Source organism: Bremerella sp. JC817, assembly GCF_040718835.1.
Taxonomy (GTDB): domain Bacteria; phylum Planctomycetota; class Planctomycetia; order Pirellulales; family Pirellulaceae; genus Bremerella.
On record NZ_JBFEFG010000259.1, the window covers coordinates 224,193 to 281,863 of the forward strand.

The window sequence follows — 57,671 nt, forward strand, 5'->3', positions numbered from 1 at the left end:
TCGGCGCGGCCGTCCGCGATGTGCAGCGCGATACCAAGGCAACCTTGAATCGCATGTTCGGCATCGAACCGGTCCGCAGTGAAGAGGAGGGGGGGCGTATCGACCTGCCTGCTTCGATCGACGCCAACGAGATCCGCCTGGTCGGCAACGTGCAGAACGATAAGCCTGCCGGCGGCACCCTGGTGCATCGCGGCTGGAAAGCAACGAAGTGCGACCTGCCCAAGTTCAACGGTACGCTGGCCCAGGCCCAGGTTCTCAACCCGGCCGAAGTGGAGGTGTAATCGATGACCGCGAAATATGTCGTCGGGATCGACCTCGGCACCACCAATAGCGTCGTTGCGTACTCTGACCTGGAAGCGGAATCGCCAGTCGTCGAGTTGCTCGAGATTCCGCAACTAGTCGCCCCGAGCACGCTCGAAAACCGTAAGTCGCTTCCATCGTTTCTGTACCTCGCCACCGAGGCCGATCAGGAAGGTGGCAAGCTCGGACTCCCTTGGACCGATCAACAGAACTATGCCGCCGGCGAGTGGGCGCGACGTCAGTCGGCCGAAACGCCTGATCGAACGGTCGGCGGGGCGAAGAGCTGGCTTTCGCATCATAAGGTCGACCGACAAGGCCCAATCTTGCCTTGGAACGCCCCGGAAGAAGTCGGCAAGGTTTCGCCCGTCGAAGCCTCGCGGCGCTACTTACAACACCTTGTAGCGGCCTGGAACGATGCCCATCCAGAACATCCGTTGGCCCAACAAGCAGTCGTGCTAACGGTTCCGGCGTCGTTCGATGCCAGCGCCCGCGAACTGACGCGCGAAGCAGCCGTCGGCGCCGGTCTGCCTGACGCGTTCACGTTGCTCGAAGAACCGCAGGCCGCGGTCTACTCGTGGCTGGGTCACATGGGAGACCAGTGGCGTAAGGTGCTGAAGGTTGGCGACAAGCTGCTGGTCTGCGACGTCGGTGGTGGTACCACCGACCTGACGCTGATCACCGTCGAAGAAGAGCACGGCGAACTGGTCCTCAAACGGATGGCGGTCGGCAATCACTTGCTGGTCGGCGGCGACAACATGGACCTGACGCTGGCCTTCCACGTGTCGGAACTGTTCAAAGAGAAGAACGTCACGCTCGATCCGTGGCAGTCGGTCTCGCTGTGGCATTCCTGCCGAGCCGCCAAAGAACAACTGCTCAGCGACGAAGGTCCCGAGAAGCACCCGGTCAGCATCCTGGGCCGAGGAAGCAAGCTGATCGCCAAGACCGTTTCGGTCGATGTCGAACGAGAACCGATCAAGCAGATGCTGCTGGAAGGCTTCTTCCCGCAGTGCTCCGGAACCGATAAACCGCAGCGTGGGTTTGTCTCAGGCTTCCAGGAACTTGGCTTGCCGTTTGAATCGGATCCTGCCATCACACGGCATCTGGCCGAGTTTCTGGCCGTTCATGCCGAGAAAACCGGCAGCGCGATCCAGCCAACGCATGTGCTGTTCAACGGGGGCGTGTTCAAGAGCCAACCGTTCCAGGACCGCTTGATGGAAACGATCGGCTCGTGGCAGACCGACGGGCCGCCGAAGCGATTGGAAGGGACCCACGATCTCGACTACGCCGTCGCACGCGGTGCGACCTTCTATGGCTGGGCGAAAGAGAAGGGTGGCATCCGCATCCGTGGTGGCACCGCTCAGGCCTACTACGTCGGCATTCAAACTTCCGGCCTGGCAATCCCCGGCGCCCCACGTCCGCTCCACCTGCTGAACGTAGTGCCGATCGGCATGGAAGAAGGTACTGAAACGGACGTCCCCAGCGCGGAAGTCGGCCTGGTGGTGGGCGAGACGACCAAGTTCCGTTTCTTCTCGTCGCCGGTTCGCAAAGAGGACCAGCCCGGGCAGATGGTGACTCGCTGGGACGAAGCAGAGATCAGCGAAACCGACAGCATGGAAGCCGCACTGCCGCGTGACGACAAGATCAACGAGCCCTACGTGCCGGTAACGTTCCATTCCAAGGTGACCGAACTTGGAATGCTGGAACTGTGGTGCGTCAGTACCAAGACCGATGGTCGCTGGAAGCTGGAGTTCAACGTCCGCCAAGAAGACTAGTCCTTCTCCTCCGCGAGCCTTCGGAAATCGCCTCGCTTGCTGTCCCCTCTCCATCGCGGGAGAGGGGCGTTGAGAAACCAACCCATCATGTCTATCGTTCAAGCCACCTCCGCCGCCACAACAGGCGATCTGGAGGAACTCCCCAGTCGCTATCTCGTGGGCATCGACCTCGGCACGACCAATTCGGCCGTCACGTTTCTTGATACCCACAAGCCAGACGCCGCGATCGAGACCTTCCTCGTTCCCCAGGTCATCGCCCCTGGGCAGATCGAAGCGCGGACCACGCTGCCGTCGTTTCACTATCAGGCCGCCAGCGGCGAATTCGCGACCGATGCGTTGAAGCTGCCGTGGAGCAAATCGGACGAGTCGAACATGGTCGGCACGTTTGCCCGCGATCATGGAACGAGCGTCCCCGGACGCATGATCAACTCGGCGAAAAGCTGGCTTTCCCACTCCGGTGTCGATCGAACCGCGGCATTGCTCCCTTGGCATGGCACCGCCGATGTCGACAAGCTTTCGCCGGTCGAAGTGAGTAGCCGGTATCTGAAGCATGTTCGAGCGGCCTGGAATCATGCCCACAAGAGCGAACCGCTCGAAAAGCAAGACATCGTCCTGACGCTGCCTGCCTCGTTCGACGAGATCGCTCGCGAGCTGACGGTTGAAGCAGCGAAGCAGGCTGGCCTCAAGCGTGTGGTGCTGATCGAAGAACCACAAGCCGCGTTCTACGACTGGCTCGCCAAGCATTCCGATAGTTGGCAACAGCAAGTCGAGCCAGGCCAGACGATCCTGGTCTGCGACATCGGTGGCGGTACCAGCGACTTCACGCTGATCCGTGCCCGGGCCGGCGAAGAGAACCTGGTCCAGTTTCATCGCGTCGCCGTCGGCGAACATTTGATCCTGGGGGGCGACAACCTCGACCTCGCTCTGGCACACTACCTCGAACAAAAGCTCTCGCCGAACGAAAAGCTCCCGGCCGATCGCTGGTCGATTCTCGTCCGGCGTTGCCGCCAGATAAAAGAGACTTTCCTCGGTCCCGAGGCACCTGCTTCGCAAACGGTTAGCCTGCCGGCATTGGGATCGAAACTGATCGGTGGGGCTCTGCAGTGCGAAGTCACCCAGGCCGAAGTTCACCAGGTTCTAGCCGAAGGCTTTCTGCCGGAGTGTGGCCTCAACGAAACACCGCAGACGCGGACCTCAGGCTTTCAGGAGTTTGGCCTGCCGTATGCCCCTGATGCCGCGATCACGCGCTGGCTGGCCTACTTCCTGCGAACCCATCATGAGGTGATCGAACCAGAACATCGCCACGCCAGCGGAGCCGTTCGGCCTGACCTGGTGCTGCTCAATGGCGGGTTCTTCGAGTCCCCCGTTTTGAAGCAGCGTCTGCTAGACGTGCTGACCGGCTGGTTTGCTTCGCAAGATCCTGGCTGGAAACCGATCTTGCTCGAGAATCAACATCTCGACCTGGCGGTGGCCCGTGGGGCAGCCTATTACGGACAAGTCCGTCGTGGGACTGGCGTCAAAATCACAGCCAATCTCGCACGAACCTATTACATCGGTGTAGGTGGTGGCGAGTCGCCCGAAGCAATGTGCCTTCTGCCGGCGACGACGGAACCCGGTCAAGAAATCGATCTCAATCAGACGTTTCAGCTTCGCGTCTCCGAGCCAGTCGAGTTCCCGCTGTTTGTCTCAAGTACACGCTTGATCGACACGCCAGGGCAACTGGTGCCGATCGATCCGCAGCAAATCAAATCGCTCCCTCCCATTCGCACGGTGCTGCGTGCCCGTCGTCGCGCCGAGGCGGAAACCATTCCGGTTCATCTGCATGCCCGGCTGACCGAGATCGGCACGATCGAGCTTTGGTGTGCGGAAGTCGGAACCGATCGCAAGTGGCGACTTCAATTCGACATCCGTAGTGCCACGCAAACCGACATCGCGGCCCATCAATCGGCCAAAGAAGCGGAAGGGATGCTCGACGAATCGCAGTGGAACGGGGCCGAAACGCTGCTGGAAGAAACCTTCGCGGCCAGCGCCCCCCGCAAGCCCCAGCCGTTGATGAAAGATCTGGACGCGGCACTCGAAATGCCTCGCGACGCATGGCCGACTTCGCTGCTGCGGCGGATGTGGGAACAACTGATGGACCTGGAAACAGGTCGCACGAAGGGCCCCACGCACGAGTCGCGTTGGCTGAACCTTGCCGGATACTGCCTTCGACCTGGGTACGGCTTAGCACTGGACGACTGGCGTGTTTCCGAGACTTGGAAACTGCTGCAAGGCAAAGTGGTTCATAACGACGACAACTGCCGAAATCAGTCATTGATCTTGTGGCGAAGAATCGCCGGCGGATTGAATCGCGGGCAACAGCTTGCCTTGGCCGAGCCGCTGCTGGTAGCGACCCGGGCGATGCATAAACGCATGAATAGTGGCGGCGGAGGCGGCAACGCGTCGACCACCTTCACCCCGCAACAAGCGATCGAAGCCTGGCGACTTTTGGGCAGCCTTGAACTGCTGGGGGCACAAGAGAAGACCGAGATCGGGCGGATGCTGGTCGACCTACTCGGCAAGAAGAAGCTGGAACCGGCCCGAGGAGCGATGGCGTGGGCGATTGGCCGGTTGGGAACGCGGGTGCCGGTGTATGGCCCGCTCAATACGCTAGTCCCAAAAGAGATCGCCGGGCAATGGCTTGATGCGATCTACCGTCAGAAGACCAGCGATCGCGCCGACTTGTTGGCGGTCATGCAGTTGGCCCGCCGCACCGATGACCGCTACCGCGATCTTCCAGAGAAGGTCCGTACCGAAGCCGCTCAGTGGCTCCAGTCGAATCAGGCCCCAGAGCACTGGGTTCGCATCGTCCGCGAAGGAGGCCAACTCGACGAAGAAGAGCAATCACAAATCTTCGGCGAAAGCCTGCCAACCGGTTTGGTGCTGATGCGTTAAGAGGGATCTTGCGGATTTCTGAGCGCCTCGATGTCGATGAACATTTCGATTTGATCGTAAGGTATCTCGCGAACCTCGCCATCAATCTGCGTGATCAGCGGCGTCTTCGTCCGACGGCAAGTTTCGTACACATCGAGCATCGCTTCTCGAAATGCAGCCAATGCCTTTTCGGTGTTATCGCCTCGACTGTCAATCACAACGTTGCTCCTTGTCTTGTAGCCTTCGCAAACAGTTCCGGTTCTTTGACTGTGAGGAGGCCATTTACCGACTTAGCAATTAGCTCCGGTGGGTATTCTATTGAATTATAGATTCCAAAGCTGGAGACAATCGATCCATATTCCCGAAAGAAATTGCGGAGGCCTGCCTTGTATCTACGCCGGATATCTGGCTCTGGAATGTTGTGTCCTCCTTGGCGGACCCGATTCCTTACACGGCTGACGGCAATCTCTTCATCAGGAAGCCAAAGAAACGAAATTTCAATTGTATAACCACGATCCATCAGCTGCTTGAATCGTCGTAAATAGTTGCGTCCCGATAGCGTAGTCTCAATGCTAAAGGTCGCACTCTGAGCGACTAGCGAATCAAACTGCTGAAGCATAAGACGAGCAGCTTTATAATTCTGGGATTCGGGCTCTTCATGCGATAAGTCCAATGCGATCAAATCGGCATTCAGGAATATCTGACAGTCAGCGTACGTTGGCAAATATCTCGTAGCAAATGTCGTCTTTCCGGCACCGTTGGGCCCAGCGATAACGTACAGCGTTGGTTCCATAGCTCATGTCTCCGAGCGATCGATCCAGCGGGTTTTCTGGTGGGGATGGGCTTCGGTGAGCAGTCGCAGGACTTCAGCGGGATCGTGCGAGGTTAGCAGGAGCTGGCGGTTTTCTTCCGACATGAAGCCTTCGTCGGTCGCTTCGTCCAGCATGGTTAGCAGGGGATCGAAGAAGCCGTCGACATTCAGCAGGCCGCATGGTTTGGTGTGGAAGCCTAGCTGAGCCCAGGTGATCACCTCGAACAACTCTTCCAGCGTGCCATAGCCGCCTGGTAAGGCGAGAAAGCCATCGGCCAGGTCGGCCATCTTGGCTTTTCGCTGATGCATCGAGTCGACCACGATCAGGTTGGTCACGTCGTGATGGGCCAGCTCGCGATCGACCAGGGCCCCTGGGATCACACCAGTTACCTCGCCGCCAGCAGCCAAGGCCGCATCGGCGATCGCGCCCATGATTCCGACCTTGCCGCCACCATATACCAGGTGAATGTTCTGCTCGGCCAGCAGTCGCCCAAGTTGCTGCGCGACCTCAACGAAAACGGGTCGGCTACCAGAGGCCGACCCGCAAAATACACATAAGTTTTTCATGCTGGGTGCCATTCGTTCGTGGGCGCCCGGCGAGTTCTTACTTCGCTTCCAAAGCGAAGTCGCCTCGCATGTCACGCCACACGCAGTGGATATGGTTCGCCGGATTGCCAGAGACATCTGGTTGTGCGTTGACGAACTCAATTAAAAACGTTTTTCCCTGAACGCGATAGTAATGGGGAATCCCATCCTTGTAACCGCCAGCCCAGGCGAAGTGAATGTTGTTCCAACCGGCCGCTTCCAGATCGGCGTAACGCTTAGCTGCCACGTCGGCTGGCATCGCCGAAACATAGACATCGATCAGCTTCTTCAGCGTCGCTTGCTGATCGGCGGTCAACTTGCCATAGGCGATTCCTTCCGGAGCGGTCAGCGGAGGATGAGGTTCGCCGGCGTTACGAATTTCGGAAGGGCACTTGTCGGCGATCACGGCGACTTCTTTTTGTTCCGCGGAAAGCGAGTTGGCCAGCTCGAAACCGAGAGCTTCTTCGTCACGCAGAACGGCCATGCCCTTTGGGTAACCATCCAGCACGCTTTGCTTGACGACGGCTGGGTTGGTGGCGAAGAACTGCGGTGTCGATGAAACGACCTGGTCTCCTTCGACGACGAAGTTCAGCGAAAGGTGATGTCCTTCAAAGCTCAAGCCCCAACGGCTCCCTTCTTTGGGTTCGCCAAAGATGGTGACGTAGTAACGTTCGGTGTCGCGGATCGGTCCCGACTTCTGCACATGCTTCAGCAAGGCTTCCAGCGAGATGATTCCGGTCGTCTTGTCGTAACCAACCTGGCTCAAGGCCGACTTCAACAATGCATGCGTCATTTCGCGCTGCTGCGAAGTCATGAACTTCATCTGCAGGCCTTTGCGTTCATCTTTGGGGATGAAGTGCCACCCCAGACGCTGCTCGGCTTCGTAAGGATAGAGCATCGTCTTGCGCTGCTCGGCATCGAGAGATTCGACCAGGGCACCGGCCGACGCGGTCATCTTTTCGCCGGAGCTGGCCAGACGAAAATAGGTGTAAGCCGAGGTAACCGTTACCAGGGCAAGCATTAGCGAACAGACAGCAAGCAGACTTTTTCGCACGGTAAGTCCTTTGGCGGGGGTGGGCAAGCGGGTAGGATTTAGGGAAAGGGATTCTGCGATATTTTGGTTTTGCAGAGAATATAAATTACCATGAGCCCTGGCGAAATGCATCCCGCCAAGTCTCTTTTCCCACCAAACTGACTCCTTTCCCCCTTAAAGCTCGCTGGAGAACATCATGCTGAAACACCTGTCGCTGGGCTGCCTGGTCCTGCTGCTTTCTTCGCTGACTGCCTTTGCCGCCGACGGCAAGAAGGGTCCTCTGTGGCCGGAAGGTGCCCCAGGCGCCAAAGGTACCGCCGAGAACGACATCCCCACGCTGACGGCTTACCTGCCTGCTTCCGAAATCAACACTGGCTGCGCGATCGTTGTCTGCCCAGGGGGTGGCTACGGCGGCCTGGCGATCGGTCACGAAGGTTTCGAGATCGCTGAATTCTGGAACAATCTTGGCGTCGCCGCCTTCATCCTGGAATATCGTCACGCAGGACGTGGCTATCAGCATCCTGCTCCGCTGCAAGATGCACAGCGTGCCATCCGCACCGTCCGGGCACGTTGGGAAGAATATGGTATCGACCCGAACCGCGTCGGCATCATGGGCTTCTCGGCAGGTGGTCACCTCGCGTCATCGGCTGGTACCCACTTCGACGCCGGCAAGCCAGACGCTGCCGATCCTGTCGAACGCGTGAGCTGCCGACCTGACTTCCTGATCTTGTGCTACCCGGTGATCGCTTTCAACCAGCCATTCACCCATCGTGGTTCGCAGAAGAATCTGCTGGGCGCCGATGCCGACGAAGAGCTGACCAAGTCGATGTCGAGCGAACTTCAGGTCACTTCGGAAACCCCACCGACCTTCCTCTTCCACACCACCGAAGACACCGGCGTGCCACCACAAAACAGCATTGTGTTTTACCTGGCCTTGGTGAAGCACAAGGTGCCCGCGGAACTGCATGTGTTTGAAAAGGGCCGTCACGGCATCGGCCTGGGCAAGGCGGTCGCCGGTACGTCGGCCTGGCCTGAACTGGCCCACAACTGGCTGAAAGTTCGCGGCCTGCTTTCCGACAAGAAGTAATCGCAGCCTTCCAGAAGCAGCGTTAATCGCGCCGCTTCCCATGCGGTTACTACTGGAAATCACCATGGAGATCGACAGTGGCCAGCAGACTCTACATCTGCTGGCACCTGTCGATCTTTTTTTGTGCGCCGATACCAACGCGGTCCAACAGGTTTGGGTTTCCCGCAGCTTTGCGGACGATGGTGACGGCCGAAGCGACTCGTTCCCTGGAAACTGAATCGTGTACCTGACTGATTTGCCACCGCCGGCGGCTTGCCGCGCCCCGAATCGGACTTTAGTTAGCGACATGATCGTGAAGCTCGCTCCAAGCAGTTCCCGGGTGTCAGGTCCGCAGGCCGATTGATTGCTGCAATCGTTATCAGCAGCAGCCTGCCCCCCCGAAAACCTGGCATCGCAGTACCAGATTTTGTTGGGTGCGACGGCCTAAACCGTAAGCTTTCACAGACACGAGGCTACTGACAATCCTTGGACAGCAAAAAAGTGATGTTTGTGAATCAATCGTTTCTTAGCCACGGACTCGACTCGCTGGTCACCTTCAACCCGATCAGCATCCATAGCGATACGCAGCTAGGCGAACTACTGGAACGGCTTTATTGCACCGGCATTCATCATTGGCCGGTGGTCAATTGCCATCATCAAATCCTGGGGATGGTGACCGACCGCGATATTATTCGCTTCTTCAAGTCGCACCGGCTAAGAAACCATGCAAACCAGGGGGCTCGCGACGAATATCGGTTTCCAGTCACCGACTGCATGACCACGCAGGTCGAAACGATCGCCGCAGATGGCGACGCCTTAGAAGCGCTCGAACGAATACTCTCACACCACTTTCATGGCTTGCCGGTGTTGAATGGGGATTCGCTTTGCGGACTGGTCACCACCAGCGACTACATCCGCGAATTCGCATACAGCTCGCATCCGACGCGTGATGCTACCGTCGGGCAGGTCTACGACGATTCGCCGACAGTCGTCGACAGTCACATGCTGATTACCGATCTCTATGAAAAGCTCATCCGCGAACGTCTGGAATACGTTCTGGTGACCGAAGGTGAATGTGCCCTGGGCGTGGTGACCGTGCGGGATGTCAGCTTCCATCTTTGCCGACAATTGGCCCACTCGGCCTTCGATCCGAACCATGAAGATACCCGGCGCGCCGTCGACATGGTGAAGTCGACGAGCTGCGTGCGCGTGAGTGCCGACCTGGGACATGTGGCGACGATTTTGATGGAACAGAATATCCGCGCGACGATGGTCTGCCCACGTGGTTCCGAACCAGCCGGCGTGATCACCGAAGAACAAATTCTGGGCATGCTATGCCAACAGGAACGGATCTTGAACCTGGCTGCCAATTCGCCAGGTTCGGTCCGATCAATTCTCTAGCAGCGTCAAGCGTTCAACTTCCAGCGGGAAGTCGGCGTAAGTCCGGATACTGCTTGCTTTAGCATTGAGCACACGCACTTTTGCCGTGTTGCCGGTAGGTGCCCGGTTGTTTCGCCGGGACTCGAGCGTGAGCCGTTTCTCGGCACGTTCCAAGTCTTGCTTGCGGTCGGCATGCTGCTTGATCTCGGCTTCAAAACGCTGCTGCGTTTGCAAGCGTCGGGTTTGCAACACATCGCGGCTTGAAACCAGCCGGCGGCCTTCCGCTTGAACCTGGGCCAGGTCCCGTTCGTAATCGCCGACCAGGCGTTCCAGACGAAAGATTTCGCGGTCAAGTCGATCTTTACGGACCGGATCGTTGGTCTCTCGCTTTTCTTCGCTCAATCGGAAGATATCGTCGAACAAGATTGAAAGCTCGCGGCGAATCACACGCTGCTGGGCTTCCAACTGCGAGATCGAAACTTCCAGCGGCCCCAGCAGTTGACCCAGACGCTGATCTTCCTGCATCCATTGGCTGCGTAGTTGTTCGATCTGATCGGTTGCTTGCTGCTGATCGACTTCGATTTGCGTGCGGCGAATTTCGATCTGCTGCTGGTTCTGCATCTTCTCGAGCTGCTCTTTCTGCATCGCGTCGTCCTTCGCATCTTGCTGCTGCGTGGTCGACGTGGTGAACAGCGTGGCGACATCTTGATAGTTGTTCTCGAACTCGACGGCGCGCTCGCCAACGAGAACCGGCTTGATCATGTCACGCGATCGCTGCACCAGGGCGGCCGAGACATCGCCGGCTCGTGGTCCTTCGTAGAAAGCAAACAAGCGGCCCAGCAGTCGAATGGTTTCGCGAACGCGTTCTTCGTCGTCGCCGACCAGTTCTGCCGGCGGAAGCTCTTTACTGAGGCGTTGGGTCTGCACCAGGGCGGCATCGAATTTGTCTTGCAGCGTCCGAACCCAAATCAAAGCTCGCCAACTGCGATAGTCCTTCGAGTCGACTTCGATGGCGGCCTGAAAGGTCGCGGCGGCATCGTCGTATTGATGATGGCGAAGCAGCGCCAAGCCAGCCGCATATAGCGCCTCCGCGTCGCGAAGTCCTTTGGCTGTGTTCGTTGCCTGACGCACGGTCGCGATGCCGTCTGGGCCGACCTGCCAGCCATCGCGGAGCAATTCTTCGATGACCGCATGGGCATCATCCGCGGTCGCCATGCCTGGCATCACGCCCAGCATTACCAGCACCGCCCCAGTTGTCATCCAGCGGGAAAGCCACGCCATCCTATTGCTCCCGAGACCGCAAACGAGAAGAGTTTCAACGAAAAGGCCCTCCGAGAGAGGACCATTCGTATCGTAAGGACGATCTACAGGATTGACAAGAAACTTTTAGATTTCGCCGAGAGTTGTGCGTTATTAGGCGATTTTCGCCGGATCGAACAGCAGCGGAAAGAACTGTCCCTGCATCTTCTCTCCGGCAGCGATCGGCGGAACTCCGGTCAACAGTTCTTCGTTCTTATCGCTCATCACACCATCGCGGATGGCGTTGATCACCGTTGCCCGGCGTGGTCGATCGATTCGATTTTCAAATGAACCATGCACGGTCAGCGGATGGTGGAACGTCGCTTCGCCCGCTTTCAGTTCAGCAGGCACCGGATGCTGGAACTGTTCCCACTGCTCGTCAGTCAGCACTTCGCGGATTGCTTCCATGTTGCCGGCCAGCCCAGTGATCGGCAGCAAATTCCAGCGATGGCTGCCGGGAATATACTGCACGCAGCCGTTGTCGTTGGTCGCATCGTCCAAGCCAATCCAGCAGGTGAGGTGAGCGACCGGCTTCGTTCGCGTCCAATAGCTGTAATCTTGATGCCAGGCGACCACGCCACCATGGTGGGCCGGCTTGCAGAATAACTGGTCGTGCCAGAAACGGACCGGGCCTTCCAGCAACTGGCTGGCCGCCATCACAAACGCCGGCGACCACAACACATCGTGAAATGCCGGACGCAACCGCCACGCGCCCAGCGCATGAAACAGAACCGTTTCCGGGGTGGTCGATTCGTTGGTGTGATACTCGTACCACAGATTCTGGCCTTCATGTTCGGGCTCGAAGAACTCGGCTAGTTCGGTCCGCAGTGTTTCGGTCTGCGTGGCATTCAAAATCGGAATGCCGGCCAGGTAACCATCCTGTTGGTACGAAGCAATTTGCTGATCGGTCAGGCGGTATTGATCCCAGCCAGTAGCATCGGTCGGCCAGGCAAACAAATCGGTGGCAAGTTCGTGCAGTTCAGACCAGTCGCGGGCCATCGTGTAACACTCGCAGGAGAGAAGGATAAGGAAGGGAGGAGGCAAGACGCTTGGTTATCGCAGGCCCGCAGATAGAAATCAAGCATCGCTCGCCGCCCGATCAGTCACCGCACTTTAATGCGAATGATCATGATGATCGTGGTCGTGATCATGATCGTGTCCATGCGCGTGGTCGTGACCATGGTCATGATCGTGCGAATGATCGGCGCTGCTTCCTTCCGGATGCAAGTCGTTGAAGTGGATATGCAGTTGCGGCCGGGCTTTCACCAGCTTCGAAACACCTTCATCGGTCAGCTTGGTATCGTCCGCGTAGAACGACTGAAGCTGCTCGAGTTGGGCGATCGAATCGATCGAAGCGTCAGTGATCGGGCAGTGCAGCAGGTGCAAATACAAGATCGACTTGCTTTCGCCCACCTTCGCGATCGCCGCATCGGTAATGTTCGGCGAACCGATTCGCAGTAGTTCCAGATTCGGCAGGGCGGCAATCTTCGCAAGCCCTTCGTCCGTCAATTCACTGGCAGGCAGATTGACGATTTTCAGGCTTTCAATCGCGGCGATCTTTTCGGCTTCGGCATCGGTGATCGGCGTTTGATCAAGCCGCAGTTCGCGCAGCTTCAAGGTTGGTTCGAGATGCTGCAGTTGCTGCAGCGGTGCGACGGAATCTTTGACCTGAATGCTGTCCGTCGCGGCGGACGACACGTCGAGTAGCTGCCGTTCGAAGGTTGCCTCTGGCGGAGTATCGGGGTACGGCGGTACCTCTTCGCAACCAACGACGAACAACAAAATTCCAGCCAACAGCAAACGCAGCATCGAAATCAATCCAGGGAAGGGGAGTCAACTTGGCAGGCTAACCGCAACGGGGGCAACGGAGTCGATAGCGTGTCACGCCACCGCCGCGGGAAGTTCCCGATATCATAATCTCTCCGCAGCGAGGGCAGAAATCAGGCATCGTGTCGTCTTCGCCGTCGTCATCTTTCTGCTGGCAAGCCACGCAGATCTTGGTGTCAGGAAAGATCTCGAGACGTTCCGCCGGAATCGTGCGTTGGCATTGCTCGCAGACCCGGGCGTCCCCCCATTCTTCTTCCTCGTCGCGCGGGAGATCGATTCGCAGTCCGGTGCGACCACATTCGCCGCACACAAGCTTGCTGCCGCTGCGTTCGAACAGCTCTTCAATCAGGGACTGGTCTGGGTTTTCTTCCCGACGCAGCATCCCTTGCTGATGCAACAGCCGCAGCTTTTCGACAGTTCCAACCAATCGATGCCAATGACAATCAGGACAGCTTATTTCTTTCAGCATGGCAATTTGGGGGGCGATTTCGGCCGCTGCGACTAACCTATCGTTTTTGGCCTGCGGGGAAACTAGAATAGGGGATCACGTCTGCAGCCCCTTGGCAATCTAGTATTGTTGCAAAAATAACCCACCTCGGAGAGCACCATTCATGTCGTTGCGTATTTTTCTTTGCTTCGTTAGCTGCATGTCGCTGGCATCGATTGCCTGCGGTCAGGAATTCAAGAGCGGTATTGAGTGGCCTGAGCCTAAGGTCGTGACGCCTGGCGACAAGCCGACCGATCCACCGGCCGACGCGACGATTTTGATCGGTAACGATGGCATGTCGGCCTGGGTCGGCGGAGACAAATGGAAGTTTGAAGATGGTGTCGCAACCGCCGCCAAGGGTGGTATTCACACCAAGGAAAAGTTCGGTGATGTCCAACTGCACGTCGAATGGGCCGCTCCGGCAGAAGTGAAGAGCAGCGGTCAGGGACGCGGAAACAGTGGCGTCTTCTTGATGGGTAAGTACGAGATCCAGGTCCTCGATTCGTACAACAACGAAACCTACTTCGATGGCCAGGCCGGCGCCGTTTACAAGCAGTCGCCTCCGATGGTCAACGCCATGAAAAAGCCTGGCGAATGGAACACCTACGACATCATCTTCAATCGTCCGCAGCGGAACGAGAAGGGTGATGTCGTCGTTCCAGCCACCATCACCGTGATCCACAACGGTGTCGTACTGCATCACGCCTATCCGATCCGTGGCAGCACCAACTGGCACAAGCCACCGGCTTACGATAACCATGGCGACAAAGAGAGCATCGCCCTGCAATTCCACGGAAACCCCGTGAAATTCCGCAATATGTGGGTTCGCGAGTTCAAGCAAATCCAGCCAACCTTCGTGCCGGAAGATACCGAAATGGTTCGTTACCGTGCCGACTGGGCGACTGAAACCATCACGGCTGCTCCGCCAGAAGAAAGCGTTTCGGAAGAAGCGAAGCCGACCGAAGAGATGAAGCCGGAAACCAAGACCGAAGCAAAGCCTGAGGCCAAACCCGAAGCGAAGGAAGAGCAGAAGTCGGAAGAAAAGCCGGCCGCCAAGCCAGAAGAAAAGAAGGAAGCTGCCGCCGACGCTCCGAAAGAAGAAGCCAAGGCAGATCAACCTAAGTAAGCTGCTTCGCCAGCTCGAACCAATTCAAGACGCACCGCAATCCGGTGCGTCTTCTTTTTTAGAAGGACCGCTCTGATGACACGATGCCTGTTTGTGCTGCTCCTGCTTCTGCCAACGCTGGCCTATGCCGAGTCACCGGAAGCGGAACCATCGTTTCGTCCTTCGGCGCTAGGCATCACCCCGCCACTGCTGGAGCGTGGCACCGATCTCGACCAATACGTTGGACGCCTGATCGCGATCCGTGGCGAGCTTCACGACACCAAGATCCCGACGATCCTGGGGATCGATATCGCTGTGCCGGACGAAACGCTGCGGGGAAAAGAGTGTTACGCCATCTGAATTCTGGGCAAATGGACGCGTCCGCCCGCAGCGAAGGGGGACGCGAAGAATTCCAAACCCGAAATCGCTTACCGCAAGAAGGACACGATCTATACCCTCTACTTTGATCTCGACCGGAAGCTGGCACCGGCCCAAGCTTGGCCCCAGAAGTGATCAAACAATGTGAATTATTAGGGTAGGGATACTATCGCCAGCAGCCATCATCCCACCTTCCAGGGGTGATTTCTCGTAGTTTCTGGAGCCCTAAACCCGGAAACAGACGGCGTTTACATAACTATTACACAGCTTCGACAGGGCGTTTACCCTCAGCTCGACGATTGTCCTTACAATTCGACTCAATCAGTGACACTTCTGAAATGAGCAAGAAGTCCACTGATCTCGACCTCTCCCCCCGCAAAGATCGCAAATCTTAAGGACAGACCATGTCGATCGTAACTGAAAAAGACGACCCATCGCTCTTGGGCGAAAGTAATATTGCAAAGAAGCGTCCGACGAAGTCGCGGAAGAAAGATCCGAACCGTCCACGCCAGTCGAAGCCCTACAGCCAGCGTTTCCGCCATGGCAACGCCTGGCCTACGATCTTGTGGATCGGCCTGATTCACTTGGGTGCCTTGGCAGCTCCGTTCTGCTTCACTTGGGATGGCTTGATCGCCGCTGTCTTCTTGTACTATTTGACCGGCTGCGTCGGCGTTACGCTCGGTTTGCACCGCTACCTGACCCACGCTGGTTTCAAGACTTACAAGCCAGTCCGTTACGCGTTGGCCTTCATCGGTCAGCTTTCGGGCGAAGGCTCGGCCTTGGACTGGGTCGCCACGCACCGTAAGCATCACGCCCACAGCGATCAAGAAGACGATCCTCACTCGCCAGAAGATGGCGGTTGGTGGGCTCACATCATCTGGCTGGCTCCTCACCACACCCCTGCAGAAAAAGACGAACTGCACATGCGCTGGGGACCTGATCTTCGCAAAGATCGCGGCATGTGGTTCCTGCATCAGACCTTTATCCTGTGGCACCTGGTGCTTGGCGTTGCCCTGATGGGTCTGGGCTATTACCTGGGTGGCTGGTACACCGCTTGTTCGCTGGTGGTTTGGGGTATGTTCCTTCGCTTGACCGTCCTGCTTCACGTGACCTGGTTCGTGAATTCGGCAACGCACATGTGGGGCTACCGCAACTACGAAACGACCGACAAGAGCACCAACCTGTGGTGGGTCGGCCTGTTGGCTTTCGGCGAAGGCTGGCACAACAACCATCACGCTTACCCACGCATGGCCGTCCATGGTCACAAGTGGTGGGAATTCGACCTGACCTGGAACGTGCTGCGAGTCATGCGGATGTTTGGCCTGGCCTGGGACATCGTCGACTACAAGCAGAAGACCAAAGATGGCACGGTGAAGGTTTAACTTCCCGATCCAACTTCAATCCAACGAAAAAGGCTCGACCAATACTGGTCGAGCCTTTTTTTATTAGTGGCCTGTTCGAGGAAAGCTTCGCGTCAGGTCGAAGCTTCTTCTTCGCCGCTTTCGGCCTGGATGTTGTCGACGCCATTGGGCAGAAACTGGTAGCCGGCGTCGCGGATCGTGATGAAGTACTTCGGCTTCCCCTTGTCCTTCTCGAACATCTTGCGCAAGCGACCGATGAACTGGTCCGGGGCACGCGTCGACACGTGGCCCGGCATCTCCCACACTTCCTTCAGCAGTTCTTGCTTAGGAATGATCCGGCCGGCATTGCTGACGAAGTGATAGAGCAGCTTCGATTCCAATTGCGTCAGGCGAATCGGCTTCGAGTCGACGAAGGCCTGGAAGGTATCGAAATCGATCTCGACATTGGCAAAGCTGTACTGATGGATTAGCTCTTCATGCTTCTCTTGCGTCGGCTGGCGACGACGTCGCAGCATCAGAAGGTTCTTCACGCGGCTGAGGAACTCGTCCAGGTCGAACGGCTTCATCATGTATTGATCCGCCCCGACATCGAATCCGCGGGTCCGATCTTCCGACAGCGTCCGGGCACTCAGAATCAAGATCGGCATATCTTCGCCGTTGCTGCGTAGCGTTTCACACACGGCATAGCCGCTCATGCCTGGCAGCATCAGGTCGAGAATCACCAGGTCGACTTTGCCAGGATTCTCTTCCACAATCCGCAGCGCCGTGCGGCCATCTTCGGCTACGGAAACCTTGTAGCCCTCCGCTTCCAGATTGAAGCGAATCCCAACGGCCAAATGCTCTTCATCTTCGACCACGACAATATGCGTGTCGGCATTCGATTTCATCGCTCTGTCCCAGTTTCTCGCTTTGCTTTCCAAATATTCCGCGACTGCTCACTAGGCCGAAACCGGCTCGGCCAGGGCCGGATCGCCCACGGTCTTGGCACCTGGCAGGGTAACCACGAACACCGTACCGCTTCCCTTGGGTGGATCCTTCACGCGAACGTCGCCTCGCATCCGTTTCACCAGCGTTCGGACGATATACAGTCCAAGGCCGGTGCCCGGCTTCTCGCGTTGCAGTTCGAGCCCCAGTCGCACAAAGCGTCCGAAGATCTTCCGCCGCTGCGAAAACGGAATCCCTGGTCCATTATCGGCAACTTCGATGACCGCCTCGTCGTTATATTTCACCCGGAGTTGTACTCGTACTTCGGGATCTTTACCGGAGTATTTTACCGCGTTGTCGATCAAATTTCGAAAAATGATCTCGATATCGCCATGCAAGCCACGAATGCTGCACGGCACCGTTTTCAGCTTGATCGTATCGGGAGGCAATCGATAGAGCAGGGCGACCGACTGGGCACAGCCTGCCAGCACTTTGTCGAGCCGAACGTCACCTTCCTCGGCATCCTCGTGGCTGCGATCGAGCCGACCAGCTTCCAACAGATGGTTGATCAAATGATCGAGCCGCTCGACATCTTCGAGCATCGTTTCGTAGAACGAGCCCACCTTTTCCGGCGGGATGCTCCGGCGATTGAGCGTTTGCAGGTACAGCTTCAGCGACGCGATCGGACTTTTCAGTTCGTGCGTCACGCTATCGATAAAGTTGGCTTGCCGCTGGCTGAGGTTGATCGCCTTAATCGACAGCACCATGTAAAAGATCACGCCGGCCAGAATCACCGCCAGAAACGTCGCCCCGATAGGCAGAAACGTCCAATAGAGGGGCGCGGCCTGCTCGTTTTCCGTCGCCCCCCAAACATTGATCATCACCCAGCCAATGATCAAAGCAATCAGCAGGACAATCATGATCACGGCAAGCGTGATCGGTAAACCAAGGCGGCGACGGATAGACATAGGCAAACAAAGCAAAAGGACTCGGCGGTCGTTCGATCCCGATGCGTTGCATTATAACCCGTTTCGATCGCGGGCCGAGGTCCATAATGCGTGGTTATCGCTACGGGGTCAGCAAACCGATTCGCCAATTGAATTTGCCAAGCCTCGGTTCCGCCCCTTCGGCCGGATGAATACTGTCGGCCGCGGCAAAGGGCTGTTTTACGGTCGCGGCCAGCGTCGAGTAGATCCACAACAACACGAGCACGCGAACCATGGCCACGGCCTTACAGAAAAGAGGTGCGAATCGTTCGTTTAAGGTATCATGCCGGCACACCTTTGGCGAACTGTTGGAACCCCACGTGCGAATTGTTTCTTTACTGCTGTTTTGCGTTAGCTGCCTCGGGCTAAGCTGGCTCGGCATGATGGCCGTGCACGAACTGGGCCATGTAATCGGGGCGATGCTCACCGGTGGTCAGGTGCAACAGGTCGTGCTGCACCCATTCGAGATTTCGCGTACCGATGTTTCCCCCAACCCAGCCCCTGGCATCGTCGTTTGGCTGGGTCCGCTTTTCGGAGCGTTCGTTCCGGTCGCCATCTGGCTTGCGATTCCGGCAAACTGGTCATGGCATCGCAGCCTAGCCCAATGGATGGCAGGCTTCTGCTTGATTGCCAACGGATGCTATATCGGGTTCGGCTCGTTTGCCCGGATCGGCGATTGTCGGCAGATGCTGGAAAGTGGCAGCCCGATCTGGACCTTGTGGCTGTTCGCATGCGTGACGATCGTCCCGGGCGTTTGGCTATGGCATCGCCTTGGTTCGCTCGATCAGCTTTGGAAAACCGAACACCCCATTTCGCTGCGAGCCGCGGCAATTACCTTCGCCACGTTCGTCGCCAGCGCAATCGTTTTGGCTCTGCTGTCTGGCTAGTACGAAATCAGAATTCGATCGACAAGTGCCACGCGACATGTTCAGCGGTCGCCTTCGTCAGCACATCGTGCCACGCATCCAGCTCGGCGACCACGTCGTCGGTATTGGGAAGCGTGGCGGGATGGTCGGCCAGGTATTCGCGAAACGCCGACACCGTTTGCAGTCCTTGAATCGGTGCGTACCACGTTTCTGCCGGCAGATCGATCCCGGCCACATCGATGCCGCTGGCTTTCATTTTCCGCGCGGCTTCGTCAGGCGATTGGCTGTGGAACTCGGTGAGCGGCACGACTTGCAGCTTCCGCGCGAGCCGCTGCAGTAACGGCTCGGCGCCGGCGATTGCTTTGCCAGGCACCTTGGCCGTTAGTTTCGGGATGTTTCGATGCAGCACGATCGAAAACTCAGGCATCGCGGCTTCTGTTTCTCGTTCCGGAGGGCATTGGCAGGGAAGCTACTTCTGCAACGCATTAGACATCTTCAGTAACTGATCGACAATCTTGCGGCTTGCGTTTTCTTCGACGAAGTTCGTTCCCAACCAGGTTTCGTACCCTCCCAAGCGGTGCTGTTCCGGCGTTGGGAGGTAACCAAATGACCCATTGGCCAGTTCGATCGTGAACGCATCGCCGAAGGGGGACCGGCTTTTGATTTCCAGCCCAGTCTCGGTGAACGTCTCGAAAGGAATCGCCGTGATTCCCAAGTCACCAATCCGCAAAACCTGGAGCGGCACCGAGACCTCGTCAGGGGCCTTCTGAATGTTCTCGATCCGGGCAGCATAAATCTGCTCGCGAATGTGCCCGGCCGGGTCTCCTTCGGCCTTCGCTTTGATCTGCTCGAAATGCTTCAGCATCTCTGGCGTCGGCTTGCGAGCCTTTAGCGGCAAGTGCGTCAGTTGCGCATCGAGCGGAACTTGCCGGTGGAACGCAATCGTTTCGTGAGCCGCTGCGACCTTGTCGGCAACTTTCCGCGCGACTTCCTGCATCTTTTCGTATGGAGCATATCGCGGCGGATTCTTGGCCGCGAAATCGATGTTGTTCACATCGCCGCTGGTGCCATTGGAAAGCATTCCGACGAACGCAGGCGACTGATCCTGGGCGTGCAAACTCTCTGCAATGAACTTCGCGAAGTAGCCGAAGTAGTCGGCCGAAACGTCTCCACTGCGAACGCCTCCGACGTAATGCAGCGAATAGTTCGCCAGCAGCGCGATCGGCTTGCCTTCCACCGAACGGACCGACAGGAAGCTGACTTCTGGATCGACCGGGCCCGCAGGCCGATCGAGGGCAGCACTACCGCGTGGCGGGTTCATTCGCACTTGGTCGATTCCACCAAAAGGATTGGTCAGATGAGCCGCATCCTTCATGTACCAGCGACGGTTGAAGACCTCGGTCGGCTCTTCGACGCTTCCCCAACCGATCTCGGCCGGCTCCAGATTATTCGTCGCCCGGACGACCCCATCAGCGATACGCTGCACGAGGAACTTTTGATAGCTGCTGTACTCTTGATCGCGAATCAGTTTCGACTTGCCACGGGCCGTGGTCGCCGAATGGGTATGCGTGGCGGCCAGAAGCTGATGCGAGGCTAGGATACCGGTCGCTTCTTCGATCAGAGCTTTCGCCTCGTCGAAAATCTCGGCCGGGATGCCCACGTTGTCGCAAAGTACAATCGCGATGCGTGTCTTACCGTCGTCCAGCACCAAACAGCGGGCGTAAAGTTCGTCGTGAATATGCCGCGCTGGAATCGGCTTCCAACCTCCCACAATCATTTCGCCCAGCGGAGGCGTGATGTTGCTGGTCGCCGCGCCGGCTTGCAGCGATTTGACATCTTCGGCCTGGGAAAACGCGCACACGTTGCTGATCAGCGCAGCACAAATCAGAAGAGAAGAGATGCGATTCATGAGAGGTTCTCGCTTGATCCAGAGGATGGGTGGGGAAGGGGATCGAAGTCGGCAGGCGAAAGACACCACCGCGAAGGGTGGTTATCGGTTGTGTTAATTTAACAAGATGCAACGTGACATCAAATTGAATCTCGATCGCGTTGCCGAAAAAATGAAATCGAATGATAAGCTTTTGCCATTCAGCGTCTGCCTGCTGGCGTTGTTCGTCCCTGCCTGAAAGTTCTCGCCATGTCGCTGCCCAATTCCGCTTCTGCCAAGCTCAGCCGTCGCTCGTTCGTGACGGGGCTTTCCGCCTTGCCGCTGCTAGGGGCTGCCCGCTATTTGAACGGAGCCGAGTCGGCCACACCGCTATACCTGCCGGAAGACCCTGCGCGAGGCATTCGCGAAGGGTGGACCGTCGCGGTGTTTCCCGACACGCAGAACTATGCAAAGTATGGCAAGAACCAGGCCAACTTCGATCGCATGTGCCGCTGGGTCGCCGAGCATCTCGATCCATGGCGAATCGGCCTGGTGATGCATGAAGGAGACTTCGTCGAGCAAAACAACATCGCCGAAGGGGGCGGGCGAGGTTGGGGCGATCAACATTCCGAGTCACAGTGGGAATCGGCCAAGCGTGCTCTTAGCCAGATCGAAGGCAAGGTGCCAACGATTTTCACGACCGGCAATCACGACTTCGGGATCCGCAACGCCGAGACCCGCGATACGCAGTTCAACGATTACTTTCCGATCACCAGCAACAAGCTCACCAGTGACGGCCAAGGGGGAGGCATTCTCGTCGAGGCCGGCCTGAACAGCTTTGGCAAACAGTCGCTCGAAAATGCGGCTTACGAAATCAAGCTGCCCGATGGTCGCCAATTGCTGATCATCTCGCTGGAGTGGGGACCTCGCCGCGAGGCAGTCACCTGGGCGAAATCGCTCGCGGCACGCGAAGCGTATCGAAACCATACCGGCGTGCTGCTGGTCCACAACTTTCTGACGCCTGACTCGATCCGCGACGGGCAAAATGGCAATCGTAAGCGTCCTGGCAACCCGCACACCTACCCGACCGGCAAGCAAGGGAATACGCACGACGGCGAAGATCTGTGGAAAGGTCTCGTCCACGACGCCCCACAGTTTCAACTCGTCTTGAATGGGCACGAGATGGGCGCGCATGTTGGTCGCCGTGTCGATAACAATGCCGCTGGCATGCAAGTACATCAGATGCTGTTTAACGCCCAGGGACTCGGCGGTGGCTCGGCAGATAAAGGAAACGGCGGCGATGGTTGGCTGCGACTGTTAACCTTCGAGCCTGACGGCGTCACGCTTACGGTGCGAACCTTTTCGCCACTGAAACTCGACGCTGGCCTCTCGCCTTGGTGGAACGATCCGAAGTGGTGTTTTCAGGTTCCGCTATTGCCAGTGTGATCGCCCTTAGCGTGGACTAATTCGTGGGGGCTACCGGCGTGACCAATGGCTGTTGAGAAACGTTAATGAGCACAGGAGCACGCCGCATGAATGGAAAAAAGTGAGGCAACACCTCGATCCTGGCTGGCATTGGCAACGACTGCCGCAGTTGATTGACGGCGTTCTCATTGATGCTCAAGTCACTCAACCGAACGTAGGACAAATAGGGCATCGCATGCAAATGCTGGATACCTTCGTCCGTTATCGAGAGCGAAACGAGCTCTAGTTCACTGAGCTTCCGTAGTTGGGCGACCGAAGCCAACGCTTCGTCCGTGATCTGCTTTCCATCCGCGATCGTCAGATGATGAAGGTTCTTCAGCGCCACTAGTTGGGCAATCCCTGCGTTGGTCAATTGCTCTCCATCGATAGACAACAAACCGAGTTGCTTGATCTGAGCCAGGTCCTCGAGTTGCTGGTCGGTTAAATTGCATTGGGTCAGGGAGACGGAATCAAGGAACTCAAGCTTCGCCAGTTGGTCGAGTCCCTCGAAATCGATCGCGGGACAGGCGTTCAGTTCGATACTTTGCAGGTGATTTAGATTTGCCAAAGCGGCGATCGGCACCTCTTGCTGGATACCTCGCATTCGCAAAGATATCAGATTTTCGATCGCCCCAAGAAACTCGAATCGCATCTTGGTATCTGCGAGTGGAGCACTCACACTTAGAAATTCGAGCTGCTTGCATTGGCCCAATTTGCCGAGATGCTCGACTGCGATCGGCCCGCGAAACTCAAACATGTAAGGCGATCGTCTCGAGTGCCGAGCCATGATCTGCACACCTTGAATGTTGATCCAATCCACCTCGTCTTGGATGGCTTCGATAAAGCCGGCCGCCGTGATTTGCGTAAAGAATAGATGGACTTGCTGAAGCTTACGAGCGTCCGCTAAGCCTTCGATCGCGGCGTCGCCGATCGGGACCATCTCGAGCCGGAGCGACTCCAGTTGATCTGCCTGGAGCAATCGCTGGCACTGCTGATCCGTCATCGGCGACTGGATCGCCCCTAAGACTTTCAACGTCGGATGCCCGATCAGGTAGTCGGCCCAATTGGTGGCAACCGTCTTCTCCAGCGTCAGTTGCTGGACATCTATGCGATCTCGCAACAGCTCGAACGACTTTTCTGTCAGCTTGCGGCCGGTTAAATATTCGAGCCGCAGGTTCGGAATATCGGCCAGGATTTCGATCCCTTCATCATCGACCGAAAATCGAAACCGCAGCGTATGAAGCCGCGGATGCTGACGCAGCATCGCCAGGCCTTTTTTGTCGACGCTGGTTCCCTGGATATCGACTACTTCCAGTTGCGGCAATTGGCTTACGTGCCGAAAGCCTTCGTTCGTGATCCTTGTTCGCCAGATCGCCAGTTTTCGAACGCGTGGCAATTGATCGAGATACGCGAACCCCTCGTCACTGATGCGGCTACTAGGTATGTAGATCTCTTCCAGCGTAGGAATCTGGGCCATCAGTTCCATCTGTTCGTCACGAACGTTTCGACCGTTGCCGCGGATACCGGTGATGTTCGAGAAATAGCGACTTCCGAACCAATCGTGTACGAACTGCGGCCCCCACGACGTGCGAGAGATCTGGATGCCGGTTTCCGAAAGGCGCTCGGCAATCTTGTCCTGCGCGTGCACCCAGTCCATGTGCCATCGCCAAAGACCAGCCCCAATGGCCGCGATCAAACAGAACAGCAATAACGTTCGCAAGCCGAATTGCCGAAGCGAGCGGGGCAGGAAGACCATCGAGCGATTCCTTATCTAGGGAACGTTGGCTTAGCCTTGGTGGCGAAACGGAGACTTCATCGCAGGGGCGTCTTCAATCCAGCGATTGAACAGGAAGACCCCGTAGTCGCTCCGGCGCGGTAAGGCCTTTTTGCGTTCAATCCGCCGGGTGCTGTAGTCTTCAGCGGAAGGCTTTACCCGCAGCACTTTCATACTGCCGATCGTCGCTTCCGAAAGAGGATGCGGCGGAACGACTGCTCCGCCGGCAGGCGGCAACTGCGAGCAGTCTGCCAGGGTTACATGCCACAACTTCTTCAGGTTCAGTAGCTCTGGCAGACCTGACTCGTCGAGCTGAACCTGATTGCAATAGATCGTCTTCAGCCCGGCCATCCGACCGATGACTTCCAGATGCGATTTGGTCAGGCGGCACGACTGAAACGTGAGCGATTCGAGCCGCGGCAACCTGGTCAATCGCCTGAGATCGCTGACAGACAACTTTGGTACGTTCCCGAACCGGACTGCTTCTAACCGAACAACTTGATTGAGGTCCGGCAGATTCAAATCGAACGGGTAGTTCCAGATTTTGAGTTGCCACAGTCGCGGCGAATTCCCCAGGAACTGAAAGTCGACCGGCTGGTCCAGGGAGGTTTCCAATTGAAACGAACCGAGCTGTTGAAAGTCTTGCATGCCGGTCAACATCTCGGCGTCGACCTTCCCTTGCCAGATAATGTTGTGCACTTCGCGGGCATAAGCCATCTCGGTATTGGTAGGATCTCGCTGGCGAATCGACGCCGTAAGCCTCATTTCGTCGCCAATAATGACAACGCCGGTCTCCTCGTCGGCAAACGTCTTCAACAGTCCTTTGCCGGTAATCTGCGTTCCGATCAGCTCGAGAAATCCACGATTGGGCCGTGACTTGATCACCGGCAACAAGCGGTCGGTGATCGGCGAGTTTTGAATACTGATGTCACGGATTAACTTCGCATTCAGCAGCAGTTGAGCCTGAGCGTCGGTCAACGGAGCGTTGCGTGTCCGGATTGCGGTTAGCGTCGGATGATCGGCCAAGGTTTCAGCCCAGGCCGGATCGTGCGGACGATTGAGCGTCAGGTACTTGGGCTTCAGCTTGTCTCGAATCTGCTGGATACCTTTCGCCGATAGGTCCTCAGTAATCATGACATCCGGCAGCAAGTTGGGCAGCGTCGCCAGGTGATCGATACCGATATCGGTAAGTACCAGGTTGTGCTGGATTGCCTGAAGACGTGGCATCCCACGTAGAAAAGCGAACCCGTTCTCGTCGATGCGGGGATATTCGAGTTGATGCCGATCCGAAACCGACGGCCCCAGGTCGGTATGCATGGGCATAACCGACAGTTCGCGTAGGTTCTTGATCTTTCCAATGTGCCGCAACGCATCGTTGTCGAGGGCGGATCCTCCGACCAATACCGCACGCAAGTTCGGCAACTGGGCAAGCGTCTCCCAATGGGCGATCGGTGCCTTCCGCGAGGTGATGGAAACCGAGCGTACGGTCGGGAAGTCTTTCAGCACAGAAAGATCGATCGGGCTGCCATCTTTCGGCTCGTAGAAGCTGATCTCGTCGACCCAGGTGAGATAGTCGCTGCCAGGAACGCGGTACCAGCCAGGCGGCCCTACGAATTCAAAGCGAACGTAGATCACCTTGTCGTAAGTTTCCCGAACCAGGTGCCGCTGCTGGGCAAACCAAGTATCGACCAGATCGATCGGGGTCTGCCCCAGGTTCCAGCAGATCGCCAGGTAAGAAATCCACCAGCCGAACAGAAGAGACATTGCCCCACGACTCCGTGCCGAGGCCATCATTGCGTCACGCCACCAAGTTGACGTTAGCAAACCCCTCCGTGTGAGGCAACAATTTCGCCCGCTTTAGCGGTAAGCGGACTGAAGCAAATCGTCGCGATCGATGTACCCGAGTTGCACGCCCCAGTCGCGGACGGCATCGATCAACTTCTGATCGACCAGCGTGCGATGCCCCGGCTGAGCGTCGGGACAAGCATGAACGATTCGCTGACGGGCTTCGTCTTCGCTTAACCCCAAGGCGATCATGTACAGCCATAAAATCGTCGGGCAGCGATTCTGCCCAGCGATGCAGTGCAGGTAGACCTTGCTGTCAGGGATGTTCAAGAAAGCGTGCAATGTCCCCAGGATCGCAAGTGCTTCGGCAGTCGGGATCCGCATAAAGTCGTCCAGCGGCATGTCCTTCACGTCGGCGAAACCAGCGTCGGCCGTTGATGCCAGGCTGGCCGCGTCGCTCACATTCAAGATGTGCGTGTAGCCATGCTGTTGGAGATAGTCGAACCGGGCCGGCGACGCGAATCGGCCAATTGCGATCCGGGAGGTCACCGGGAACACTCCATAGCGTAATGCTTCCATTAACTCTGGTCGCACGATGCGGTCCTTCTGTCAGTAGTTCTCGTGGCGATACCGGTGCCAGCTCTCCTCGAACCAGGGAAGCTGCTGCAGGTGCGTTCGGAGTGGGGTTTCGATGAAGGAGGGGGCCTGAAACACGTACTCCGCTGCTCGGCCCAATCCATGTTCCGGCAGCGATTTCAGGTGAGCTTCGGCCGCTTCAAACGAGAAGGGGGCTCCCTCTTCATGAAGCTGCTGAAAGTTGTTGGGGAGCGCCGTCCAGATCACCGCATCGAAGTCGGTCGCATCGGCCCAATTCTGGATCGCTGGCACCGTCTGCCGCTGGTGATCGGTGTCGCAGTCCGAGTTGGGATAATAGAGTCCGACTTGCTGGTCGGTGGCACCTTCGCGAATCTTTAGATCGCCGACCGCTTCTAAAACCTCGGAGCGATGGCTGACGGTATAGGCGACCTGGCATTCGGCGCCGATCTCGGTTTCGAGAACCAACGTCAACGCACGATCACGGCGCACCGAGATTCGCGAGAACTCGACTCGAAGTCGCGGGCCATCCAGAAACCAAGGCCCATGGTGCTGATCAAATTGCGGGCGGTCGTCCCAAAGCAGAGACCCCCAGCCCAAAATTGCGGTCTTCATCTCCCAACCTGTCTGGTCAACGATCACTGGTACACTCTATTTCAGTGTAACGCTGACCGCAGGTTTTCTGTATCGGTACCCCTTAAAGCTTTTCTGCCATCATGCTCGCTTGCGCTCGAACGGCAGCGGGGTCCTTCTCCTGGACCAGTTTCTCGAAGTCGGCCATCAGCTCGGCGGCCTTCTCTGGCTGAGCTTCGCGGAGCCCTTCGATTTCCTGGTAGAGCTGCTGTTTCAGGGCCTTTAACGAGCTTCCTCCGGCAATCTGCTGCAGGGTTTCCTTGGCATCCGAGGCAGGGGGAGTGACCCGAACCGGAGCCTCTCCGGCGACGCCACATCCCAGCACCAAAGCCACCAACGATAGCAAACCAAGTTCGCGAATCATGCGAGACATTTCTGTGTTCCTTGAACCTTTACAAAGGGAAATAGCCAAACGCGCGCACCGTTTTGCCTGGGCAAGCGATGCCGTGGCTCTCTAGCCAGAGTGCCAGAGAGATATGTTTTCGAAATCCAAGATTCCCGCTTAGGGCGGTCGCCGGCTAAGGCGTCTGGACGACCTCGCCACCGTTGCGACTTCCCATCGCGTGATAGGTGGTCAAGTCGATTGATTCGGTGAGAAACCGGACCGAGGCATCCGCCAGGGCGATATTCACGCCACCAGGGTGACGACTGCGGGCAGCGTACAAACCGGTCGAGCTGCCATGGTTACCGGTGCTGCTCGAAGTCATGCAACTGGGATAACGCCAGTTGGGCGGAGCCAGCGTGTTGAAGATCGCGTATTCCATGGTTCCACGGGTCCAACGCAGGCCGGCGTAGCTACTGTGGTTCGCCTTGTTGTTGTCGCAAGCGACGCCGGCGGCATCGATGGTGGCCTGAGAAATCGCCCCTTGCGACGTCGACTCGTTCGCCGACCAGGACAAGCCTCGAACGACGTCGGAACCAACACGGTACGCACCATCGTCACCGTCTCCAGCCACATGCTCGCCAATCATGATCGTGTTGGTCGTGCCGTCCGTGATCGCGGCGAAGTCCGTTTCGGTCGAGAAACGGAGCACACCGTTCTGACGCGATTCGGCAATGTTCCATCCCAGGTTAGAGCCGGTCGAAAACGGATAGTTGCAGTTCGCCGTTCGCGAATCATTTCCGACGGGGCTGTCCGAGGGACAGACATACGCCGACAAACGGTTCGATTGGACCAACGTCTCGGCGTCGGCGATGTTGCGGTAGAAGTTTTGCGTCGTCGTCTTCAACTGTTCGTACATCGCGTCTTGTTCGATGAACGGCAAGATCTTCACATGTGGCCCGCACGAGTACGAATCGGAAGCATTCGACGCCAAAGCACGCTGGTTATAGCGTGGAAACGTGAGGAACGTGTCGTGATAGTTGTGCAGTGCCAGACCAAGTTGCTTCAAGTTGTTCGTGCACGACATCCGCCGCGCTGCCTCGCGCGCCATCTGCACGGCCGGGAGCAGCAAGGCGATCAAGACACCGATAATGGCAATCACCACCAACAGTTCCACTAACGTGAAACCGGCAGGCCGCAAAGAGCGTCGCATAGAAAACTCCATTCGAAGGTCCGAGGGGGAAAGCAAGGAAGGCACCGCGCGGGCAGTCGACTCGAAACAAACAAGCATCATGCCAATTCAAGGAAAATCCCCCGAACGCCACACGTTTGACAGCCAGGCTTACATCCGCGAGAAGGGATCAGCGTCGCTCACAGAACCTCTAGCAAGTGGTTAAGCCAGGAGAATAAAGCTTCCAGCAGAAAAGAAGAAATTCGACTTTTATCGACTCACCACTTCGCCCTCATGGACACGAAATGACCAGTCCCATGCCAAGCATCGCAGTGCTTCTGAGACCTTGCCCAGATGCTAAGCAGCGGCCCTCACCACAGCGAAGCGCAAAGATTCTCCAAGAGTGATGTCTCGAGGCATCTGAAATGGTCGGTGAAGCCTTTGTGAGTGAGTCGCAAAGAATCGATTTAGATCGATATTTGTCAGAGACCGTAACAGCGCCAGACGGATACGATATTCACGTAGCTCTAAAATCGTGGTTTTGTTTCGGCCCGTCACTCGACCTGGCACAAGGTACTTCACACCATGTCGGCATATCCAATCTTCGGGACGATCACGTTGCCAGTGGCCTGGACTCGCAAGCAGTGGGAACAGTTCGTGGCCAACTCGCCGATTCTACGTCAGGTCGAGTCGATTGAAGTGACTTGCCCCTTCACGCAGCGACCTACCGAACTGAACCATCCTACCCATGTCTTTGCGGGCATCTTCAATGACGCACAAATTGCGGCGTCGATTCGCTGCGTGGAAGAAGTGGTCGAAGTCTACGCCCCATCCGAGTTCGATGCGGCACGCTTGAAGCCGCTGGAAGAGCTCGTCGAAGCACCGTTCGAGCGATATTGATCTTGCCGCGATCGGTAGACCCTCATTCCAGGTGGCCTGTACAGCCGCCGACGAATCGGCATCCCGCAGATGAACCGTCAGGGTGGTTGCGGTGTCCTCAGGCAATCTGTTCTGTTACTTGTTGGAACAGGTTTTAGAGAATAGGACAGGCCACTAAGTCATGGCAGACCATCAATCAGAGTGCGCGATCGAGCTTGAATCGTCGCCCACCTTGGATAACATTTCTTCCGACAATGACGCAGGCATAAGCTTTTCACTCACGGTGCTCTTGGCCGCGACGGTCGGCATGGTGGTGGGCAATTTGTACTATGCCCAGCCGCTGCTGGCAGTCATCGCCAACGATCTGGGACTGACCGAAGCCCAGGTCGGCAGTGCCGCTACCCTGGGACTGCTGGCCCAAGCCGCCGGCATGTTGCTGCTACTTCCGCTAGGGGACGTTTATGATCGACGGCCGTTTATTCTCGCCTCGGTCGGATCTTCCATTCTATCGCTGCTGGCGGTTTCGGCGTCGAACGGAATCGTTTGGCTGTCGGTCTCGTGCGTGCTGCTCGGAGTTTCGACGATCGGCACCCACATGACGATCTCTCTTGCGGCAAGCCTCGCCCACGAACGCCAACGCGGGTTTGTGGTCGGCACGGTCTTTGGCGGACTGCTGACTGGGCTGTTGTTATCACGAGCCTTAAGCGGTGTGCTTGGTTCGATCTGGGGATGGCGAAACGTTTATTACATCGCTGCGACGGGGCTCGCCATTTTGCTGATACTGCTATGGAAGAAGCTGCCGGCGTCGGTGCCTCATTCCAAGATGACTTATCCGCAGCTTCTGATCTCGATGGCGAAATTGCTGCGGGACGAACCGATCTTGCGGGCCTCGTGCGTCTATGGAAGTGCGTCGTTCGCTGGCTTTGGTGCCTTCTGGGTGACCCTTTCATTTCACCTCGAACAACCTCCAATGGAATATGGCAGCGATGTCGCCGGGCTGTTGGGTTTGCTGGCGATCTCTGGGGCGTTGGCCGCCGGGCCGGTCGGCAAGTTAGCCGACTCGATGGGTGCCCTCTATATTCTGATCCCGTCGCTGCTACTGACGTTCTTCTCGTTCCTGGTGATGGGCTTGTGGGGAAGTTCGATCTGGGTGCTGGCGGTCGGCGTGGTGTTGATGGACATGGGAATGCAGGCGGTCCACGTCTGCAACCAATCGCGGATTTACAGTCTGCTTCCTGAAGCCCGTAACCGCTTGGGGGCGGTGTACGTGGTGACCTATTTCCTGGGTGGCTCGGTCGGATCGGCCATCGGCGTGTGGGCGTGGACCAGCTATGGCTGGCCAGGGGTCTGCTACAGCGCAACCGCCTTCCTGGGGATTGCTCTGACCTACTTGGCGATTCGCACGCTGCGTAACATGCAGACTGGCGCGGCGCATTAAAAAACCCCGCCCGAAACAACGTCCGGCCAGGGTTTCGTCTGTTCTGAGCTTCGATCGCTTAGAGATCGAAGTTCTCGGTATTTTCTTTCTTGTCGACCTGAGCGGTCAACTTGCTGTTGCGATTGTATTTCGCTGGAATCTCTTCTTTCATGATCGGATCGCCGGTGATTTCTTCTTTGCCGACTTCAACCATGTGCGTGATCTTCACTGTCTTGGTTCCCTCGGGCACTGAGAGGGAATACTTGCCAGCTTGAATCTCGGCCATCACCGGCGGAATCCCTTTGGCGGCTTGTTCTGGGGAATCGAAGATGATTTGCCCAGCATCCAGTGGCTTGCCGTCCAAGGTCACCACGCCGGAGACTTGAAAGCGAGGTTCTTCAGGCTCTGCCGCGGCGGTACAACCGAGCGTGGCCAGGGCGAGTAGTCCGATTGATAAAGCAACACTGCGCATTTTCTGTTCCTGCATGAAAATGGTGTCAGGGGATTAAGGAATCTGCACGACGTTGCCATCGTTGCGGACGCCAAGATTGCCGAGCGTGGTCAGGTCGATCGTTTCTGGCAAGAAGTGGATCGAACCATCGCAGAACAGCGCATTAACACCACCAGGATGCTCAGAGCGAAGTGGCGAGTTGTTGCCGTAGTTGCCACAGATGCCTTCGCTGCTGCACGAAATGCTGAAGTTGTTGGTTGGATTGATTCGGTATCGCAGCGAGGTGGTATTGAACGCACGACCGTCGCTCGAACCGCTACCAGGCAGCGTCGTCGTGTTGTTGTTCTGGCCACGGGTTCCCATGTTGAATCCGTACTGCATGCTGCGAACATCGGTACGCGTTCCCGAGGAGTTCTTCAGCCAGCCACCCACTTCGCTGACAGCCAGGGTATTGCTGGAACCGTCGGTGATCGAAGCGAACGTGGTCTTGCTGTTGTAATACAGCACGCCATTCATCGCCGATGGGCCGTGGTCGGTATCGTTCTGGGTCGCCCCCGTGACACCACCAAAGCCATTGACCACGCCTGCGATCGAGATGTAGTCGGCGATCATCGTCTTCACCGCATCGTTGCCCAGTTCCTGCTGGAGCGAAGCGGAAGGACATTCATAGATCCCGAAGATCGGACTGCCGGCATCCACACCACAGGCATCGCTCACCGAGCCATCGTTCCAGTGCTGGCTCAGGTCGATGATGTCGTACACGTTGCCCAATTCGACATAAGGCAAGATGTGCACCATCCACGAGGTGCCCCACTTGTTCGCGGTCGCCGTTCCGAAGGGACGCAGATTGTTGGTCGTACCTGGTGGAAAGCGATTGAATGTGTCGTGGAAGTTATGCAGGGCAAGGCCGTGCTGCTTCAAGTTGTTGACACATTGCGAGCGTCGAGCCGCTTCGCGTGCTTGCTGCACCGCTGGCAGCAAAAGCGCAATCAGAACGCCGATGATGGCAATCACCACCAGCAGTTCTACTAATGTAAAACCTGACAATTTCGATTTCATAGCAGAAGCGCCGCTTGGAAAAGGGAAGAGATTACGCACCCACTTCAGGGGGCTAAGATCAGTTACTATAAATGGGAGTATAAGGACGGCGCATTTTTTTAACAAGCACTTTTAACTTTTTTACACTTTTGCCCCCTACATGTGCTACTTCCCGTCGAGTGGAGGCCCAAGCCTAAATACTTGCCAACATTCATCTTTCGTGTGTTTATGGTGTGCTAAATAAGGGACCAGCATGGCAACACACAGCACCCACTGCGGTTTATTTACCATTTCAAGTGGGCGGACATTATCGCAGACAGAGGGGTATTTAAATTCTCTTCACCAGGGTTTCCCCCATCCAGGGAACGCCCCTCCAGCACAAATCGACGACGCCAGAAAATGGTGACGTAGTGCCTCTCAACCGCCAGCGATCTTGGTGGAAGAAAGGGGAGCCCGAAACCGCATCCAGAGACGCTTCGCCCAGATTGCCATAAGCGTACGAGGTATCGATGGCCTGGTGGAAAGAAGCGAACGAGACCTTCCGCGTCGTCCGCTTTGTGGCTTGCAAACGGTCCCAGGCTTTTCCTGAAACTCTGAAGACTTCTCGTCGTTTTTTTTGGCGTGGGGCGATCGCGTCACGCAAGCCGAATCATTACGTTGGATCGATCAATTCAGAGTACGTTTCGTGTCGAAGAAAGTGGATCAGAATGAAAGAAGGCGATTTCTGCCGGGTCGACGATTGCCCAGACTGGTATATCTGGTTTCAGCATAAGATCGTTCGGGGCGAGCCGATGCTGTGCTCGACTCATGGAGGCTGGATCGCGGTTGCCTACCAGGGCGATACTCCCATGCAGGCACTCGCCAACGGGCCGGTCTTCATGAACGTCGTCGGCCGCCGCCGGACCGCTCCTGTGACACGTGTTGCCACGTTTCCGGTCGAGCCTGCCGACATCATCTGGCCGCAGTTCTACAGCACCTATCATGACGATCGCGAGTACACCTATCTCAGCGACGGCTATAACGACGTCGAGATTAAGAAGTCGGAAATGGTCGGCGACTTCCCTCAATCGTTGTGCATGGTCGAAGCGATGATTGCCACCATTAAAGATGGCCCCGCCGAGATCAAGAAGGAACGCGAACGGTATCGCATTGACTTCACGCACACACTGAAGACGAAGAAAAAGTCGAAGTAATCGATGGAATAGTCGGCTGAGCCCCCAAGGCAATCGGCAATCAACGATGATTCGGTGGTGGCGGTCGAACGTCACCATCCCCGAGCACCGTTCGAAGTCGGCGGACAGTTCAACAAGTCGATCTTGGTGCACCTTGTTGCTGTTCGCACGGTAGCAAGACACCGGTAACTTGATCTGGCACTCTGATATGATGCGAGCCGACGCCTATCAAGATATTCGCAAAGTGCTGGAAACCGGCCCATACAATTCCGGTTCGATCCAACATTCGGGAACACGCGTCCCGGTGCAGGGCGGAGTTTTCTGGGACGTTAGCTCACGTCGCATCTAAACCGATTTATCGAAATTGAAGAATCTCTCAAATCACAAACATCCCCAACAACACTTCCTTGCTGTGGCTATCAATCCTCTGTGCCACTAACAGGAGGCTCGCCGTCCTGTCGCATCTTATCGCATTCAGAACTACTAACTCTGTGACCTACTCCGTAGAAGACACCACGGTCATCAACATCGCGTCCTGGAGAATTTTTCAGGAACTCAGTGTAGCTCGCGTTCCGATTGTGCCTTAAGTAAAACGAAAAGACAATTACGACTAATAGAATCAAGTAGGGAACCGCTCTAATTGGCTCAAAACTGCCGAACTCAAATGTCGAATAAAAACCCGGATAGATTCGAACTGAAAAGTGATAGAGCAACACAACTGTGGCCACCCCAATACCTAAGTATTTTTGGATTCTCAGATGTGTCAACATCGCACCACTCTCTCGATGCCTGCCCCAGTAGTAATGAATCTCACGAAGATCACTCGGGGCGAGAAACTGCCTTTCGATATTCGCAATTATCACCAAATTACGATTATACCAGTAGGACGCATCCAGCAGATGTGCAATTAGCCAGCCACAAAGCAACACCATCAATCCGGCAGCTAAGTCGAGCGGAAGTACATTCTTTTCAACCAATGCAAAGATCGCGAATGCTCCGACGACTACCCCAACGGATTGCCATACGACTAAGATATGACGATGAATATCTCGATGCATTTGATCATACATCTTAAGCAGAAGCTCTTCGCGTTCAGTCATGCCCTCCATCCTTTTTGTAGTCTCGCCATATCCTGTTGATGTTGCGCATCGACATCCTCAGACAGTTGTCATAGCCACCTGCCGGGTGCGGCTTGAATCGTTCTCCATCGAAGTAATCACCATACGCGGCGTCGAGTGTGAATCGATTGCAATCGAATGAGATCACATTCATCATTCGTGCTAATTCTCTTTGCCTATCGGGACGCCCTCCCAAAAGGTGAACTCTAGCCTTGAAGCACTCAGGCGCAATTTTTGTTCCGCCATACCGTGTAGGCACTGAATAACCGAGTACGAACCGACCTGGGATTAGCTCGGTCAATCGATTACCCATTGAACGAACCTTAGGGACGACAATCACGTTGTCGCAGAACTCCAAGAGCTCATACGCTTGATCAATGACTCTACTCAGTTGGGACATTCGCTCAATATCACGCGCGACTGTCATTATCGGATTTGTGCTTGCAGCCGCACTCAAATGTTTTTTAAAGCAGTACGATTTCCAATTTATATCCAGAAACCCTAATCGGTCGAACGATTTCACGTCACGGAGATTGGTATATCGTGCGCCTGGCAGCCACCCGAATCGCCGAGCGATTTTTACGGCCTTTTTACTGTGATTGATAAATTTCAAGACAGCCATGTCGTATGTGTCAATATTTCTTCACATCAACACTACTAAGTGTCACCTTGAACTCTGTAACCACTTGGGTTCCCACTTTCACTTTTTATAAACCACGTTGCTCCCACATTCAATTGACAACTATTCCAACTGAGACTACGCATAAAAAGAGGCGAGCCATCGCGGGGATGGCTCGCCCTTGTAGTCCTTTACAAGACACAATCCTTGGTTCTTACCCGGCTGTGAGAGCCGGTTGTTCCGCCCGTGGGGCAGGGGAACCAGGTTAGTCCCAATTCAAGCCACTCGAGCTTTGATACTCGGTGACGCGGGTTTCGAAGAAGTTCTTTTCCTTCGCCAGGTCCATGGTTTCGCTCATCCATGGGAACGGGTTGTTTGGCTGGTTGAACTGCTTGGCCAGACCAATACGTTCCAAACGGCGATCGGCGATGTGGTGGACATAGTCGCGGAACAGATCGCGGTTCAAACCGAGAATACCGTTGGGCAGGCAGTCCGAAGCGTAACCGATTTCCAGTTCGACAGCTTCCTTGATCAGGTCGATGATCGACTGCTGGAATTCTTCGGTCCAGACTTCCGGGTTTTCTTCCTTGATGCCGTTGATCAAGTCGATCCCGAAGTTCAAGTGAACCGTTTCGTCACGCAGAATGTACTGGAACTGCTCGCCGATACCAGTCATCAGGTTGCGACGGTGGAACGAAAGCACCATCACGAAACCGGTATAGAAGAAGATACCTTCCATGATGATGTAGTAACCGATCAGGTTCTTCAGGAAGGTTTGAATGCCTTCGTAGCTGTCGGTACGGAAGTCCGGGTCGAGCACTTCGCGGGTCAAGTTCATCTCGAACTCGTCCTTGCGGGTGATCGCGGGGACTTCGTGATACATGTTGAAGACTTCGCCTTCGTTCAGGCCAAGGCTTTCCACGACGTACAAGAAGGTGTGCGAGTGAATCGCTTCTTCAAAGGCCTGACGCAGCAGGTACTGACGGGCTTCGGCATTGGTGACATGCTTGAAGATCGCCAACACCAGGTTGTTCCCGACCAGGCTTTCGGCGGTGGAGAAGAAGCCGAGGTTACGCATGATGACCTTGCGTTCGTCCTCGGTCAGCTTGTCGCTACGCCAAGTTTCGATGTCCTTGGTCATTGGAACTTCGGTTGGCATCCAGTGATTAGCACAACCGTTGAGGTAGTGTTCCCACGCCCAGTGGTACTTCAGCGGCATCAACTGATTCACGTCGACCTGGTGAGCGTTGATCAAACGCTTCTCACTGGCGCGAACACGGCTGGTGCCGGTCATTTCGGTATCAAAGCCGAGGCTTGGAGTGGACATCGTGTTTCTCCGAAAGGAAAGGTGTGCGGGAAAATTGCGTCGTGCAATCGCGCCGGCGGCAACCTAGATTGCGGCCGGCGACAGACTTTGGCAGAGTCCTGGCCCATGCCCAGTAACAACCGAACATGGTCAGTCATGACAACCGCTGCCTATTGGCACGATTCGCAGTCGCCATCCAGGTTGCAGACCTTCGCTTCTGGCTGCTGTTCCGGAAGCTGATCCAACGATTCGACGGAAGCCGCCTTTTCGCGATCGACCTTGATGTTGGCCGAAGCACTCTGGTTCTTCATCCAGCGTGGCTGAATGCCGAACTTGTTGACGTCGATCGTCGACTTCTCGACCTGGGTCGCACTCAGCGTGCGGAGGTAATAAGTCGTCTTCAGAGCCTTGTTCCAGGCCAGGAAGTACATCTCGTGCAGCTTCTTGCCGCTTGGTTCGGCCATGTACAAGTTGAGCGACTGCCCCATGTCCAACCATTTCTGGCGTCGAGCGGCACATTCGATCAACCATTCTGGGCCGACTTCAAATGCGGTCAGGTATTTCTGCTTGATGTCGTCTGGAATGCGGTCGATATCGAGCAGGCCACCGTCGTAGTACTTCAGGGCTTCGATCATGTCCGAATCCCACAAGCCCAGGTCCTTCAGGTCCTGCACCAGGCGACGATTGATCTGTGGGAACTCGCCCGACAGATTGCTCTTCACGAACAGGTTCTTGTAAGCCGGTTCGATCGACTGGGTGACACCGATGATGGTGGAAATGGTTGCCGTCGGAGCGATTGCCATCACGTTGCTGTTACGCATACCGTTTTCGGCGATCGAGTCGCGAACGACTTTCCAATCCAGCGTCTGGGTGCGGTCCAGGTCGATGGCAACGCCACGTTCCTGTTCCAGAATCTCGAGCGAGTCGATCGGCAGAATGCCCCGATCCCACTTCGATCCCTTGTAGGTTTCGTACGTACCGCGTTCAGCAGCCAGTTGGCTCGAGGCGAGCAGAGCGAAGTAGGAAATCGCTTCCATGCTGCGATCGGCAAACTCGACAGCTTCTTCACTGGCGTAACCGGCACCAATGGCGTACAGGGCATCCTGGAAGCCCATCAGGCCGAGACCAACTGGACGATGCTTACGGTTCGAGGCACCAGCTTCGTTGGTTGGGTAGTAGTTGATGTCGATCACGTTATCGAGCATGCGAACCGCGGTCGTAACCGTTTCACGCAGCTTTTCGAGATCGAGCTGACCATCTTTCACGTGAGCCAGCAGGTTGATGCTGCCCAGGTTACAAACGGCCGTTTCTTCCTTCGAGGTGTTCAGCAGAATCTCGGTGCAGAGGTTGCTGCTATGAACCACACCGACGTGATCCTGAGGGGAACGCAGGTTCGACGGATCTTTCCAGGTGATCCAAGGGTGGCCCGTTTCAAACAGACGGGTCAGCATCTTACGCCACAGTTCCAGGGCGTTGATGCGACGGAACATACGAAGCTTGCCTTCGTCTGCCATCTGTTCGTACTGTTCGTAACGTTCCTGGAACTTGGCACCATACAGATCGTGCAGATCGGGTGCTTCGTCTGGGCTGAACAGCGTCCACTGGGCATTCTCACGAACCCGCTTCATGAACAGGTCAGGAATCCAGTTGGCGGTGTGCATATCGTGTGTACGACGACGATCGTCACCAGTGTTCTTACGCAGATCGAGGAACTCTTCGATGTCCAAGTGCCACGACTCGAGGTACGAGCAAACCGCACCCTTACGCTTGCCACCTTGATTGACGGCGATCGCGGTATCGTTGACCACCTTCAGGAATGGAATGACACCCTGGCTTTGGCCGTTGGTACCCTTGATGTGGGCGTTGGTCGCACGAATGTTCGACCAGTCGTTCCCCAGACCGCCGGCCCACTTGCTGAGCATGGCGTTGTCGCCGACCACCTTGAAGATGTGCTCCAGGTCGTCCATCACGGTGCTGAGGTAGCACGAGCTGAGCTGTGGATGCAGCGTGCCCGCATTGAACAGCGTTGGCGTGGCCGAGGTGAAACGGAAAGTCGACAGGATGTTGTAGAACTCGATTGCCCGAGCTTCCTTGTCTTCTTCATTCCAGGCCAGGCCCATCGCGACACGCATCCAGAAGTACTGAGGCGTTTCAATGCGACGACCTTCGACGTGCAGCAGGTATCGGTCGTAAATCGTCTGCAAACCTAGGTAAGGGAATGCAGCGTCACGTTCCGGACGCAGGGCAGCCGAGATCTTCACCAAATCGAACTCACGCAGCTTTTCGTGCAGACGCTTCGATTCGATACCAACGGTGATGTAGTCCTCGAACTTGCGCTGGCTGACTTCGGCCAGGTCTTCGTTCGGATGGATGTGACCGAGGGCTTCGTTGTAGATCACCATCAGCATCAAGCGAGCGGCGACGGTGTCGTAATCTGGATCGCGTTCGATGCGGCTACGCGAAGCCAGGATCATGGCTCGGTAGATTTCCTGTGGCGTGATGCCGTCGTACAGCGAACGGTAGGTTTCTTCGACCAGTTCTTCGGCCGAGCAGTTCTGCTCCAGGCCACGAACGGCGGAGTAGATTCGACGACGCATGCGAGTCGAGTCGAATGGAATCTTGTCGCCATCTTCCTGCTTCACGAAGATGCGTGGAGCGGTCAGCGTACCATCGCTTTCGACCGCACGCAGAGCACGCAGCTTGGCATGCTGTTCGCGATACAGGATGTAGCGACGAGCCACTGAGAAGTGACCATGACGCATCAGCTGAATTTCAACAGCGTCCTGGATGGTTTCGACGTCCACACCATCGCGGCTGAACGGACGATTTTCGATCTGATTAACCACGTTCGTCGTGATCTCAGAAATCTGATGCTGCAGAGCGGATTCAATCGGCTGTTCGTCTGGAATGCCGATTTCTGCTCGGAATGCACGTTCGATGGCCCGTTCAACGCGGCTCGACTCGAAAGAAGTGATCCGGCCGTCCCGCTTGCGGACGTCCAAAGATACCTGGGTCGTCACTGTCGTCATGACATCGTCTCCTACAGGTTGCTGAGTTCCGGTCGGTTTCGTGCCGTCCGGTTTGCTTTTCGATTCCATTGCCGTCGCCTTATTCAGCCAGGAAACACACCTTGTATGAACCACACACGGGTGGGTGACAACGCTCCGAAGGTGCAGCATCAAGCGCAAGCAAGCCGTGCAGGTATTGCCTGGTCGTCCATGACACAATGTTCAGACGAGAACTTGAGACTCCATAAATCGTCACACCCTGATCCCAGGGCACCCCACTACTACCTGTGAGGTTGTTGTTACCCGCTCAGCTTGGCTGCGTTTGCCGCGCTGCCTCGTGGGCACCACTACAAGATATTGTATCACTGAAGAATCGCGGCACAATATCCTGTGTCGCCAAAATTGATTTATCGCCATATGTTGGGGGCGAATTGAGTCATTTCCGACGACGGGAGCCCAATATATCGTGGTAGCAGAACGCGTCAACCACATTATCTTCACATGCCATAACCCATTGCTAGCCAACAAGTAAGAGCAACATCCGACATTGCTTTCCACAAGCATGTCGCTAGCAAAGAGTGCTATCGCACGCCGCGGGACGATCCGTCTAAGGATGGATTCCTAACCACAAGTGCCTACAAACACGACACTTAGAAGCAACCAGCCAATGCAAGCACTAGATCTAGTACTTGGCCGAGACTGACAGCACACTCCGTGGCAAATTTTTGGAACTTTATGGATCTCTTACCCGGAATTCATCCCGCCTGCACATGATGGCCCCGTCGGATGACACCTTTGGTCACTTCCAGTGTGAATTTGGGCAATTTCTTGGCTGCTTGGTAATCGTTAAAGCTTACCCGCCAACCACAAGATCTTGTGGTGCTAGCCGTCGGTGATCGATCTTCCCACACGAACATCGGGTTCCGGTCCTGACGCATCGACAACATATTATTTTGCGCAATTTTGCGTTTCCGCCATACTCAGGTGATTCGCGCTTGCCGCCGCGTCAATCAAAATTGATAGCACGCTAAAGGTCCGCCGTCGTCTGCCCAACTGACGCGGCAACTTGCATTGCTCATGCCCCAACGTGACGAGCCAACCACTTACATTGGCTGACGATGGCAATGTGTTTCAGCGTTTCGCTGACCGGACCAGAGGCTCCTTTGCACCCCAGCAATGGAATCCCCTTTTCCAACCATGACGGTCCGTGGCCAAGGAAGTGCTATCGACTGTCACCATCCTTAGCGAGCAAGAAGAATGCGTTTGAAAATCTCATTGTTGGCTCTCGTGACGATGCTGCTGGTCGGCAATGCTCGGCCAGTCGCTGCGAGTGATTACATCCTGACCATCGGCGGTGGCCCTCATCCGTCGGGCAATCAAATCTCGTTGGAAAACAACGTTCTGTATTTCCAACGAACCCTCGGCAAGCTAGGCCTTGAAAACGTCGAGCATCAAATACTGTTCGCCGACGGCAACAACGAAATCCGCGACATCCAGTACATGGCGCGCGAGAAGGGTACCGAAGACTTGAAGTCGCTGCTGGCCGAAGTGGTTGGTCCCAGCAATGGCTTTGAATTCAATTACCGCAGCAACTCGATTCCTGGTGTCAACGGTCCCGCGGAACCTGCCGTGATCGAAGAAACGCTGGAACAGTTCGCCAAACGTTTGACGAAAGACGATCGCCTGGTGATTTACTTCACCGGTCACGGCGGTCGGCCTAGACCAGGCTCTCAGCCTCGTGCACGTCGCTCGCGCGGTGAACCAACGCCCGCGAAGAAGGAAGACGAAGCAGCCGCGGAAACCAAGGCTGAAGAGAAACCAGAAGCCAAAACGGAAGAAGCTGCCAAGCCGGAAGCTGTTGCGACGGACCCTGTGAAAGTCGAAGCACCGCCAAAGGAAGAAGCGGCTCCTGAAACGCCACCATCCCCGGAAACCGGAGCAGAAGATCCCGCGACCGAAGACGCAACCATGCCGAAAGATCCGGTGAATTGCGACGACGAAAAGAAGGAAGAACCGAAAGCAGAAGCCAAGTCCGCCAAAGAGGAAGCCAAGCAACCTGCGAAGGAAAAAGAAAAGCCGAAGTCGCTGACCGACTCGGATAACTTCACGCACCTCTGGCCGAACGAAGAAATGTCGGTCAAAGAATGGACCGAGTTCCTCGACCAGTTCCCGGCCGATACCGAAGTCGTTGCCGTGATGGTGCAATGCTATAGTGGTGGCTTTGGCAACATGATCTTCCAAGGGGGCGACCCAGCCAACGGCCTGGCAGAGCAGCCTCGTTGCGGATTCTTTTCGACCGTACCTGACCGCGTCGCTGCTGGTTGCACACCGAACATCGACCAGGCCGAATACCGCGAATACTCGTCGTACTTCTGGGAAGCCCTCTCCGGCGAAACGCGAACCGGCAGTGCCGTAAGCCAGCCCGACTACAACAACGATGGTCACACCTCGATGTTGGAAGCGCACGCTTACACCGTGCTGACCGCCGACACGATCGACATTCCGATTCGTACTTCCGACACGCTGCTGCGGCACTACAGCAAGGCCTCGGGCCAAGAAGGCCTGCTGACCATTCATTCTCCGTTGGCCGTGCTGCTAACCGGTGCCGATGCCTGTGAGAAAGCCGTGATCGAAGGCCTGGCAGGTCAGTTCGATCTCAAGCAGCCAGCTCTGGGCAAAGTGACTGAAGAGCTGATCAAAACGAAGCAGGAGGAAAAGAAGAAGCTGGACAAGGACCTGGGCGAAGCTCGCAAGAATATTTTCGAAGCGAAGATGGCCATCAATAAAGATGTCCGCAACAAGTGGCCAGAACTGGCCAGCCCATGGCACCCAGATCTCGAATCGATCTTGAAGGAAGATGGCGAAAAGATGCGTGAAACGATCATGCAGCACGAGAAATACTCGCAGCTTCGTGATGCCGAGAAAGCCATGGAAGAAGCTCAAGGCAAAGCCGAACGACTCGATCTGGATGTCGTGAAGCTGGAACGCCTGAAGTACTGGCTCGAAACGCGTGCCCTGGTGCTGAACCTGACCGTGTGCACCGACGCCAAGACGATCGATGCTTACCACAAACTGGTTGCACTCGAATCGGAAACCTTCAGCAGCGATGCCAGGTCGCCGGCCCCTCAGGCCACGCCAAAGCAGACTGCTCAGAACTAAGCCGATCTGACACAATTCCCAACGAAAAGAGCCCGCAGATCGACTCCGACCTGCGGGCTCTTTCTATGAATGATGGAAGCGAACCTCAGTCCACCTTCAGGTTTTCAACTTCCTCGAATGTGATCAGCTTATCGCCGTTCGCGTCGAGCGATTGGAAGGCTTCCGCTCCGCCGACGAACTCCGCTTCCGAAACGTCCCCGTCCTGGTTCCGGTCCATCGAAAGAAACCAATCAGGGCCGCGACGCTGAATTTTGCCAAGCACCGAGTCGGGCGGACCGATGCTAATGGTGAACAGCAGTTGCCGTGGCAGGCGTTTCAGATCGACCGTGTCGCCCTGAACGCATCCAACTGCTTCCAGGCGAGCGACTGCTTGTCGTAGTTCGCGTCGCGAGAGGGCGCCGTTACGATCGGTGTCGAGCAGTTCGAGCACGCCATTTCCGCAATCGACGATGGTCACCATCACCAATCCGGAAGCGATTTCGCCTTGCAGTGTGAGCCAACCTTCCAGCTCCGCCTTGGTAAGCTGCTGATCGCCATCGCGATCCATCATGGCGACCATGGCCGAACCAAAACCCTTGCCAGAAGCGGACCACTCAGCCTGAGAAAGGACACCGTCCAGATCTTCGTCCGATTCGGCGAACTGCTCCAGGCTCGATATACGCAGGCCTTCCAGCCGCTCCGCCATTTGGCCTGGGTCGCTGCGAACCGTTAGCCACGTGTCGCCAAGCTTCACGCAGGGCAGTTCGGTCTGCGGACCCTTCTCACCAACGCCCTCCACCACGATCGACTGCGTTTGATCGTCGACGAAAAGCTGCACGTTCCACAACTGGTCTGGCGAGGCTTCGCGCAACGACTTTGGAAAGCCGGCCTGCGATTGCAGTCGCTGGGACCACGCGGTGTTGCCAGGCTGTTGCGGCAAACGACTGACCGGAAAGGCGTACATCGCTTCGGCCAGGGCAGGGCGGTCCTCGCTGGCGACCTGCAGTAGATAGCTGGCCGACGTGCCAGGATAGAACACCCCCGCCACCAGTTCGCCAGCACCAATCATTTGATCGTCGTTCTGGTCGAGCTGATCGAGCACTGCTTCCGCCTTGCTCCATTCGTCGCGACTTACCATGCCATCCTGGTCGGCATCGAGACGGGCCAATAGGGCAGCGGTAAGATCATTCGTGAAGGGAGCGACCCCAAAACCGATCATCGGCGGGCCGACGTCGTGGCTGCGATAGTACGCGGCAAGTTGTTCTCGCGTGATGCTGCCTTCTTCGGTAGCTCCGAGATCCTCCCACTTGGGCGCCGACTTGATCACCGGGGCGAACCCACTGTAGGTTGCTTCGCGCAGTGCGGCAGCGGCGGGAAGCCGAGCAGCCTCGGCCTGATTTAATGTGCCGTTCCTGTCGATATCGCAGTAGTCGAAGATCGCGGCGAACTTCTGATCCCAAAGTTGCTGGTAGGTTCGATCCCCCTTGGCAATCGGCAACGCAATCCGCTGCAGCCCCTGGGAATGGAGCACCGCCAACTCCAGCGTGGCAGCCACATCGTCGGCATATGCCCTGGAAAGACCGCTGAAGGAAAGCCCTGCGGCGAGCCCCCAGGCCAAGATCTTCGTTCTCATAGAAGTTCCTCAATCGGCTTCGCTTCCGGATCGGCAATGCGGATCGGACGGGCGACGTTCGATTGATTTTGTTTCATCGGATCGATGTCGATCGCCTTACAAACGGTGGCAATCACATCGGGCACGGTCACCGGTCGGTCGGCGACTTCGACGCCATCCGCATTGGTTGCCCCCAGGGCCTGACCACCTTGAATTCCCCCACCTGCCAACACGGTCGACCAGGTATGGGGCCAATGGTCGCGACCGCTGCGGCCGTTGATGCGCGGCGTACGACCGAACTCGCCTTGGCAGATGACCACGGTCGAGTCGAGCATGCCGCGCGATTTCAAATCGTTGAGCAACGTCGAGAAGCCGACATCGAGCGTCGCCGAAAGTTCTGCGACCCGTTCAAAGTTCTCGTTGTGCGTGTCCCAGCCACCCAGATTGACTTCGACGAAGGTGATCCCTCGTTCGATAAGTCGGCGTGCCATCAAGCAGCCCTGGCCGAACGTGTTGCGGCCGTATGCTTCCCGCAGCGGTTCTGGTTCATCTTCCAAGCGAAACGCAGCAGCCGCTTCGGGACGCATTAGGCGAATGGCCTTCTGCGACGCGGTCTCCAGTGCGTCGACGACCTGACCGGAACGATCTCTCTGGAAGCGATTGTCCATCCTGCGAAGAAGATCGAGTCGCTGCGACTGGGTCTCGTCAGTGACATTCTCGCCACGCTGCATGTTCGGTACGACCAGGTCGGTGCTGTCGCGACCTTCGCCACCGATCACCAGGGGCGAAAACTCTGGCCCAAGGAAGCCACCACCCAGCGAACCGCCACCTCGACCTGGCGAGATGCTGACGAAGCTTGGCAAATCGAGTTCCCGGTTGCCAAGCTCATGCGAGCAAAGGGCACCTAACGTTGGAAATTTGATCGCCCCCTGCGGAACGTAGCCGGTCCGCACAAACTGAGTCGCTCGGCTATGATCGCCTTCCTTGCTATGCATGGAACGGACGATCGCGAGATCTTCCGACTGAGCGGCGAGCTTCGGCAGATGCTCCGAGATCTTCACGCCCGGCGTCGCTGTCGCGATCTCTTTGAACTCACCACCGTTGGGCGAGTTGGGCTTCAAGTCCCACATATCGATCGTGGCAGGCCCCCCCCCAAGCCACAGCAGGATCACTGCCTTATTGGTCTTGGTCTGGCCTTCGGTTTCTGCCGCCAGTGAACCAATCCAACTGTTGGCACTTCCCAGGCCAACGCCCAGCGCGGCCATGCGCAGGTAATCGCGGCGAGTCAGTTGATACGAACGAGCCATGTTGTTACTCCAAGGCCGGAAAAGAAATCGTCTTTAGTGATTCGTATTGAATTCGGCACTGTTGATCAGCACCCACATCAAGTTACTGAGTGCCTCGCTGCGGTTCTCCGACTCCTTCAGATGGGTCGTGAACAGTTCGACTTCCTCGGCATCGGGCTTACGTCCCAACGTTGCCAGGAACAGCGTGTCGATCTTTTGCGAGGTACTCAAAAATGGGGCATCGGCCAACACACGCAGCATCGGGCTGTGCTCGGTGTCGATGACCTCGGCGGTCGTATCCCCATTCATCAAGGCGAGGGCTTGCAGAATCGATCGTTCCGCGTGGGCGGCATCTTCGACGAAGAAGCTGCTGACAAATCGTGATCCATCATCGCGGCCACGGGTCGGATCGATATCGTCGCGAACCGCTTTCATGCCGGCGGCCGTGCGAATGCTTTGATAAAGTTGTTCGCCGCTCATTCCACGCACCGGCATCCGTGCGTAGCTTTTCAGATCGACGTCCCGTTCTTCGCCGGCTGAAACACGGCTGGTGCGTTGATACGCTTCGGTCAGCACGATCGCTTCGCTGAGCAGTTTCAGGTCGTAGCCACTTTCAACGAAGGCGTTCGCCAGTTCGTCCAAAATCTCCGGCTGCAGCGCCGGGTTGTCTTCTGATAAATCGTCGAGCGGCTCGACCAGGCCGACCCCGAAATAGTGAGCCCACAGTCGATTGACGGCGTTTTTGGCGAAGTAAGGGTTGCCTGAACCGGTAACCCAATCGGAAAGAGCTTTTCGTCCACTATCCTGCGTCATCGTTTCCGGCCAAGGAACTTCATCCCCGGTGAATAGCGTGGCGGAAACCATCACGGTCGACTCCGGCAGTTCAATCTCGAACTTCTCGGCCGTCACGTCATCGCCAGCCTTCGGACGTGCGAAGAAGGCGGCGGTCTCCCAGAACTGCTCTTGGGTCCAGCGGCTGAACGGATGATCGTGGCACTGAGCACAATCGAGATTCAGTCCGAGGAACGCCCGGGTGGTATTCGCCGCCAGGTTCGATGGCAAACGCTGGCTGGCGGTCAGAAAGCTTTCGGGTGTTCCCATCGCGGCGGAAGCACCGGTATGCGAATCCATCTCCGCGTCCGGAATGTTAACGGTCAGCATCTTGCGGACGACCTGATCGTAAGGAGCATCATTGGCGAACTGCAGCGTCAGCCACGTTTCGAACTCGCCGGTCAGATCACGAAACTCTTGCGTATCGGTTTGCGGGATCCAGGTGCGGCGCCAGAAGGTTGCCATCTGCCGTGCATGCGTTCCGGAACGAACGAGCCTGTGGGCCAACTGCTGCCGCTTATCGGGAGACTCGTCTTTCAGAAACTCGCGAGCTTCCGCCACGGTGGGAATGCGACCGCCGAGATCGAGATAAACGCGTCGCAAATACTCCGGATCGGAAGACTGCTGCGACGGAACGACTTTCTCTTCTTGTTGAAATTCGTGCAGCAGTTGGTCAATTCGATTGGCCAACTGCGGAGCGGAAGGCGTTTCGGCCATTGCCATCGAGATGCAGCACAACCAAAGGACGCTGCCAAGCAAAGTCGTTCGAGCCATCTAATATTCTTACTTCGATTCAACAAACAAAAACTAGATTCAACGCGACACTTGGGCCGGCGACTAGAACGAGGTCGGGTCGATTGGCTGGCCATCGTCGCGAGTCGTCAGTCGGGCGAAGGTGAGCCCGTCAAGTTCTGGCGTCACAAAACGAACTGAGCCGTCGCATAGCAAGATGTTCGCTCCTTCGGGGTGAAATCCGTAGATGCCGAAGAAGTTGTTGCAGTTCACCGCGCAGTCGGACGCATCTCCCTTACCGCGATCTTCGCCCGTCTCGCGGTCGAAGGCCGAGAATTGAATGCTCCCGAAGCCAGCCCACGCCCCGCGCGAAAGCTCGGCCCCCAGCGGGGAACCTTCGCCGGTCATCTTGCCGACACGCCATGGATCCGGCAGGCCAGCTTTTTCGACGATCAGCAGCGTATTGGAGAGCCCGTCCGAGACCAGGTGAAACGGAACGGTAACATCGTCGGTCATCGCCTGGTGACGATTGCCACGCGTGCCCGAAGGCCAGTTCACGCCATAGCCGGTGCTGGGCATTCGCATGCCGTTCGAGGAAATGAAGTCGTTCAGACCAGGCTCGAAGCTGAAGACCGAGGCCCGGTCGGTGTTTCGCGAACTAACCGAGGCACTCGCGGTCACGACCAGCTTGCGATCTTTGGGCGAAGCAGGACAAAGGAACGCATCGACCGTCTGGCGACTGACGTCCTGATTGATCGGGTCGTAATAGTCGTAGTCCGGGTTGAAGGCATCGGCCAACTCCGGCTCGATGAAGGGAATGATTTGCACGCCCCAACCACCAAAGGGAAGCTTGCCGCCGAGACCCGTTCGACGAGGCGGAAAGCCTTGGCGGATGCCACTGTATTGCTGGAAGGCACTGCTGAGTGTCTTCAGATTATTGGTGCAGGTCTGCTTCGCGGCGTCGGCCGATGCCATCTTTAATGCAGGCAAAGCGATGGCGACTGCCAGCACAAGCACACAAGTTCCGACGATTGCGTCCAGCAACGAAAAACCAACGCGGGCAGTGCGTTTCATATCCAACGATTCTTTTGCAATGACCAGTGCGAGATGTCGAGCAGGCAAGGCCGTTCCGGAAGACCATGCCGTGTTCGGGCAGCATCCCAACAGTGTGGGGATGAACAGCCCTAACCCTCGACAGGTATGCAACTTCCATACCCCGCGCAGTGGCGAATCCCCTCGCCTGGAGGCCACGGATCCAAGGCTGGCGATTGAAAGGGTCTAACGCTCGAAGAATCGGCCTTAAACAATTTCGCGGAATGTTCCGGTCTGGCAGAAGGCCATTCGACAACACGTTGACGCATCGCTGACCGATGTCACCCAGCGCGACATGAACGTCGTTTCAAATGACACGCCTCCACCGAAAAGCCTGGGGAGTACACCAGTCGGCAGGAGGTAATGTGGCTCGGATATGTCCGTTTAAAAGAGTGCCTGACGGGGTCACATGGCGGCCTCGACTTCGTGGGATGCACGCTCCGAGGTCACGCTGACCAGCGATGTTACTCCAAGCCCGTCAGATCGAAGTCGAACCGATTGTCGCCTGCTTCGACCGTGACTTGCTGCGTATGTTTGAGTTCGCATGGCTCCATTGCCCGGGCCATCGTGGCGTCGGCATCTTCGGCCGACATTCCCTTGGTGCTGATCCGCAGCTTATCTGCGTCCGGGGTCACAAAGAACTTCACCGTGTGAATCCCCGACAAGGCACCCATCTCTTCGCGAGTAAATCGCATCTGATAGTTTCCCGAGTCATCGGTAGTCCCATTCGAAGGACGTCCCTGGCTGGGATAGAACTCGACCACCGCCCCAGCCAATGGCTGACCGTTGCGTGTCACTTGCCCATGGACCGGCTGCACGTCGAGACCACTTTTCTGCGAGCATCCAGCGATCGCGACCGACGCGAAAGCGACAATGCACCACTTTTGGAAGGGATTTGTCTTCATGCCAGTTTGCTACCTAGTAATGAACGATTGGCCGACCGAAACCAAAAGATGAAAGGATTCAGCCCCCGGTTCCGCGCACGGGAGCCGAAGCCCATGGGGCAACGATTTACGAAGGGGATCGTGACTATTGCACGGTCGCCACTTCACCGCCGGCGATGGTGCCGAACGCTTCGTAAAGCGTGCCGCTGATCACGTCTGGCATGAAACGCACACTGCCATCCACCATTAAGAAGTTCGCTCCACCAACATGGAAAGAACCGTAAGCACGATAAGGCCGACTGCCGCCAAACTTGTTGATCGGATAGGCGTCGTCCGCCAGCCCCAGGGCTCGGTCGTGCCAGCCCACATGATCAGTCCCCACCCAGCAGGTCGCATAGCGACCCGTCAGGTTCTTGGCCGAGTCGACTTCGCCAACGCAGATGGTGTTCGAGGTGCCGTCGATCACATCTCGCATCTGAGTCGAAAAGTTCGTGCCGAACATGCCATTCACAGTTGAACGCGCGTAGTCGTTGTCGGCTGGCAAAGAACTGCCGAGGCAGCCTTTGTAGTTCGACTTGGCCATGTCCTGGTGGTATTCCTGTTGCTTTTCTGGGCCTGGGTCAGCAGGGCAGACATACGCCTGAATCACGGTTGCGCCGACACCGTCCGAACCGCGGTCGAACTCCCAGTTGCGAGCGGCCCACTCCTGCTGGATCCGTTCGTAAACGGTTTGCTGTTCCATGAAGGGCAAAATCGCGGCCGACCAGACCGTTGGGTCCCAGTCGTTGCCGAAGTGATTATGCTTCAACTGCCCGATGGGAAAGGCAAGGAAGGTATCGTGATAGTTATGCAGCGCCACGCCCATCTGTTTCAGATTGTTAGTGCATTGCATGCGCCGGGCGGTTTCGCGGGCTTGTTGCACCGCCGGCAACAACAGGGCAACCAGCACCCCAATGATCGCAATCACCACCAGCAATTCCACCAGTGTAAATCCACGCCGCCTTGGCTGTGTCTTTGGCATGAAGAATCAAGGCCCTTGCACGAACGGAAGGCAACGATGGGAAATGATAGGAAGGCGAGTGGTGATTGAGAAACCACTTTCCCGCCGTGTAATGCCGATGGGAGATCGACGGCCCCAGATGGTTCCAACTATTGGATTTCGCCCCACCACCTGGACTCGCGAAAGACTTCATACGAACTTCGAAGGAAGTTTCCAGAGATATTAGGACGACTTCATCCCAGCCACAAACGCCGTATGGAGAAGAACACGGAAAACGCGTCGCAGATCGCGCCTATCCGCAACATGGTCGTTTCTCGGGCACCGGATAACCCCTGTAGTTCAACGGATTGTCAACCCTCCGTCGAACGAACGCATCACGAAAGCGGCTTCTCTGTAGGCCGTGGGAGAGCAGAAGTTAGCCGACAGATTTAGGTCCCAAAGCGAACCAAAGCCCAATCGTGGCTGACGCCAGAACGATACCCAGCGCGAAGGCTCCCCAAAAGCCCAGCCCAAGCTTGTCGGCAAACGCCAACGGCACGAAGAAGGGGAGACCAAGCGGAACCAAGATCAGCGTTTCACGCGACAGCCGCGTGATCGTTCCCACGTCCTGGTCTTTCCACCAGACGGCGACAAACGCCACGATGCTGACGATCGGCAGCGTTAGTAAAAGGGCGCCAAGGCGGGGGAACCGGTCGGCAATTTGCGAAACAACCGCGACCACCAAACCAGCGACAATCGCACGGAACAACATGGCACACCTCTTTCCATGGAAACTCAATGCCCAGGGCACCATCGCCCCAGGCGAGCATTCGCAGGCGGAAGACTATTCGACGGCGATCGGCACGTCATACGAAACCGGGTCGCCTTCAGCCGGCACAATCCGGAATCGAATCGCAACCGCTTCCGCTGAGTCTGGAATCATCAAACCACCTTGGGCGTAGTGGGCTGGCTCCTCGTCGGTTTCTGGTTCGTAGACCGTGGCGACTTCTTCGGCCAGCACCGTTTTGCCATCGGCCGTCACCAAGGCATTGAACACCTTCAAGCTGTCGACGGGCTTTCCATCACGGGTAACGGCAACGGCTGGTTCGACTTCTTCCCCTTTATGGAGATGACTGCCGTGATGCCCCAACTTGATGGTCATGCCGGCGTGCTGCTTCGGTTCACCTTCCCAGACCAAGGCATCGTCGGGACCGTGCGAGTGCCCATGAGCATGGCCACTGGCTTCTTCTTGAAAGTTGCCAGCATAAGGGGTGCCATCGACTGCGGCACTCAAGGTCCCGGCATATTCTTTAACCGCTGCCAGGCCCTCGTTCGTGCCAACAAAACGTGATGCCTTTCCTTCTGGATCATCGGCCAGCGGCTGGGGAGCCAGATCGATTTGCATCGCAGGATCTTGGATCGTCAGCAACACCGACTCGGCATCGATGGGGGAAGGCGTTTTCTCGTCGCCACCCAGGATATAGACGGTGGCCTGCTTCTGAGCATGATCGACGGTGAACTCGACATGGAAGGTACCACCGCCCCAATCAGCAAGCGTTCCACCATGCGGACCCGGGGCATGCCCATGACCTTCTTCGCCATGGTCGTGATTGTGTTCGCCAGGTCCATGCGAATGGCCATGTTCTTCTTCGCCACCGACAGATACCTTGGGCCCGGCCGGTTCGCTACTGCATCCCAGGAATCCTGCGACCGCGATTACCGCGAGCAAAGGGAACCAGTTTTGGAGATTGCGTTTCATGTTATTGCTCCTTGAAAAGGGTGCTTATCAAAAGGGTTGGTTTAAGGAATGATCTCCTCGCCAGACTCTTCCGCACGGGCCAGTTGCAATGCTTCCTGGCCGCTGAATTTCCAGAAGATGCCCGGGTGAATCAGGAACTCGCAGAAGGTCGATGTGACCAATCCGCCAAGGATCACCGTCGCCACCGGATACAAAATCTCGCGACCTGGTTCCTGCCCTCCGATCACTAGCGGCAACAAGCCAATGCCAGCCGTCAGGGCAGTCATTAGCACCGGGGCCAGACGCTCGAGACTTCCCCGGACGATCATTTCCTGGGTGAAGTCTTCCCCTTCCTCCTTCATCAGATGGAAGTAATGCGTCACCAGCAGAATGCCGTTGCGGACCGCGATCCCGCCGAGCGAGATGAACCCGACCAGGCTAGCCACGGTCAGGGTTTGATCGGTAATCACCAGGGCCAACACACCTCCGATGAACGCGGTCGGCAAGGCGTTCAAAATCTGCAGCACGACACGAACCGAGGGGAACAAGACCATCAGCACGACAAACATCCCCACGACCGAAACGGCCGCCAGGATCAAAATCGTCCGGGTCGCTCGTTGTTGGCTTTCAAACTGCCCGCCATATTCGATGAAGTAGCCCTCGGGCAGGTCGATCTGCCGATCGAGACGTGCTTGAATGGCGGCCACCGCGCTGGCCAGATCGCGATCTTGCGTATTGCAGCGGATCACCATTCGTCGCCGAGCATTCTCGCGATTGACCGCATTCGGACCAGCCCCAGGGCCAATGTTCGCGATCTCGCGAAGTTCGATCTGCCCCTGGTCGTTCGGCAGATCGATCCGCAGCCGACCGAGGTTGGCGTAGTCCGTCCGATGCTCTTCTTCCAAACGAATGAGCAAGTCGAACCGGCGTTGACCTTCCAGCACTTCCGAAACGACTTCACCTTGCAGGGCCGTTTGCAGCACCGAGGCAACATAGCCTCGCGTAATGCCATAGAACGCCAGGTCATCAGTTCGCAGGTCGATGTGCAATTCTTCGGTCTGCTGAATCGGTTCGATCACCGGAGGTGTGACCCCTTCGATTTGCTGGATGTTCGCTTTGACCTGTTCCGATAGCTCTTGCAGCTTGTCGATATCGTCGCCGAAGATCTTGATGGCAATCTGCGCGTAGACGCCAGAGACCATGTGACTGATCAAGTGCGCGAGGGGTTGCTCGACTTCAATCGAGACGCCTGGGACCTCGTCGCTCAACTCTTCGAGCAAGCGATGGATAATCTCGTCTCGCTCGTGCTGCGCATCGGGATTCATGCTCAAGATGTATTCGCCCGCGTTCACTGGCGAGGCATGTTCATCCATCGCGGCCCGTCCCGTTCGACGGACGAAATGCAGAATCGCCCCGTCCGGATTGCGGTCGGACTTCTGCATCTCGCGCAGCTTGGCGTCGATCAAACCGGATGCCATGTTCGAGGCATCAAGCGACGAACCAGGGGGCAGCGTCACATTGATCTGCACGCTCCCTTCGTCAAACTCGGGCAGGAAGTTCTTCCCGAGATTCGCCATCTGCCAGCCAGCGAATGCCACACCGACCCAAGTGAGAATCAGCAGCAGGCCAGGGGCCTTCAAGCTGAAACGAATCAAGTAGCTCGCCATCCACTTGAGCGACCGCAGCAAAAAGCCATCGTGCTCGGCATGAGTCGCCGGGGCATTTGGCAGCAAATAGTACGACAGCACCGGTGTGACCGTTAGTGAGACCAACAACGACGCGAGAATCGAAACGATGTAGGCCACGCCCAGCGGCGTGAAAAGTCGGCCTTCGACCCCAGACAGTGCGAACAGGGGCAGAAACACGAGGATGACCACCGCCGTGCCGAATACGATCGCACTACGAATCTCTTTGCTTGCCTCGTACACAACCTGAATCGCTGGCCGAGGAACCTCCAAGGCGTTGTTTTCTTTCAAGCGGCGGAAGATGTTCTCGACGTCGACGATCGCATCGTCGACCAGTTCCCCCATGGCGACCGCGATTCCCCCCAGCGTCATCACATTGATCGAAAGCTCGGAACCAGACACAAAACCGATCAGCCGAAAAATGAACGTCGTGATTACCAACGACAACGGAATGGCCGTGAGGGTAATGAACGTCGTGCGGAAGTTCAGCAAGAACAAAAACAGAATGATGATCACCAGCGTCGCCCCGATCACCAAGGCCTCGCCAACGTTGAAGATCCCTCGATCGATGAAGTTGCGCAGCTGAAACAGTTCGGGGTTGATTACGATATCAGCCGGCAGGGATTCTTCCGACTGAGCAAAGGCGGACTCCAGTCGCTCGGTCAATCCGCGCGTATCAACATGCGGCTGTTTGACGATCGTGAACACCACGCCTGGCCGGCCGTTGACGCTACCGTCGCCTCGCTTGAACTCGGCTCCTTCGACGATCCGTGCCACTTGTTCCAGCAGCACTGGTCGATCGCCATCGAACTTGATCGGGACCTGGCTCAGGTCGTACAGCACCCGCTGCGGCTCAGGGCCAAGCCGCCCCAGAATTCGGATTGGGCGTTCCGTTTCCCCCGTCACCGCGAACCCGCCGCTGGTATTGATGTTGCTCTCTTTGAGGGCCTGTTCGACTTCCTGCAGCGTGACGTCATATTCAAGTAATGCCGTGGGATCGATGCGGACCTGATACTGTTTTCGATCACCACCGAGCACGAAGGCCTCGGCCACGCCGGTCACTTTCAAGATCCGCGGGCGAATCACCCAATCGCTAACGGTGCGTAAGGCGAGTTGGCGTGATGCCTCGGACGGGAGTTCCACTTCGTGCGTCTGGCCATCGATTTTCAGCGTTACCGTTGGCGTGATGGCAATCGCAGAGGTCGCGTCGTCTGGCACGTCATTCCAGCGAACGACCTCGGCTGAAATCTTCTCCCAACGATCGACGTTATGTCGAACCGTCGGCCGCCACACTTCGAGCGAACGCTGTCCCGATTCATCGAACGTAATTTCCGCCAGCAGACCGCTCTTGCCGATCGGGTAGAGCTCGCCCCCGCGCGGACCTTGTTGTCGATAAATCCCGGCAACGACGATCTGCCCCATGATTGAAGCAGGAGGCGTCATCTGCGGTCGTACGCCTCCCGGCAAAATACCACCGAGTGTTGCCAGGCGTTCTTGCACCGTTTGCCGGGCCGTTTTGATTTCGGTATCCCAGTCGAACTCGATATAAATCACATTGAGGCCGGCGGTCGACTGGCTGCGCACCGCTTGCACGCCGCTGGCCCCCAACAGGGCGATCTCGATCGGCTGGGTGACCAGTGTTTCCACTTCTTCGGTCGCCAGGCCAGGGCATTCGGTAATGATGATGACGCGCGGGCGGTCGAGATCCGGAAAGACATCAATCGGCATTTGCGTCGCCAGGTACGAACCATAGACGAGCATCGCCAGGCTGACGACCACTACCAGCAATCGATACTGCAGCGCGAAACGAATAACGGCATTAAGCATGAGACATTCCGATTAGTGTGAGGCGTGAACCGTTCCGTCCGCGTGAACATGCACGTCCGCTCGCACGCCGCTGGCCGCTTGGGCTTTCAGCACACGATTGAGCGACGCGGCTCCGTTCTGGGCCAGATACAAACCAGGGATCACGCTGCCATCGTTCGCAAGCACGATGTTCATGCGATCTTCGTGCAGCACATGCACCGGAATACGATTGAACAAATCGCCGTTCTGCTGAAATACAAATGCCTCGGGGCCTTCTCGCACGACCGCCGCTGTCGGCAAGACCAGCACATTCTGCAGTTCTTCGACCGGCACATGCAGTCGCACGCGCTGCCCTGGCCGAAATCGCCAGACGATAAAGGTCTCGCCATTTTTTTCGTACAGCCGAGATTGATTGGTCAGCGGAACGTAAAAATCGAACGTCCGGCTGTCGGTATCGATCGCATTGGAGAGATACTGAATCTCGAACTGCTGATTGAGTTGTGGCCAATGCTTCGGCTGGTCTTCGGCAAATTCGACCGTCAAATTCCACCCGTTCTGGGCCGCATCTTCCAGGAACGGGGCCTCCCGCTTGAAGGCATGCCCTTCGATATAAAGCCGCAAATGATTGGCCAGCGTCGCCAAGAGTTGGCCAGCCTGAACTTGCTGCCCGAGATCGACATTCAAGCTTTGCACCTCGTAGGCAACCATGCTGTGATCGATCGCTGACAAATCATCCGAAACGGGCTCATCTGCGGCCGGCTGGGTTGCTGAGTGAAACGGAGGCGCCATCACGGTCACGGTCGGAACGAACTCGCCCTGGGCGACCTGATCGACTTGCTGCGAGGTCAGGCCGCGAGCCAGCAGGTCTTGCTGATGACTTTGAATCAACGCTTCCTGTCGACGCTTCTGACTTTCAAGCTCGATAATTCGAGCCCCTGGCAACGCACCGCTGGCCGCCAAAGGCCGCAGACGGGTCAGTTCCTCCTCGACAATCTGCTTTTCTTTCGTGGTCGTGTACAACTCTTTCTGCGTGTTCTGCAGATACTCACTCGACAGCCGCAAGGTGAAGAGCTTTTCGCCAGGACGCACCGTTTGACCAGGGTACGCGTGAATCTCGGTGACGACACCTACGGCGGGCGACGTCATTCCACGATCGGTCTCGCCGGGGCGATCGGCGACGATCCCAGGGATCTGAATCGTTCGCCAGTAAGTCTGCGGCCTGGCCGGTTTCGCCACTAGTTTCAAGTTCTTTCGCGCTTGCGATGAAAGCTTCAGCACCTTCGGCTCTTGAACCGGGGCTGGCATCGCAGCAGTTTCGTCCGGCTCGGCAGAGGCCGACAACGAAGGCAGCCACTGCCTTCGAGTTGCATAGGCAACGACCACAACCGCAACGACAACCAGCGCTACGAAAATAGCGTGCAGAGGTCCGGGAATACGCATCGATCTAATCTCCAGAGCAACGCAGGCAAACGCACCCGCGAAAAGACCATCCTGAACTTCAGGACATCACATCAACGATCGGCGGAAGCAGAGGCGGGCACGTCGAACCATGCCACAGCACATGCCGAGAGAGAACTAGCAGCGAATCGAGAGAAGCTGCATGTAGAGCGCGCACCTTGGGTGCGGAGAATCTGATATCGCTTGCCCGGTGGAATCGGTCGGGGAAACCATCGCAGCCGTAAGCTGCTCTGACAGCGACCGTTGCCAGATGGCAATCAGCAAGAGTTCTGGCAATTCGACGGAAACGCTGCCGACCACTAGATCGACGATCGAGACGTACAGCGCGTCGTCATCATGTTCCGTCGACTCCGAGCCCGGAGGCAACTCGGTTGGGAGCTCTTCTTGGGTCTGAACGGCATGATGATGCCCATGGTCATGATCGCCATGCCAATGCACATGCGGTCGATCGGCGTGCTGGCCAGCTTCCACCTCTGTCTGATCAAAATGCCAGTGCGGCGCAGCAGCGAATGACTGCCCGACAAGCAAAAAGAGGATCAAACAAACGGAAACGACGCTACGCATACCAGTCCCAAAGAAGGTTCACCAAACGGAACTAGTGAAAAGAATAGGCCGCCGTCCGCCGAAGATCAAGCTGGAAGCCCCTCGAAAAGAGGAGCCCCGCCATTGATAGCCCCAGCCAATCGAGTCCGCTCGATCACGACCGCGCATAAAAAAAC

At 56.7% G+C, this 57,671-nt stretch carries 51 protein-coding genes (1 of these 51 only partly in view); 15 read left to right on the top strand and 36 right to left on the bottom strand.

Translation table 11 applies throughout. The features are described 5' to 3' along the window. From AB1L30_RS06010 to AB1L30_RS06020, 3 genes are all read left to right on the top strand, one after another. Positions 1-281, top strand: partial view of a DUF2760 domain-containing protein gene (locus AB1L30_RS06010; RefSeq protein WP_367012525.1) — the 3' portion only. 256 nt of this gene lie to the left of the window's left edge; the window shows 281 of its 537 coding nt (coding positions 257-537); the start codon falls outside the window, past its left edge; the stop codon is at positions 279-281. A 3-nt stretch (positions 282-284) separates the two neighbouring features. Next, positions 285-2,072, top strand: coding sequence for an Hsp70 family protein (locus tag AB1L30_RS06015; RefSeq protein ID WP_367012526.1), 1,788 nt, complete (start codon positions 285-287; stop codon positions 2,070-2,072). Between the two features lie 87 nt (positions 2,073-2,159). Continuing rightward, positions 2,160-5,006: an Hsp70 family protein gene (locus tag AB1L30_RS06020; protein WP_367012528.1), complete on the top strand. Its 2,847-nt coding sequence runs from the start codon at positions 2,160-2,162 to the stop codon at positions 5,004-5,006. Here AB1L30_RS06020 and AB1L30_RS06025 read toward each other — a convergent pair. The 4 genes from AB1L30_RS06025 to AB1L30_RS06040 are packed head-to-tail and all read right to left on the bottom strand — an operon-like array spanning position 5,003 to position 7,435. Further along, on the bottom strand, positions 5,003-5,203 hold the full coding sequence (locus AB1L30_RS06025) for a hypothetical protein (RefSeq protein ID WP_345095716.1): 201 nt from the start codon (positions 5,201-5,203) through the stop codon (positions 5,003-5,005). The genes AB1L30_RS06020 and AB1L30_RS06025 overlap by 4 nt on opposite strands. Continuing rightward, entirely contained in the window at positions 5,200-5,778 is a 579-nt protein-coding gene (locus AB1L30_RS06030) for an AAA family ATPase (protein WP_367012529.1), read from the bottom strand. Before AB1L30_RS06030 ends, AB1L30_RS06025 begins: the two co-directional genes overlap by 4 nt. Positions 5,779-5,781: 3 nt before the next feature. Beyond that, a complete protein-coding gene (locus AB1L30_RS06035) occupies positions 5,782-6,363 on the bottom strand; it encodes a TIGR00730 family Rossman fold protein (RefSeq protein WP_367012530.1) in 582 nt (193 codons plus the stop codon). A gap of 37 nt (positions 6,364-6,400) precedes the next feature. Next, positions 6,401-7,435, bottom strand: a complete 1,035-nt coding sequence (locus AB1L30_RS06040) for a DUF3500 domain-containing protein (protein WP_367012531.1) — start codon at positions 7,433-7,435, stop codon at positions 6,401-6,403. A gap of 175 nt (positions 7,436-7,610) precedes the next feature. Here AB1L30_RS06040 and AB1L30_RS06045 point away from each other — a divergent pair, with 175 nt between their 5' ends. The 3 genes from AB1L30_RS06045 to AB1L30_RS06055 all read left to right on the top strand — a co-directional run bounded on the left by AB1L30_RS06045 (position 7,611) and on the right by AB1L30_RS06055 (position 9,881). Next, on the top strand, positions 7,611-8,501 hold the full coding sequence (locus AB1L30_RS06045) for an alpha/beta hydrolase (protein ID WP_367012532.1): 891 nt from the start codon (positions 7,611-7,613) through the stop codon (positions 8,499-8,501). Positions 8,502-8,541: 40 nt separating this feature from the next. Continuing rightward, a complete protein-coding gene (locus tag AB1L30_RS06050) occupies positions 8,542-8,718 on the top strand; it encodes a hypothetical protein (RefSeq protein ID WP_367012533.1) in 177 nt (58 codons plus the stop codon). A gap of 266 nt (positions 8,719-8,984) precedes the next feature. After that, positions 8,985-9,881: a CBS domain-containing protein gene (locus tag AB1L30_RS06055; RefSeq protein WP_367012534.1), complete on the top strand. Its 897-nt coding sequence runs from the start codon at positions 8,985-8,987 to the stop codon at positions 9,879-9,881. Here the strand turns inward: AB1L30_RS06055 and AB1L30_RS06060 are convergent. The 4 genes from AB1L30_RS06060 to AB1L30_RS06075 all read right to left on the bottom strand — a co-directional run bounded on the left by AB1L30_RS06060 (position 9,870) and on the right by AB1L30_RS06075 (position 13,455). Next, complete coding sequence (locus AB1L30_RS06060; RefSeq protein WP_367012535.1) at positions 9,870-11,141, bottom strand: hypothetical protein; 1,272 nt, start codon at positions 11,139-11,141, stop codon at positions 9,870-9,872. The genes AB1L30_RS06055 and AB1L30_RS06060 overlap by 12 nt on opposite strands. 132 nt (positions 11,142-11,273) lie before the next feature. After that, a complete protein-coding gene (locus AB1L30_RS06065) occupies positions 11,274-12,158 on the bottom strand; it encodes a phytanoyl-CoA dioxygenase family protein (RefSeq protein ID WP_367012536.1) in 885 nt (294 codons plus the stop codon). Between the two features lie 114 nt (positions 12,159-12,272). Beyond that, a complete protein-coding gene (locus AB1L30_RS06070) occupies positions 12,273-12,968 on the bottom strand; it encodes a hypothetical protein (protein WP_367012538.1) in 696 nt (231 codons plus the stop codon). A gap of 37 nt (positions 12,969-13,005) precedes the next feature. Further along, a complete protein-coding gene (locus AB1L30_RS06075) occupies positions 13,006-13,455 on the bottom strand; it encodes a TraR/DksA C4-type zinc finger protein (RefSeq protein WP_367012539.1) in 450 nt (149 codons plus the stop codon). A 142-nt stretch (positions 13,456-13,597) separates the two neighbouring features. Between AB1L30_RS06075 and AB1L30_RS06080 the strand changes: the two genes are divergently transcribed. From AB1L30_RS06080 to AB1L30_RS06090, 3 genes are all read left to right on the top strand, one after another. Beyond that, positions 13,598-14,599, top strand: a complete 1,002-nt coding sequence (locus AB1L30_RS06080) for a family 16 glycoside hydrolase (protein WP_367012540.1) — start codon at positions 13,598-13,600, stop codon at positions 14,597-14,599. 75 nt (positions 14,600-14,674) lie between these two features. Continuing rightward, positions 14,675-14,938, top strand: coding sequence for a hypothetical protein (locus tag AB1L30_RS06085; protein WP_367012541.1), 264 nt, complete (start codon positions 14,675-14,677; stop codon positions 14,936-14,938). 422 nt (positions 14,939-15,360) lie between these two features. After that, positions 15,361-16,338, top strand: coding sequence for a fatty acid desaturase (locus AB1L30_RS06090; RefSeq protein ID WP_367012542.1), 978 nt, complete (start codon positions 15,361-15,363; stop codon positions 16,336-16,338). A gap of 92 nt (positions 16,339-16,430) precedes the next feature. Here the strand turns inward: AB1L30_RS06090 and AB1L30_RS06095 are convergent, their stop codons facing one another. The 3 genes from AB1L30_RS06095 to AB1L30_RS06105 all read right to left on the bottom strand — a co-directional run bounded on the left by AB1L30_RS06095 (position 16,431) and on the right by AB1L30_RS06105 (position 18,462). Beyond that, entirely contained in the window at positions 16,431-17,204 is a 774-nt protein-coding gene (locus AB1L30_RS06095; RefSeq protein ID WP_367012543.1) for a response regulator transcription factor, read from the bottom strand. A gap of 51 nt (positions 17,205-17,255) precedes the next feature. Then, a complete protein-coding gene (locus AB1L30_RS06100; protein WP_367012544.1) occupies positions 17,256-18,209 on the bottom strand; it encodes a HAMP domain-containing sensor histidine kinase in 954 nt (317 codons plus the stop codon). Positions 18,210-18,309: 100 nt separating this feature from the next. Beyond that, the gene (locus AB1L30_RS06105; RefSeq protein WP_367012545.1) at positions 18,310-18,462 is read right to left on the bottom strand and encodes a hypothetical protein; all 153 of its coding nucleotides are present in this window, start codon (positions 18,460-18,462) and stop codon (positions 18,310-18,312) included. An 85-nt stretch (positions 18,463-18,547) separates the two neighbouring features. Between AB1L30_RS06105 and AB1L30_RS06110 the strand changes: the two genes are divergently transcribed. After that, positions 18,548-19,114, top strand: coding sequence for a hypothetical protein (locus AB1L30_RS06110; RefSeq protein ID WP_367012546.1), 567 nt, complete (start codon positions 18,548-18,550; stop codon positions 19,112-19,114). Positions 19,115-19,121: 7 nt separating this feature from the next. Here the strand turns inward: AB1L30_RS06110 and AB1L30_RS06115 are convergent, their stop codons facing one another. Together AB1L30_RS06115 and AB1L30_RS06120 are read right to left on the bottom strand one after the other, a co-directional pair. Then, a complete protein-coding gene (locus AB1L30_RS06115; RefSeq protein ID WP_367012547.1) occupies positions 19,122-19,520 on the bottom strand; it encodes a hypothetical protein in 399 nt (132 codons plus the stop codon). A 42-nt stretch (positions 19,521-19,562) separates the two neighbouring features. Next, on the bottom strand, positions 19,563-21,002 hold the full coding sequence (locus AB1L30_RS06120) for a neutral/alkaline non-lysosomal ceramidase N-terminal domain-containing protein (protein ID WP_367012548.1): 1,440 nt from the start codon (positions 21,000-21,002) through the stop codon (positions 19,563-19,565). Positions 21,003-21,230: 228 nt separating this feature from the next. Between AB1L30_RS06120 and AB1L30_RS06125 the strand changes: the two genes are divergently transcribed. Further along, positions 21,231-22,406, top strand: a complete 1,176-nt coding sequence (locus tag AB1L30_RS06125; RefSeq protein WP_367012549.1) for a metallophosphoesterase — start codon at positions 21,231-21,233, stop codon at positions 22,404-22,406. A gap of 16 nt (positions 22,407-22,422) precedes the next feature. Here AB1L30_RS06125 and AB1L30_RS06130 read toward each other — a convergent pair whose 3' ends face one another. The 6 genes from AB1L30_RS06130 to AB1L30_RS06155 all read right to left on the bottom strand — a co-directional run bounded on the left by AB1L30_RS06130 (position 22,423) and on the right by AB1L30_RS06155 (position 28,745). After that, positions 22,423-24,180 carry a hypothetical protein gene (locus AB1L30_RS06130; protein WP_367012550.1) on the bottom strand — a complete coding sequence of 586 codons (1,758 nt, stop codon included), beginning with the start codon at positions 24,178-24,180 and terminating at the stop codon, positions 22,423-22,425. 30 nt (positions 24,181-24,210) lie between these two features. Next, positions 24,211-25,962 (bottom strand): hypothetical protein, encoded by a 1,752-nt coding sequence (locus AB1L30_RS06135; RefSeq protein WP_367012551.1) that lies wholly within the window; start codon positions 25,960-25,962, stop codon positions 24,211-24,213. Between the two features lie 93 nt (positions 25,963-26,055). Then, positions 26,056-26,577: a hypothetical protein gene (locus tag AB1L30_RS06140; RefSeq protein ID WP_367012552.1), complete on the bottom strand. Its 522-nt coding sequence runs from the start codon at positions 26,575-26,577 to the stop codon at positions 26,056-26,058. Between the two features lie 15 nt (positions 26,578-26,592). Next, a complete protein-coding gene (locus AB1L30_RS06145; protein WP_367012553.1) occupies positions 26,593-27,192 on the bottom strand; it encodes a hypothetical protein in 600 nt (199 codons plus the stop codon). A gap of 82 nt (positions 27,193-27,274) precedes the next feature. Beyond that, a complete protein-coding gene (locus tag AB1L30_RS06150) occupies positions 27,275-27,583 on the bottom strand; it encodes a hypothetical protein (protein WP_367012554.1) in 309 nt (102 codons plus the stop codon). Positions 27,584-27,728: 145 nt separating this feature from the next. Then, positions 27,729-28,745, bottom strand: a complete 1,017-nt coding sequence (locus tag AB1L30_RS06155) for a DUF1559 domain-containing protein (protein ID WP_367012555.1) — start codon at positions 28,743-28,745, stop codon at positions 27,729-27,731. 543 nt (positions 28,746-29,288) lie between these two features. On the opposite strand from AB1L30_RS06155, the gene AB1L30_RS06160 reads away from it, so the two are divergent. Together AB1L30_RS06160 and AB1L30_RS06165 are read left to right on the top strand one after the other, a co-directional pair. Continuing rightward, positions 29,289-29,603, top strand: coding sequence for a hypothetical protein (locus AB1L30_RS06160; RefSeq protein WP_367012556.1), 315 nt, complete (start codon positions 29,289-29,291; stop codon positions 29,601-29,603). 160 nt (positions 29,604-29,763) lie between these two features. Beyond that, complete coding sequence (locus AB1L30_RS06165; RefSeq protein ID WP_367012557.1) at positions 29,764-31,020, top strand: MFS transporter; 1,257 nt, start codon at positions 29,764-29,766, stop codon at positions 31,018-31,020. Between the two features lie 58 nt (positions 31,021-31,078). On the opposite strand, the gene AB1L30_RS06170 is transcribed toward AB1L30_RS06165, so the two are convergent. After that, positions 31,079-31,471: a hypothetical protein gene (locus AB1L30_RS06170; protein ID WP_367012558.1), complete on the bottom strand. Its 393-nt coding sequence runs from the start codon at positions 31,469-31,471 to the stop codon at positions 31,079-31,081. A gap of 33 nt (positions 31,472-31,504) precedes the next feature. Further along, positions 31,505-32,509 (bottom strand): DUF1559 domain-containing protein, encoded by a 1,005-nt coding sequence (locus AB1L30_RS06175; RefSeq protein WP_367012559.1) that lies wholly within the window; start codon positions 32,507-32,509, stop codon positions 31,505-31,507. 686 nt (positions 32,510-33,195) lie between these two features. Here AB1L30_RS06175 and AB1L30_RS06180 point away from each other — a divergent pair. After that, complete coding sequence (locus AB1L30_RS06180; protein ID WP_367012560.1) at positions 33,196-33,681, top strand: hypothetical protein; 486 nt, start codon at positions 33,196-33,198, stop codon at positions 33,679-33,681. 398 nt (positions 33,682-34,079) lie between these two features. Here the strand turns inward: AB1L30_RS06180 and AB1L30_RS06185 are convergent, their stop codons facing one another. From AB1L30_RS06185 to AB1L30_RS06200, 4 genes are all read right to left on the bottom strand, one after another. Beyond that, entirely contained in the window at positions 34,080-34,760 is a 681-nt protein-coding gene (locus AB1L30_RS06185) for a hypothetical protein (RefSeq protein ID WP_367012561.1), read from the bottom strand. After that, on the bottom strand, positions 34,753-35,400 hold the full coding sequence (locus AB1L30_RS06190; RefSeq protein ID WP_367012562.1) for a DUF6610 family protein: 648 nt from the start codon (positions 35,398-35,400) through the stop codon (positions 34,753-34,755). Before AB1L30_RS06190 ends, AB1L30_RS06185 begins: the two co-directional genes overlap by 8 nt. A gap of 262 nt (positions 35,401-35,662) precedes the next feature. Continuing rightward, positions 35,663-36,724: a ribonucleotide-diphosphate reductase subunit beta gene (locus AB1L30_RS06195; RefSeq protein WP_345095777.1), complete on the bottom strand. Its 1,062-nt coding sequence runs from the start codon at positions 36,722-36,724 to the stop codon at positions 35,663-35,665. 149 nt (positions 36,725-36,873) lie between these two features. After that, complete coding sequence (locus AB1L30_RS06200; RefSeq protein WP_367012563.1) at positions 36,874-39,732, bottom strand: ribonucleoside-diphosphate reductase subunit alpha; 2,859 nt, start codon at positions 39,730-39,732, stop codon at positions 36,874-36,876. A 1,236-nt stretch (positions 39,733-40,968) separates the two neighbouring features. Between AB1L30_RS06200 and AB1L30_RS06205 the strand changes: the two genes are divergently transcribed. Further along, positions 40,969-42,870 carry a hypothetical protein gene (locus tag AB1L30_RS06205; protein WP_367012564.1) on the top strand — a complete coding sequence of 634 codons (1,902 nt, stop codon included), beginning with the start codon at positions 40,969-40,971 and terminating at the stop codon, positions 42,868-42,870. A gap of 85 nt (positions 42,871-42,955) precedes the next feature. Here AB1L30_RS06205 and AB1L30_RS06210 read toward each other — a convergent pair whose 3' ends face one another. From AB1L30_RS06210 to AB1L30_RS06260, 11 genes are all read right to left on the bottom strand, one after another. Further along, positions 42,956-44,482: a hypothetical protein gene (locus AB1L30_RS06210; protein WP_367012565.1), complete on the bottom strand. Its 1,527-nt coding sequence runs from the start codon at positions 44,480-44,482 to the stop codon at positions 42,956-42,958. Beyond that, positions 44,479-45,768, bottom strand: a complete 1,290-nt coding sequence (locus tag AB1L30_RS06215; protein WP_367012566.1) for a DUF1501 domain-containing protein — start codon at positions 45,766-45,768, stop codon at positions 44,479-44,481. The genes AB1L30_RS06210 and AB1L30_RS06215 overlap by 4 nt, the downstream gene beginning before the upstream one ends. Positions 45,769-45,801: 33 nt before the next feature. Beyond that, the gene (locus AB1L30_RS06220) at positions 45,802-47,352 is read right to left on the bottom strand and encodes a DUF1549 domain-containing protein (RefSeq protein ID WP_367012567.1); all 1,551 of its coding nucleotides are present in this window, start codon (positions 47,350-47,352) and stop codon (positions 45,802-45,804) included. A 63-nt stretch (positions 47,353-47,415) separates the two neighbouring features. Continuing rightward, positions 47,416-48,384, bottom strand: a complete 969-nt coding sequence (locus AB1L30_RS06225) for a DUF1559 domain-containing protein (protein ID WP_367012568.1) — start codon at positions 48,382-48,384, stop codon at positions 47,416-47,418. 482 nt (positions 48,385-48,866) lie between these two features. Further along, positions 48,867-49,307: a hypothetical protein gene (locus AB1L30_RS06230; RefSeq protein ID WP_367012569.1), complete on the bottom strand. Its 441-nt coding sequence runs from the start codon at positions 49,305-49,307 to the stop codon at positions 48,867-48,869. A 124-nt stretch (positions 49,308-49,431) separates the two neighbouring features. Then, a complete protein-coding gene (locus AB1L30_RS06235; protein ID WP_367012570.1) occupies positions 49,432-50,307 on the bottom strand; it encodes a DUF1559 domain-containing protein in 876 nt (291 codons plus the stop codon). 394 nt (positions 50,308-50,701) lie between these two features. Further along, the gene (locus AB1L30_RS06240) at positions 50,702-51,037 is read right to left on the bottom strand and encodes a hypothetical protein (RefSeq protein WP_367012571.1); all 336 of its coding nucleotides are present in this window, start codon (positions 51,035-51,037) and stop codon (positions 50,702-50,704) included. A 72-nt stretch (positions 51,038-51,109) separates the two neighbouring features. Further along, positions 51,110-52,024, bottom strand: a complete 915-nt coding sequence (locus AB1L30_RS06245; protein WP_367012572.1) for a hypothetical protein — start codon at positions 52,022-52,024, stop codon at positions 51,110-51,112. A gap of 41 nt (positions 52,025-52,065) precedes the next feature. Further along, positions 52,066-55,515: an efflux RND transporter permease subunit gene (locus AB1L30_RS06250; protein ID WP_367012573.1), complete on the bottom strand. Its 3,450-nt coding sequence runs from the start codon at positions 55,513-55,515 to the stop codon at positions 52,066-52,068. 12 nt (positions 55,516-55,527) lie between these two features. Beyond that, positions 55,528-56,934 carry an HlyD family efflux transporter periplasmic adaptor subunit gene (locus AB1L30_RS06255; RefSeq protein ID WP_367012574.1) on the bottom strand — a complete coding sequence of 469 codons (1,407 nt, stop codon included), beginning with the start codon at positions 56,932-56,934 and terminating at the stop codon, positions 55,528-55,530. Positions 56,935-57,069: 135 nt separating this feature from the next. Continuing rightward, positions 57,070-57,516, bottom strand: coding sequence for a hypothetical protein (locus tag AB1L30_RS06260; RefSeq protein ID WP_367012576.1), 447 nt, complete (start codon positions 57,514-57,516; stop codon positions 57,070-57,072). Positions 57,517-57,671 lie beyond the last annotated feature (155 nt).

Bases quoted from the DNA above. Each gene is read 5' to 3' on its own strand.
- AB1L30_RS06015 (WP_367012526.1), top strand. From the start codon at position 285: ATGACCGCGAAATATGTCGTCGGGATCGACCTCGGCACCACCAATAGC.
- AB1L30_RS06020 (WP_367012528.1), top strand. From the start codon at position 2,160: ATGTCTATCGTTCAAGCCACCTCCGCCGCCACAACAGGCGATCTGGAG.
- AB1L30_RS06030 (WP_367012529.1), bottom strand. From the start codon at position 5,778: ATGGAACCAACGCTGTACGTTATCGCTGGGCCCAACGGTGCCGGAAAG.
- AB1L30_RS06035 (WP_367012530.1), bottom strand. From the start codon at position 6,363: ATGAAAAACTTATGTGTATTTTGCGGGTCGGCCTCTGGTAGCCGACCC.
- AB1L30_RS06045 (WP_367012532.1), top strand. From the start codon at position 7,611: ATGCTGAAACACCTGTCGCTGGGCTGCCTGGTCCTGCTGCTTTCTTCG.
- AB1L30_RS06050 (WP_367012533.1), top strand. From the start codon at position 8,542: ATGCGGTTACTACTGGAAATCACCATGGAGATCGACAGTGGCCAGCAG.
- AB1L30_RS06055 (WP_367012534.1), top strand. From the start codon at position 8,985: ATGTTTGTGAATCAATCGTTTCTTAGCCACGGACTCGACTCGCTGGTC.
- AB1L30_RS06060 (WP_367012535.1), bottom strand. From the start codon at position 11,141: ATGGCGTGGCTTTCCCGCTGGATGACAACTGGGGCGGTGCTGGTAATG.
- AB1L30_RS06065 (WP_367012536.1), bottom strand. From the start codon at position 12,158: ATGGCCCGCGACTGGTCTGAACTGCACGAACTTGCCACCGATTTGTTT.
- AB1L30_RS06070 (WP_367012538.1), bottom strand. From the start codon at position 12,968: ATGCTGCGTTTGCTGTTGGCTGGAATTTTGTTGTTCGTCGTTGGTTGC.
- AB1L30_RS06075 (WP_367012539.1), bottom strand. From the start codon at position 13,455: ATGCTGAAAGAAATAAGCTGTCCTGATTGTCATTGGCATCGATTGGTT.
- AB1L30_RS06080 (WP_367012540.1), top strand. From the start codon at position 13,598: ATGTCGTTGCGTATTTTTCTTTGCTTCGTTAGCTGCATGTCGCTGGCA.
- AB1L30_RS06085 (WP_367012541.1), top strand. From the start codon at position 14,675: ATGACACGATGCCTGTTTGTGCTGCTCCTGCTTCTGCCAACGCTGGCC.
- AB1L30_RS06090 (WP_367012542.1), top strand. From the start codon at position 15,361: ATGTCGATCGTAACTGAAAAAGACGACCCATCGCTCTTGGGCGAAAGT.
- AB1L30_RS06095 (WP_367012543.1), bottom strand. From the start codon at position 17,204: ATGAAATCGAATGCCGACACGCATATTGTCGTGGTCGAAGATGAAGAG.
- AB1L30_RS06100 (WP_367012544.1), bottom strand. From the start codon at position 18,209: ATGTCTATCCGTCGCCGCCTTGGTTTACCGATCACGCTTGCCGTGATC.
- AB1L30_RS06105 (WP_367012545.1), bottom strand. From the start codon at position 18,462: ATGGTTCGCGTGCTCGTGTTGTTGTGGATCTACTCGACGCTGGCCGCG.
- AB1L30_RS06115 (WP_367012547.1), bottom strand. From the start codon at position 19,520: ATGCCTGAGTTTTCGATCGTGCTGCATCGAAACATCCCGAAACTAACG.
- AB1L30_RS06120 (WP_367012548.1), bottom strand. From the start codon at position 21,002: ATGAATCGCATCTCTTCTCTTCTGATTTGTGCTGCGCTGATCAGCAAC.
- AB1L30_RS06125 (WP_367012549.1), top strand. From the start codon at position 21,231: ATGTCGCTGCCCAATTCCGCTTCTGCCAAGCTCAGCCGTCGCTCGTTC.
- AB1L30_RS06130 (WP_367012550.1), bottom strand. From the start codon at position 24,180: ATGGTCTTCCTGCCCCGCTCGCTTCGGCAATTCGGCTTGCGAACGTTA.
- AB1L30_RS06135 (WP_367012551.1), bottom strand. From the start codon at position 25,962: ATGTCTCTTCTGTTCGGCTGGTGGATTTCTTACCTGGCGATCTGCTGG.
- AB1L30_RS06145 (WP_367012553.1), bottom strand. From the start codon at position 27,192: ATGAAGACCGCAATTTTGGGCTGGGGGTCTCTGCTTTGGGACGACCGC.
- AB1L30_RS06150 (WP_367012554.1), bottom strand. From the start codon at position 27,583: ATGTCTCGCATGATTCGCGAACTTGGTTTGCTATCGTTGGTGGCTTTG.
- AB1L30_RS06155 (WP_367012555.1), bottom strand. From the start codon at position 28,745: ATGCGACGCTCTTTGCGGCCTGCCGGTTTCACGTTAGTGGAACTGTTG.
- AB1L30_RS06160 (WP_367012556.1), top strand. From the start codon at position 29,289: ATGTCGGCATATCCAATCTTCGGGACGATCACGTTGCCAGTGGCCTGG.
- AB1L30_RS06165 (WP_367012557.1), top strand. From the start codon at position 29,764: ATGGCAGACCATCAATCAGAGTGCGCGATCGAGCTTGAATCGTCGCCC.
- AB1L30_RS06170 (WP_367012558.1), bottom strand. From the start codon at position 31,471: ATGCGCAGTGTTGCTTTATCAATCGGACTACTCGCCCTGGCCACGCTC.
- AB1L30_RS06175 (WP_367012559.1), bottom strand. From the start codon at position 32,509: ATGAAATCGAAATTGTCAGGTTTTACATTAGTAGAACTGCTGGTGGTG.
- AB1L30_RS06180 (WP_367012560.1), top strand. From the start codon at position 33,196: ATGAAAGAAGGCGATTTCTGCCGGGTCGACGATTGCCCAGACTGGTAT.
- AB1L30_RS06185 (WP_367012561.1), bottom strand. From the start codon at position 34,760: ATGACTGAACGCGAAGAGCTTCTGCTTAAGATGTATGATCAAATGCAT.
- AB1L30_RS06190 (WP_367012562.1), bottom strand. From the start codon at position 35,400: ATGGCTGTCTTGAAATTTATCAATCACAGTAAAAAGGCCGTAAAAATC.
- AB1L30_RS06195 (WP_345095777.1), bottom strand. From the start codon at position 36,724: ATGTCCACTCCAAGCCTCGGCTTTGATACCGAAATGACCGGCACCAGC.
- AB1L30_RS06200 (WP_367012563.1), bottom strand. From the start codon at position 39,732: ATGACGACAGTGACGACCCAGGTATCTTTGGACGTCCGCAAGCGGGAC.
- AB1L30_RS06205 (WP_367012564.1), top strand. From the start codon at position 40,969: ATGCGTTTGAAAATCTCATTGTTGGCTCTCGTGACGATGCTGCTGGTC.
- AB1L30_RS06210 (WP_367012565.1), bottom strand. From the start codon at position 44,482: ATGAGAACGAAGATCTTGGCCTGGGGGCTCGCCGCAGGGCTTTCCTTC.
- AB1L30_RS06215 (WP_367012566.1), bottom strand. From the start codon at position 45,768: ATGGCTCGTTCGTATCAACTGACTCGCCGCGATTACCTGCGCATGGCC.
- AB1L30_RS06220 (WP_367012567.1), bottom strand. From the start codon at position 47,352: ATGGCTCGAACGACTTTGCTTGGCAGCGTCCTTTGGTTGTGCTGCATC.
- AB1L30_RS06225 (WP_367012568.1), bottom strand. From the start codon at position 48,384: ATGAAACGCACTGCCCGCGTTGGTTTTTCGTTGCTGGACGCAATCGTC.
- AB1L30_RS06230 (WP_367012569.1), bottom strand. From the start codon at position 49,307: ATGAAGACAAATCCCTTCCAAAAGTGGTGCATTGTCGCTTTCGCGTCG.
- AB1L30_RS06235 (WP_367012570.1), bottom strand. From the start codon at position 50,307: ATGCCAAAGACACAGCCAAGGCGGCGTGGATTTACACTGGTGGAATTG.
- AB1L30_RS06240 (WP_367012571.1), bottom strand. From the start codon at position 51,037: ATGTTGTTCCGTGCGATTGTCGCTGGTTTGGTGGTCGCGGTTGTTTCG.
- AB1L30_RS06245 (WP_367012572.1), bottom strand. From the start codon at position 52,024: ATGAAACGCAATCTCCAAAACTGGTTCCCTTTGCTCGCGGTAATCGCG.
- AB1L30_RS06250 (WP_367012573.1), bottom strand. From the start codon at position 55,515: ATGCTTAATGCCGTTATTCGTTTCGCGCTGCAGTATCGATTGCTGGTA.
- AB1L30_RS06255 (WP_367012574.1), bottom strand. From the start codon at position 56,934: ATGCGTATTCCCGGACCTCTGCACGCTATTTTCGTAGCGCTGGTTGTC.
- AB1L30_RS06260 (WP_367012576.1), bottom strand. From the start codon at position 57,516: ATGCGTAGCGTCGTTTCCGTTTGTTTGATCCTCTTTTTGCTTGTCGGG.